This window comes from Dietzia sp. NPDC055343, from assembly GCF_053645265.1.
On the sequence record NZ_JBSHMJ010000019.1, the window covers coordinates 1 to 57,671 of the forward strand.

51 protein-coding genes and 1 tRNA gene are annotated in these 57,671 nt (G+C 69.7%); 41 read left to right on the forward strand and 11 right to left on the reverse strand.

What is annotated here, in order from left to right; genetic code table 11:
• Window positions 1-41: 41 nt before the first annotated feature.
• A tRNA-Arg gene (locus tag ACWIE7_RS10560) sits at window positions 42-114 on the reverse strand.
• Between the two features lie 189 nt (window positions 115-303).
• Here ACWIE7_RS10560 and argS point away from each other — a divergent pair.
• Genes argS through thrB form a run of 5 tightly spaced genes read left to right on the forward strand, consistent with a single transcriptional unit; the run spans window position 304 to window position 6,758 of the window.
• A complete protein-coding gene (gene argS / locus ACWIE7_RS10565; protein WP_452099988.1) occupies window positions 304-1,956 on the forward strand; it encodes an arginine--tRNA ligase in 1,653 nt (550 codons plus the stop codon).
• Window positions 1,953-3,371 carry a diaminopimelate decarboxylase gene (gene lysA / locus ACWIE7_RS10570; RefSeq protein ID WP_452099987.1) on the forward strand — a complete coding sequence of 473 codons (1,419 nt, stop codon included), beginning with the start codon at window positions 1,953-1,955 and terminating at the stop codon, window positions 3,369-3,371. The genes argS and lysA overlap by 4 nt, the downstream gene beginning before the upstream one ends.
• A complete protein-coding gene (locus ACWIE7_RS10575) occupies window positions 3,368-4,720 on the forward strand; it encodes a homoserine dehydrogenase (protein ID WP_452099986.1) in 1,353 nt (450 codons plus the stop codon). The genes lysA and ACWIE7_RS10575 overlap by 4 nt, the downstream gene beginning before the upstream one ends.
• Window positions 4,717-5,799, forward strand: coding sequence for a threonine synthase (thrC, locus tag ACWIE7_RS10580; RefSeq protein WP_454058635.1), 1,083 nt, complete (start codon window positions 4,717-4,719; stop codon window positions 5,797-5,799). The genes ACWIE7_RS10575 and thrC overlap by 4 nt, the downstream gene beginning before the upstream one ends.
• Window positions 5,796-6,758, forward strand: a complete 963-nt coding sequence (gene thrB / locus ACWIE7_RS10585; RefSeq protein WP_452099984.1) for a homoserine kinase — start codon at window positions 5,796-5,798, stop codon at window positions 6,756-6,758. The genes thrC and thrB overlap by 4 nt, the downstream gene beginning before the upstream one ends.
• A gap of 98 nt (window positions 6,759-6,856) precedes the next feature.
• On the opposite strand, the gene ACWIE7_RS10590 is transcribed toward thrB, so the two are convergent.
• A complete protein-coding gene (locus tag ACWIE7_RS10590; RefSeq protein ID WP_454069236.1) occupies window positions 6,857-8,512 on the reverse strand; it encodes an AMP-binding protein in 1,656 nt (551 codons plus the stop codon).
• A 448-nt stretch (window positions 8,513-8,960) separates the two neighbouring features.
• On the opposite strand from ACWIE7_RS10590, the gene rho reads away from it, so the two are divergent.
• The 17 genes from rho to ACWIE7_RS10675 all read left to right on the forward strand — a co-directional run bounded on the left by rho (window position 8,961) and on the right by ACWIE7_RS10675 (window position 24,370).
• Window positions 8,961-11,126 (forward strand): transcription termination factor Rho, encoded by a 2,166-nt coding sequence (gene rho, locus ACWIE7_RS10595; RefSeq protein WP_454069237.1) that lies wholly within the window; start codon window positions 8,961-8,963, stop codon window positions 11,124-11,126.
• On the forward strand, window positions 11,123-12,208 hold the full coding sequence (gene prfA / locus ACWIE7_RS10600; protein ID WP_454069238.1) for a peptide chain release factor 1: 1,086 nt from the start codon (window positions 11,123-11,125) through the stop codon (window positions 12,206-12,208). The genes rho and prfA overlap by 4 nt, the downstream gene beginning before the upstream one ends.
• 5 nt (window positions 12,209-12,213) lie before the next feature.
• A complete protein-coding gene (prmC, locus tag ACWIE7_RS10605) occupies window positions 12,214-13,143 on the forward strand; it encodes a peptide chain release factor N(5)-glutamine methyltransferase (protein WP_454069239.1) in 930 nt (309 codons plus the stop codon).
• Window positions 13,140-13,793, forward strand: coding sequence for an L-threonylcarbamoyladenylate synthase (locus ACWIE7_RS10610; RefSeq protein WP_452099980.1), 654 nt, complete (start codon window positions 13,140-13,142; stop codon window positions 13,791-13,793). The genes prmC and ACWIE7_RS10610 overlap by 4 nt, the downstream gene beginning before the upstream one ends.
• A 2-nt stretch (window positions 13,794-13,795) precedes the next feature.
• Window positions 13,796-14,956, forward strand: coding sequence for a glycosyltransferase family 4 protein (locus ACWIE7_RS10615; RefSeq protein ID WP_454058639.1), 1,161 nt, complete (start codon window positions 13,796-13,798; stop codon window positions 14,954-14,956).
• 10 nt (window positions 14,957-14,966) lie between these two features.
• Window positions 14,967-15,422, forward strand: a complete 456-nt coding sequence (locus ACWIE7_RS10620) for a hypothetical protein (RefSeq protein WP_452099979.1) — start codon at window positions 14,967-14,969, stop codon at window positions 15,420-15,422.
• Window positions 15,423-15,627: 205 nt separating this feature from the next.
• Complete coding sequence (gene atpB / locus ACWIE7_RS10625; RefSeq protein WP_344993554.1) at window positions 15,628-16,419, forward strand: F0F1 ATP synthase subunit A; 792 nt, start codon at window positions 15,628-15,630, stop codon at window positions 16,417-16,419.
• A gap of 100 nt (window positions 16,420-16,519) precedes the next feature.
• Window positions 16,520-16,765 carry an ATP synthase F0 subunit C gene (locus ACWIE7_RS10630; RefSeq protein WP_182631968.1) on the forward strand — a complete coding sequence of 82 codons (246 nt, stop codon included), beginning with the start codon at window positions 16,520-16,522 and terminating at the stop codon, window positions 16,763-16,765.
• Window positions 16,766-16,796: 31 nt separating this feature from the next.
• Window positions 16,797-17,369: a F0F1 ATP synthase subunit B gene (locus ACWIE7_RS10635; RefSeq protein WP_295649488.1), complete on the forward strand. Its 573-nt coding sequence runs from the start codon at window positions 16,797-16,799 to the stop codon at window positions 17,367-17,369.
• A 14-nt stretch (window positions 17,370-17,383) separates the two neighbouring features.
• Window positions 17,384-18,202, forward strand: coding sequence for a F0F1 ATP synthase subunit delta (locus ACWIE7_RS10640; protein WP_454069240.1), 819 nt, complete (start codon window positions 17,384-17,386; stop codon window positions 18,200-18,202).
• Window positions 18,203-18,307: 105 nt separating this feature from the next.
• Window positions 18,308-19,945: a F0F1 ATP synthase subunit alpha gene (atpA, locus tag ACWIE7_RS10645; protein WP_452099977.1), complete on the forward strand. Its 1,638-nt coding sequence runs from the start codon at window positions 18,308-18,310 to the stop codon at window positions 19,943-19,945.
• Window positions 19,946-20,000: 55 nt separating this feature from the next.
• The gene (locus tag ACWIE7_RS10650; RefSeq protein WP_454069241.1) at window positions 20,001-20,987 is read left to right on the forward strand and encodes a F0F1 ATP synthase subunit gamma; all 987 of its coding nucleotides are present in this window, start codon (window positions 20,001-20,003) and stop codon (window positions 20,985-20,987) included.
• Window positions 20,988-20,990: 3 nt separating this feature from the next.
• Entirely contained in the window at window positions 20,991-22,439 is a 1,449-nt protein-coding gene (gene atpD / locus ACWIE7_RS10655) for a F0F1 ATP synthase subunit beta (RefSeq protein WP_452099975.1), read from the forward strand.
• A 9-nt stretch (window positions 22,440-22,448) separates the two neighbouring features.
• Window positions 22,449-22,823, forward strand: a complete 375-nt coding sequence (locus tag ACWIE7_RS10660; RefSeq protein ID WP_230930371.1) for a F0F1 ATP synthase subunit epsilon — start codon at window positions 22,449-22,451, stop codon at window positions 22,821-22,823.
• A gap of 56 nt (window positions 22,824-22,879) precedes the next feature.
• Entirely contained in the window at window positions 22,880-23,329 is a 450-nt protein-coding gene (locus ACWIE7_RS10665; RefSeq protein ID WP_452099974.1) for a DUF2550 family protein, read from the forward strand.
• A 45-nt stretch (window positions 23,330-23,374) separates the two neighbouring features.
• Complete coding sequence (gene nucS / locus ACWIE7_RS10670; RefSeq protein ID WP_295649474.1) at window positions 23,375-24,055, forward strand: endonuclease NucS; 681 nt, start codon at window positions 23,375-23,377, stop codon at window positions 24,053-24,055.
• A 12-nt stretch (window positions 24,056-24,067) separates the two neighbouring features.
• Window positions 24,068-24,370 carry an ATP/GTP-binding protein gene (locus ACWIE7_RS10675; protein ID WP_454069242.1) on the forward strand — a complete coding sequence of 101 codons (303 nt, stop codon included), beginning with the start codon at window positions 24,068-24,070 and terminating at the stop codon, window positions 24,368-24,370.
• Here the strand turns inward: ACWIE7_RS10675 and ACWIE7_RS10680 are convergent.
• Window positions 24,351-25,226, reverse strand: a complete 876-nt coding sequence (locus ACWIE7_RS10680; protein ID WP_452099972.1) for a hypothetical protein — start codon at window positions 25,224-25,226, stop codon at window positions 24,351-24,353. The genes ACWIE7_RS10675 and ACWIE7_RS10680 overlap by 20 nt on opposite strands.
• A 34-nt stretch (window positions 25,227-25,260) precedes the next feature.
• A complete protein-coding gene (mce, locus tag ACWIE7_RS10685; RefSeq protein WP_452099971.1) occupies window positions 25,261-25,731 on the reverse strand; it encodes a methylmalonyl-CoA epimerase in 471 nt (156 codons plus the stop codon).
• A 76-nt stretch (window positions 25,732-25,807) separates the two neighbouring features.
• On the opposite strand from mce, the gene ACWIE7_RS10690 reads away from it, so the two are divergent.
• Together ACWIE7_RS10690 and ACWIE7_RS10695 are read left to right on the forward strand one after the other, a co-directional pair.
• Window positions 25,808-27,007, forward strand: a complete 1,200-nt coding sequence (locus tag ACWIE7_RS10690) for an acetyl-CoA C-acetyltransferase (protein WP_230928683.1) — start codon at window positions 25,808-25,810, stop codon at window positions 27,005-27,007.
• A 35-nt stretch (window positions 27,008-27,042) separates the two neighbouring features.
• Complete coding sequence (locus ACWIE7_RS10695) at window positions 27,043-27,990, forward strand: tetratricopeptide repeat protein (protein WP_454058643.1); 948 nt, start codon at window positions 27,043-27,045, stop codon at window positions 27,988-27,990.
• Window positions 27,991-28,071: 81 nt separating this feature from the next.
• Here ACWIE7_RS10695 and glgB read toward each other — a convergent pair whose 3' ends face one another.
• Both glgB and ACWIE7_RS10705 read right to left on the reverse strand, forming a co-directional pair.
• On the reverse strand, window positions 28,072-30,273 hold the full coding sequence (glgB, locus tag ACWIE7_RS10700) for a 1,4-alpha-glucan branching protein GlgB (RefSeq protein WP_454058657.1): 2,202 nt from the start codon (window positions 30,271-30,273) through the stop codon (window positions 28,072-28,074).
• Window positions 30,274-30,322: 49 nt separating this feature from the next.
• Entirely contained in the window at window positions 30,323-32,341 is a 2,019-nt protein-coding gene (locus ACWIE7_RS10705; RefSeq protein WP_454058644.1) for a maltotransferase domain-containing protein, read from the reverse strand.
• A 151-nt stretch (window positions 32,342-32,492) separates the two neighbouring features.
• Here ACWIE7_RS10705 and ACWIE7_RS10710 point away from each other — a divergent pair, with 151 nt between their 5' ends.
• From ACWIE7_RS10710 to ACWIE7_RS10720, 3 genes are read left to right on the forward strand one after another with little or no spacing between them, the layout of a single operon-like run.
• On the forward strand, window positions 32,493-33,335 hold the full coding sequence (locus ACWIE7_RS10710; RefSeq protein ID WP_344993195.1) for an ABC transporter ATP-binding protein: 843 nt from the start codon (window positions 32,493-32,495) through the stop codon (window positions 33,333-33,335).
• Window positions 33,332-34,069 (forward strand): NUDIX hydrolase, encoded by a 738-nt coding sequence (locus tag ACWIE7_RS10715; protein ID WP_454058645.1) that lies wholly within the window; start codon window positions 33,332-33,334, stop codon window positions 34,067-34,069. The genes ACWIE7_RS10710 and ACWIE7_RS10715 overlap by 4 nt, the downstream gene beginning before the upstream one ends.
• A gap of 9 nt (window positions 34,070-34,078) precedes the next feature.
• On the forward strand, window positions 34,079-35,293 hold the full coding sequence (locus ACWIE7_RS10720; protein ID WP_452099967.1) for a THUMP-like domain-containing protein: 1,215 nt from the start codon (window positions 34,079-34,081) through the stop codon (window positions 35,291-35,293).
• Here the strand turns inward: ACWIE7_RS10720 and ACWIE7_RS10725 are convergent.
• Window positions 35,290-36,660, reverse strand: coding sequence for an outer membrane protein assembly factor BamB family protein (locus ACWIE7_RS10725; protein WP_452099966.1), 1,371 nt, complete (start codon window positions 36,658-36,660; stop codon window positions 35,290-35,292). The two genes, ACWIE7_RS10720 and ACWIE7_RS10725, sit on opposite strands and share 4 nt — an antisense overlap.
• 197 nt (window positions 36,661-36,857) lie before the next feature.
• Between ACWIE7_RS10725 and ACWIE7_RS10730 the strand changes: the two genes are divergently transcribed.
• From ACWIE7_RS10730 to ACWIE7_RS10755, 6 genes are all read left to right on the forward strand, one after another.
• On the forward strand, window positions 36,858-38,489 hold the full coding sequence (locus ACWIE7_RS10730) for an AMP-binding protein (RefSeq protein WP_454058646.1): 1,632 nt from the start codon (window positions 36,858-36,860) through the stop codon (window positions 38,487-38,489).
• Window positions 38,490-38,615: 126 nt separating this feature from the next.
• Window positions 38,616-39,401 (forward strand): electron transfer flavoprotein subunit beta/FixA family protein, encoded by a 786-nt coding sequence (locus ACWIE7_RS10735; RefSeq protein WP_230928691.1) that lies wholly within the window; start codon window positions 38,616-38,618, stop codon window positions 39,399-39,401.
• 50 nt (window positions 39,402-39,451) lie between these two features.
• The gene (locus tag ACWIE7_RS10740) at window positions 39,452-40,402 is read left to right on the forward strand and encodes an electron transfer flavoprotein subunit alpha/FixB family protein (RefSeq protein ID WP_230928692.1); all 951 of its coding nucleotides are present in this window, start codon (window positions 39,452-39,454) and stop codon (window positions 40,400-40,402) included.
• 105 nt (window positions 40,403-40,507) lie between these two features.
• Entirely contained in the window at window positions 40,508-41,704 is a 1,197-nt protein-coding gene (locus tag ACWIE7_RS10745) for a cysteine desulfurase family protein (protein ID WP_454069243.1), read from the forward strand.
• Window positions 41,701-42,831 carry a tRNA 2-thiouridine(34) synthase MnmA gene (gene mnmA, locus ACWIE7_RS10750; RefSeq protein WP_452099963.1) on the forward strand — a complete coding sequence of 377 codons (1,131 nt, stop codon included), beginning with the start codon at window positions 41,701-41,703 and terminating at the stop codon, window positions 42,829-42,831. Before ACWIE7_RS10745 ends, mnmA begins: the two co-directional genes overlap by 4 nt.
• Complete coding sequence (locus tag ACWIE7_RS10755; RefSeq protein WP_452099962.1) at window positions 42,828-43,919, forward strand: cobalamin-independent methionine synthase; 1,092 nt, start codon at window positions 42,828-42,830, stop codon at window positions 43,917-43,919. The genes mnmA and ACWIE7_RS10755 overlap by 4 nt, the downstream gene beginning before the upstream one ends.
• A 27-nt stretch (window positions 43,920-43,946) precedes the next feature.
• Here the strand turns inward: ACWIE7_RS10755 and ACWIE7_RS10760 are convergent, their stop codons facing one another.
• Complete coding sequence (locus tag ACWIE7_RS10760) at window positions 43,947-44,642, reverse strand: exonuclease domain-containing protein (protein WP_452099961.1); 696 nt, start codon at window positions 44,640-44,642, stop codon at window positions 43,947-43,949.
• A 59-nt stretch (window positions 44,643-44,701) separates the two neighbouring features.
• Between ACWIE7_RS10760 and ligA the strand changes: the two genes are divergently transcribed.
• Window positions 44,702-46,870: an NAD-dependent DNA ligase LigA gene (gene ligA, locus ACWIE7_RS10765; RefSeq protein WP_452099960.1), complete on the forward strand. Its 2,169-nt coding sequence runs from the start codon at window positions 44,702-44,704 to the stop codon at window positions 46,868-46,870.
• Window positions 46,867-47,229 (forward strand): hypothetical protein, encoded by a 363-nt coding sequence (locus ACWIE7_RS10770; RefSeq protein ID WP_452099959.1) that lies wholly within the window; start codon window positions 46,867-46,869, stop codon window positions 47,227-47,229. Before ligA ends, ACWIE7_RS10770 begins: the two co-directional genes overlap by 4 nt.
• A gap of 9 nt (window positions 47,230-47,238) precedes the next feature.
• Here the strand turns inward: ACWIE7_RS10770 and ACWIE7_RS10775 are convergent, their stop codons facing one another.
• Window positions 47,239-47,889, reverse strand: coding sequence for an amino acid-binding protein (locus ACWIE7_RS10775; RefSeq protein ID WP_452099958.1), 651 nt, complete (start codon window positions 47,887-47,889; stop codon window positions 47,239-47,241).
• 76 nt (window positions 47,890-47,965) lie between these two features.
• Between ACWIE7_RS10775 and gatC the strand changes: the two genes are divergently transcribed.
• From gatC to gatB, 5 genes are read left to right on the forward strand one after another with little or no spacing between them, the layout of a single operon-like run.
• Window positions 47,966-48,265 (forward strand): Asp-tRNA(Asn)/Glu-tRNA(Gln) amidotransferase subunit GatC, encoded by a 300-nt coding sequence (gene gatC / locus ACWIE7_RS10780; RefSeq protein WP_230928699.1) that lies wholly within the window; start codon window positions 47,966-47,968, stop codon window positions 48,263-48,265.
• Entirely contained in the window at window positions 48,262-49,716 is a 1,455-nt protein-coding gene (gene gatA, locus ACWIE7_RS10785) for an Asp-tRNA(Asn)/Glu-tRNA(Gln) amidotransferase subunit GatA (RefSeq protein WP_452099957.1), read from the forward strand. The genes gatC and gatA overlap by 4 nt, the downstream gene beginning before the upstream one ends.
• The gene (locus tag ACWIE7_RS10790; RefSeq protein ID WP_452099956.1) at window positions 49,713-51,098 is read left to right on the forward strand and encodes a DHA2 family efflux MFS transporter permease subunit; all 1,386 of its coding nucleotides are present in this window, start codon (window positions 49,713-49,715) and stop codon (window positions 51,096-51,098) included. Before gatA ends, ACWIE7_RS10790 begins: the two co-directional genes overlap by 4 nt.
• A gap of 45 nt (window positions 51,099-51,143) precedes the next feature.
• Complete coding sequence (locus tag ACWIE7_RS10795; RefSeq protein ID WP_452099955.1) at window positions 51,144-52,178, forward strand: ATP-dependent 6-phosphofructokinase; 1,035 nt, start codon at window positions 51,144-51,146, stop codon at window positions 52,176-52,178.
• A 10-nt stretch (window positions 52,179-52,188) separates the two neighbouring features.
• Window positions 52,189-53,670, forward strand: coding sequence for an Asp-tRNA(Asn)/Glu-tRNA(Gln) amidotransferase subunit GatB (gene gatB, locus ACWIE7_RS10800; protein ID WP_452099954.1), 1,482 nt, complete (start codon window positions 52,189-52,191; stop codon window positions 53,668-53,670).
• A 36-nt stretch (window positions 53,671-53,706) separates the two neighbouring features.
• Here the strand turns inward: gatB and ACWIE7_RS10805 are convergent, their stop codons facing one another.
• Entirely contained in the window at window positions 53,707-54,732 is a 1,026-nt protein-coding gene (locus tag ACWIE7_RS10805) for an oxidoreductase (protein ID WP_452099953.1), read from the reverse strand.
• Between the two features lie 66 nt (window positions 54,733-54,798).
• On the opposite strand from ACWIE7_RS10805, the gene ACWIE7_RS10810 reads away from it, so the two are divergent.
• Window positions 54,799-55,596, forward strand: a complete 798-nt coding sequence (locus ACWIE7_RS10810; RefSeq protein ID WP_452099952.1) for a DoxX family protein — start codon at window positions 54,799-54,801, stop codon at window positions 55,594-55,596.
• A gap of 81 nt (window positions 55,597-55,677) precedes the next feature.
• On the opposite strand, the gene ilvD is transcribed toward ACWIE7_RS10810, so the two are convergent.
• Window positions 55,678-57,516 (reverse strand): dihydroxy-acid dehydratase, encoded by a 1,839-nt coding sequence (ilvD, locus tag ACWIE7_RS10815; RefSeq protein ID WP_452099951.1) that lies wholly within the window; start codon window positions 57,514-57,516, stop codon window positions 55,678-55,680.
• Window positions 57,517-57,671 lie beyond the last annotated feature (155 nt).

Here is a 57,671-nt window from a genome sequence, read left to right on the forward strand (position 1 = left end):
GGGCCCGGGCATCTGCCCGGGCCCTTCCGCTATTTCGGTTGTGCCCCCGAAGGGAATCGAACCCCTGACCTTTGGTACCGGAAACCAACGCTCTATCCCCTGAGCTACGAGGGCGGGATACCGGCCGTGGAGACCGGAGGCGGCTCTCGGGCCCACCGCGTGGGTGGCACCTCTCGAACAGCGAGACTGATCGTAGCACCGGTCCCGGAGAGCGGCCGCATCGGGCCCGCCCGGCAGGACCCGGGAGCGGTGACCGTGACGCCGATTCCCCCGACGACGTGCTGACACCTAGGATATGAAGACGTGACTCCCGCTGATCTCGCCGCCGTCATCCGAGCCGCCCTCATCACCGTCCTCACCGATCGCGGGGCCGATATCTCGCTCGTTCCGGAGACGGTGACGGTCGAGCGACCGCGCAATCCGGAACACGGTGACTACGCGACCAACATCGCGCTGCAGCTGGGCAAGAAGGTCGGCGTCGCGCCGCGTGACCTCGCAGGTGATCTCGCGACCGCGCTGGTCGCGGACGCGGGAATCGAATCGGCTGAGATCGCCGGGCCGGGTTTCCTCAATATCCGCCTCGACTCCGGTGCGCAGGGATCCCTGGTGTCCACCGTGCTCGCCAAGGGCGTCGACTACGGGGCGGGGGATGCGCTGTCCGGCCGCCGGGTGAACCTCGAGTTCGTCTCGGCCAACCCGACCGGGCCCATCCACCTCGGCGGAACCCGGTGGGCTGCTGTCGGTGACGCGCTGGGCCGGGTCCTCGAGGCATCCGGTGCCGAGGTCACCCGCGAGTACTACTTCAACGACCACGGCGCCCAGATCGATCGGTTCAGCACGTCGCTCGCCGCGGCGGCCAAGGGGGAGCCCACCCCCGAGGACGGCTACGCCGGTGCCTACATCGAGGACATCGCGGCCCGGATCGTCGCCGAGCACCCGGACGTGCTGGACAAGCCCGAAGCGGAGTCGTTGGAGATCTTCCGTTCCGTGGGGGTCGACATGATGTTCAGCCACATCAAGTCCTCGCTCGCGGACTTCGGCACGGTGTTCGATGTCTACACGCACGAGAACTCGATGTTCACCTCCGGCGCGGTCGATCGCGCCGTCGAGACCCTCAAGGGAAACGGCAACCTCTACGAGTCGGACGGGGCCTGGTGGCTGCGGTCCACCTCGTTCGGGGACGACAAGGACCGGGTGGTCCTGAAGTCCGACGGGAATGCCGCGTACATCGCCGGTGACATCGCGTACTTCCTCGACAAGCGGGAGCGCGGCTTCGACCTCTGCATCTACATGCTGGGGGCGGACCACCACGGCTACATCGCCCGCCTCAAAGCCGCCGCCGCCGCCCTCGGCGACGATCCGGCCACGATCGAGGTCCTCATCGGACAGATGGTCAACCTCGTCCGTGACGGCGCCCCGGTCAAGATGAGCAAGCGTGCCGGCACCGTCATCACCCTGGACGATCTCGTCGACGCCATCGGTGTGGACGCCGCCCGATACGCGCTCATCCGGTCCTCGGTCGACCAGACGATGGACATCGACCTGCAGCTGTGGGCCTCGGCCACGAACGACAACCCGGTGTTCTACGTCCAGTACGCGCACGCGCGCCTGTGCTCGCTGGCCCGTAACGCCGCCGACCTCGGCGTCACCGTCGAGGGTGCCGACATGGCGTTGCTGGTCGAGGACCGCGAGGGCGCGCTCATCCGCACCATCGGCGAGTTCCCGCGCGTGGTGGCCAGTGCCGCGGATCTCCGCGAGCCCCACCGGGTGGCGCGGTACCTCGAGGAGTTGGCAGCTGCCTACCACCGGTTCTACGACACCTGCCGGGTGCTGCCGATGGGGGACGAGGAACCCGGACCGTTGCACGCCGCCCGCCTGGCCCTGAGTGCGGCCACACGACAGACGTTGGCCAACGGCCTGCGCCTGATCGGTGTCAACGCACCGGAGAAGATGTGAGCGCGCACCCCGCGGGCTCGCGGCACGAGTACCCGCACGCACCGGCCATCGGCGAGCGGCCCGGCGACGCCGACGCGCTCATGAACCTCGCCCCGGCGGTCTGGCCCCGGGGCGCCCGGCGTCGCGAGGACGGGGTCGTGGAGTTCGCCGGAGTCGCGGCATCGGAGCTCGCGGCCGAGTACGGCTCACCGCTGTTCGTGATCGATGAGGACGATTTCCGGTCCCGCTGTCGGGAGATGGCCGCGGCGTTCGGGGGAGCGGACCGCGTGCACTACGCCTCCAAGGCGTTCCTGTGCACCGAGGTCGCCCGCTGGGTCGCCGAGGAGGGCCTGAGTCTGGACGTGGCCTCGGGCGGCGAGCTCGCCATCGCACTTCGCGCCGGCTTCCCGGCCGAGCGGATCACGGTCCACGGCAACAACAAATCCGGTGACGAACTCCGCATGTCCGTGCGCAACGGTGTCGGCCATGTCGTGATCGATGCGATGTCAGAGATCGCGCTCCTCGACCGTATCGCGGCCGAGGAGGGGATCGTCCAGGATGTCTTCATCCGCGTGACCGTCGGAGTCGAGGCACACACCCACGAGTTCATCGCGACCGCCCACGAGGATCAGAAGTTCGGCTTCTCCCTCTCCGGCGGCGCCGCGATGGAGGCCGTCCGGGCCGTGTTCGCGGCACAGAACATCCGGTTGACCGGGCTGCACAGCCACATCGGCTCGCAGATCTTCGAGATCGACGGATTCGAACTCGCCGCCCGCCGCGTGATCGGGCTGCTCCGGGACATCGTCGACGAGTTCGGCGCCGAGCGGACCAGGCAGCTCGATCACCTCGATCTCGGAGGCGGCCTGGGGATCAGCTATGTCCCGTCGGACGATCCTCCGCCCGTCGCCCAGCTGGCCGCGTCGCTGACCGAGATCGTCGAGTCGTTCGCCCGGGAGGCAGACCTGACCCCGCCGACGCTGGTCGTCGAGCCGGGACGAGCGATCGCCGGCCCGGGCACGGTCACGCTGTACGAGGTCGGCGTGACCAAGGACGTCCAACTCGCCGGCGGCGAGAGTCGGCGCTACGTCAGCGTCGACGGGGGGATGAGCGACAACATCCGCACCGCCCTCTACGACGCCGAGTACGACGCCCGGCTCGTGGGTCGGAAGTCGACCGCGACACCGGTGGTCTCCCGCCTGGTGGGCAAGCACTGCGAGAGCGGTGACGTGGTGGTTCGCGACCTGTGGATGCCCGAGGACGTCGGGGCCGGCGACCTCGTCGCCGTCGCGGCGACCGGGGCCTATTGCTATTCCATGTCGAGCCGGTACAACCTCATCGGACGCCCCGCGGTGGTGGCGGTTCGCGACGGGCGGGCACGACTCGTGCTGCGCCGTGAGACCCTTGACGATCTGACGAGCCTGGAGGTGGGACAGTGAGCGACGCAACAGCGTCAGGCGTGCGACCCGTAGGAGTGGCGGTGCTCGGGATGGGCACCGTCGGCAGCGAGGTCATCCGCTTCATGACCGAGAACGCGGAGGCACTCGCCGCGCGGATCGGTGCGCCGCTGGAGCTTCGGGGGGTCGCTGTCCGTGACCTGACGAAGGATCGCGGGGTGGACCCCGAGCTGCTCACCGCGGACCCGTCCACGCTCGTGTCGAGGGGCGACGTCGACGTCGTCGTCGAACTCATGGGTGGCATCGACGTCCCACGTCCCCTCCTCCTCGAGGCATTGCGCCACGGCAAGTCCGTCGTCACCGCCAACAAGGCGCTGCTCGCCGAGTACACCGACGAGCTGGCCGAGGTGGTCGACGCCACCGGCACCGACCTGTACTTCGAGGCGGCCGTGGCCGGCGCGATCCCCGTGATCGGCCCGCTCCGCCGTTCGATGGCGGGTGACCAGGTCGAGCGCGTGGTCGGCATCGTCAACGGGACGACGAACTACATCCTGTCCGAGATGGGCTCCACCGGCGCCGACTACTCCGAGACGCTGGCCGAGGCCTCGCGCCTGGGATACGCCGAGGCCGACCCCACCGCGGACGTCGAGGGCTACGACGCGGCCGCCAAGGCGGCCATCCTCGCCTCGATCGCCTTCCACAGCCGGGTGACCGCCGGGGACGTCTACCGCGAGGGGATCTCCCGGATCTCCCCGGACGACTTCGAGTCGGCCCGCGACATGGACTGCACCATCAAGCTGCTCGCCATCTGTGAGAAGCTGCGCCGCGCCGACGGCACCGAGGCGGTCTCCGCTCGCGTCTATCCCGCCCTGCTGCCCAACAGCCACCCGCTCGCCGCGGTGAACGGCGCGTTCAACGCCGTCGTCGTCGAGGCGGAGGCGGCTGGTCGGCTCATGTTCTACGGCCAGGGTGCCGGTGGCGCGCCGACCGCGTCGGCGGTGCTCGGCGACATGGTCGCGGCCGCGCGTAACAAGGTCGGCGCGGGCCGTGCCCCCGGCGAGTCCACGTACGCCGCCCTCCCGGTGGCCTCGATGGACGAGATCCTCACGCGCTACCACGTGCGCATGCGTGTGGCGGACAAGCCCGGTGTGCTCGCGCTCGTGGCCGCGGAGTTCTCGAACCACGGGGTCTCGATCGCCCAGTGCCGCCAGACCGAGGTCCAGGCCGCCGTGGGAGAAGGCGACGACGCGCCGGCCAGCGCCGAACTGACGGTGCTGACTCATCGCGCCTCCGAGCGCGCGCTCGCCGACACGGTGGCCGCGCTCTCCGACCAGGACGCCGTCACGGACATCACCAGCGTCATCCGTCTCGAGGGAGTGGACACCGAATGAGCAACACCCACCAGCCCGTGCACAGCCGCTGGCCCGGCCTGATCGAGGCCTACCGAGACCGCCTCCCTATCGGTGAGAACTGGGAGCCGGTGACTCTCTACGAGGGCGGCACGCCGCTCATCCGGGCGACTCATCTCTCGGCGGTCACCGGGTGTGAGGTCTACCTCAAGGTGGAGGGCCTCAACCCCACCGGGTCGTTCAAGGACCGCGGTATGACGATGGCCGTCACCGACGCGAAGGCCCGCGGCCAGCGCGCCGTGTTGTGCGCGTCCACCGGCAACACCTCGGCCTCGGCAGCCGCGTACGCCACGCGCGCCGGTATGGAGTGCGCGGTTCTCATCCCGCAGGGCAAGATCGCCGCAGGCAAGCTCGCGCAGGCCGTGATGATGGGTGCGACCATCATCCAGGTCGACGGCAACTTCGACGACTGCCTCGAGCTGGCACGCAAGACCACGGCGACCTACGCGGAGATCGGTCTGGTCAACTCGGTCAACCCGGTCCGCATCGAGGGTCAGAAGACCGCCGCGTTCGAGATCGTGGATGTTCTCGGGCGTGCCCCGGACCTCCACTTCCTGCCCGTCGGCAACGCGGGCAACATCACCGCGTACTGGCGTGGCTACTCCGAGTACCACGCGGACGGGATCATCTCGAACCGTCCGCGCATGATGGGTGTTCAGGCCGCCGGCGCAGCCCCGCTCGTCGACGGCGCGCCGGTGAAGAACCCGGAGACCATCGCCACCGCGATCCGCATCGGCGCCCCGGCGTCGTGGGATGGCGCGGTGAACGCCCGCGAAGAGTCCGGCGGCACCTTCCGCAAGCGCACCGACGAGCAGATCCTCGAGGCGTACCGCATGGTTGCGGGCAAGGACGGCGTCTACGTCGAGCCCGCCTCGGCGGCGTCGGTGGCCGGTCTGCTCGACGCCCACGCGGGCGGCGAGCTCGAGGCCGGTCAGACGATCGTGTGCACGGTCACCGGCAACGGGCTCAAGGACCCGGATACGGCACTGCTGGGCATGCCCGAGGTCGAGCCGGTCCCGGTCGACCCCTCGGCGGTCGCCGGCGCCCTCGGTCTGGAATGAGCGACATGAACGGTCCGGGCCCGGAGGTCTTCGGCAGCTCGGGCGGTCGCATCCTGCCGGTCGGCCGGTCCGTCACCGTCGAGGTGCCGGCGTCGAGTGCCAATCTCGGCCCCGGCTTCGACGCGCTCGGTGTGGCCCTGGGGCTCTACGACACGATCACGGTCACCACGATCGAGTCGGGCCTGGAGCTCGAGGTCACCGGCGAGGGGGCCGGGGAGGTTCCCGAGGACGCGTCTCATCTGGTCGCCAAGGCGGTCGAGGCGGGACTGCGGGCCGGGGGCGTGGGGGTGCCGGGCGTGCGGATCTCGTGCCACAACGCCATCCCGCATTCCCGGGGGCTGGGGTCGTCGGCGTCCGCCGCGGTCGGTGGCCTGGTCGCCGCCAACGGCCTCATGGACGGCGCCCTCACGGCCGAGCACCTGGTCCAGTTGTCCAGCGAGTTCGAGGGACATCCGGACAACGCCGCGGCCAGCGTGCTCGGCGGCGTCGTGGTCTCGTGGACCGAGCGTTCGGCCACCGCGGTGACCTATCGTGCGGTTCGCATGGAGGTCGATCCGTCGATCGTCGCGACGGTGCTGGTGCCGTCAGAGACGTCGTCGACCGCCCAGACCCGGGGACTGCTCCCGGCGACGGTGCCGCACGAGGACGCGGCGTTCAACGCCAGCCGCGCCGCGCTGATGTCCGTGGCGCTCGCGTCCCACCCCGAGTTCCTCGTGGCGGCGACCGAGGACCGACTTCACCAGTCGTACCGCGCGCCGGCACTGGTCGCGACCATGGAGTGGGTGACGCGGCTTCGCGAACGGGGATTCGCCGCGACGGTGTCCGGCGCAGGCCCTACCGTGCTGATTCTCGGCACGTCCGGCCTCCCTTCGGATCTACGCGACCTCGCCGAGGCGCAGGGGTGGCGGGTACTCGATCTGCGGATCGCCGACGGCGCCCGGGTGGTCGCCGCCGAGTGAGAGCGCCGGGTCGGAACGACGAGACGGCCCGGGTGCTTCGGCACCGAGGACAGTGATGGGCGTACGTCCCGCCGGGTGATCCCGGCCGGGCGTCGTCCTCACTGCGTGGACCCGGGCGTGATCCTGGTGATCTCGTAATCGCCGGACGCGTGCCGCGCGCGGATCCGGATCTTGTCGTATTTTCCGACCGTGGTCCTGGGGATGTCGTCGACGAACGCCCACCGATCCGGCCGCTTCCACATCTCGAGCACGCCCTCGAGCCCCTCCCAGAGCGAGCGCGCGCGAGCCGTCACCCCGGGTTTGAGGCGCACTAGAACTAGGGGCCGGCTGCCCCAGCGTTCGTCGGGCACACCGATCACCGCGGCGTCCGCCACCCGTTCGTCTCGGAGCACCGCGTGCTCGAGTTCGATGCTGGAGATCAGCTCCCCGCCCGAGGCGATCGTGTCGTCGACCCTGTCCACCACGGCGAGGTACCCCTTGGGCGAGATGCTGGCCATGTCGCCGGTCCGCAGCCACCCGTCGACGAAGCGCTCCGGGGCCGCGTCCCCGAGATAACAGGCGGTCACCCACGGGCCGCGGAGTTGGAGTTCGCCGACGGACCACCCGTCGTTGGGTTGTACCCGGCCGCCGTCGACCACGCGGGCCTGCACTCCCGCGGAGAAGCGGCCCTGCCCGAGAATCTGGGCGCGCCGGTGGGTGGCGGAGGAGTGGGGGTCGGGCCGGGCGAAGGCAGCGATGGGGCTGGTCTCGGTGAGCCCGTAGGCCTGGATCAGGGGGACACCGTGACGCTCGACGAAGGCATCGATCAACGCCTCCGGTACGCCGGATCCGCCCACGACGATCTCGGTCAGGTGGGAGAGCGATTGCGGATGAGTCTCCAGCCTGCCGAGAAGTTGCTGGAGCGCGGCCGGGGTGGTGACGACCTTGTTGGGGCGATGCGTGCCCAGGAGGTTGGCGAGGTCGGCACCCGTGTGCAGCGCCTCGCCGGGTCGCGGGCGAGCGGTGATCAGGCTGGCACCGGACATGAATGCGGCGTACGGCATCCCCCATGACATGACGTGATGCATGGGGACCGTGCTCAGCACGGTGTCGCCGCTGCGGAGCGCGGCGCTCTCGGCCATGCAGATCTGCATGGAGTGGAGCCAGATCGACCGGTGCGTGTACGCGACACCCTTGGAGCTGCCGGTGGTGCCGGAGGTGTACGCGATGGCCGCCGCGGTTCGCTCGTCGAGATCAGGCCACGGGTAGGCCGTGGGTCGCCCGTCGAGGAGGGCTTCGAGTGCGTGTACCTCGAGGTGCGTGCCGGGAAGTTCGGAAGGCACGTGACTGTCCATGACGACGACGTGGCGCAGGCTCGCCACACCCGACACGATCTCGAGGACAGGGGAGAGGATCTCCGGGTCCACGAGGATCACCGACACCCTGTTCTCCCCGAGCGCGGAGATCTTGAAGTCCGCCGAGCGGAGGGTGTTGACCGGCATCGCCACCGCGCCCATCGCGGGGAGCGCGAAGACGGCTTCGACGTACTCCGTACGGCTCTCCGAGAGGATCCCCACCACGTCACCGATCCCGACCCCGAGGGCGGACAGTGCGTGTGCGGTGGCGGCGGCGCGGGCAGCCACCACATCGAACCTGACAGGGTGGGGTTCTAGCCGGCTCCCGAACCCCGTGATGGTGGAGCCGCCGTGGCGTTCCGCAGCGTGCTCGAGGATCCGTGAGACGAGAAGTGGGGTGTCGAGCATCGTTCCGAACACGGGCCACCTCCTGCTGATCGGTTCCTGCCGGACGCGTTATCGGTGTGCTGTACGTTACCGCCCGGCTCCGACTCGAGGGGGTGACGGTCGTGACGCGCGGAGGGGGACATGTACGTGTGTGCCCGCAGGTAGTATGCTTCCTGTCAGCCACGGACGCTCGGTCGTTCCCGCGTCCCGGGATGCTGCACAGTCGCCCGTCTTCGCTCGGGTGTCACAGGGTGGCTCCCGGTAGGCAACGGCCGAATGGCGATATGGCGATCAGGGATCCTCCCGCGTGGGCGGCTCGTCCCCCACGAGGATCCCCCTCAGACGAACACTCCGTATGTGGCTCTGCCGCAAGTGCGGAGAGGCCCACGCGGCCACCCGGGACGCCGACTCCGGATCCCGGACACCTGCTCGATGCGAGGCGGTCCACACCGCCCCGGCTCCGGGCCCAGAAAGGATCCCCGTGACCTCGACGGAAACCACCTCCACACCGCCTCAGGGCGCCTCGCTGTCCGCAATGCGCCTCGCTGACCTCAAGGGACTCGCGCAGCAGATGGGCCTCAAGGGCCTGTCGGGCAAGCGCAAGGGCGAACTCGTCGCCATGATCGAGGGCGCACGTAGGCCCGGCCCGGCCAAGGCTCAGGCCGCGGCCCCCGCCAAGGCGTCGACCGGGACGTCCGGCACAGCCGAATCCTCCGGTGGCGGCGCCGACTCCCGCGGCGGGGACACTACCGAGGCGACCCGGCCCGCCGCGTCGTCGCTGACGTCAGACCCGCAGCAGCAGCGGTCCGCTGAAGGCGACGGGGACCGCCGGTCGGCGGAGGCGTCGACCCACGGCGACTCGGGACAGGACTCCGATCGTTCGCGCAGCGAGGACGGTAACCACGGCGGCCATCGCCAGGGGCGCGACCAGGGCGGACGTCAGCGTCGCGGCGGTCAGGGCCGGGACGACCAGGATCCGGGCCAGCAGAATCGCGATCAGCAGGGCGGTCGCAACCGGGATCAGCAGGGCGGCGACCAGCAGGGCGGCCGCAACCGTGACCAGCAGGGCGGCGACCAGCAGGGTGGCCGCAACCGGGATCAGCAGGGCGGCGACCATCAGGGCGGCCGCAATCGAGATCAGCAGGGCGGCGACCAGCAGGGCGGCCGCAACCGGGATCAGCAGGGCGGTCGCAACCGGGATCAGCAGGGCGTCGACCATCAGGGCGGCCGCAACCGTGACCAGCAGGGCGGCCGTAACCGGGACAACGACGACCGCGAGCAGCAAGGTTCGAACAGCCAGGGCTCGGGTAACCAGGGCGACGGCAACGGCCCCCGGGGAGACGGCAACAACCGCGACGACGACGGTGGTGGCCGCGGGCGTCGTAGCCGGCGCCGGCGCGAGCGAAACCGCGGCGGGAACCGGCAGAACGACGGCGACACCGAGGTGCGGGAGGACGACGTCCTCCAGCCGGTCGCGGGCATCCTGGACGTGCTGGACAACTACGCGTTCGTCCGCACGTCCGGTTACCTCGCCGGAACGAACGACGTCTACGTCTCCATGAACATGATCCGTCGGCACGGTCTGCGCCGTGGCGATGCGATCACCGGCGCGGTCAAGATGCCGCGCGACGGCCAGAACGACGGCCAGGGTGGAAACCAGGGAGGCGGGCAGGGCGGCGGCAAGAACCGCCAGAAGTTCAATCCGTTGGTCCGGATCGACACCGTCAACGGTGGTCCGATCGATCAGGCCCGCAACCGCGTGGACTTCTCCAAGCTCACGCCGCTGTACCCCAACCAGCGGCTGCGCCTGGAGACCGAGAAGAACATCATCTCCACCCGCGTGATCGACCTGATCATGCCGATCGGTAAGGGGCAGCGCGCACTGATCGTGTCCCCGCCGAAGGCCGGCAAGACCACGATCCTGCAGAACATCGCGAACGCCATCGCGACCAACAACCCGGAATGCCACCTCATGGTGGTGCTCGTCGACGAGCGTCCGGAGGAGGTCACCGACATGCAGCGTTCGGTGAAGGGTGAGGTCATCGCCTCGACCTTCGACCGCCCGCCGTCGGACCACACGCAGGTCGCCGAGTTGGCGATCGAACGCGCCAAGCGTCTGGTCGAGCTGGGGCAGGACGTCGTCGTCCTCCTCGACTCCATCACGCGCCTCGGCCGCGCCTACAACAACTCCTCGCCCGCCTCGGGCCGGATCCTGTCCGGTGGTGTCGACTCCACCGCGCTGTACCCGCCCAAGCGGTTCCTCGGCGCGGCCCGGAACATCGAGAACGGTGGCTCGCTCACGATCATCGCCACCGCGATGGTCGAGACCGGCTCCGCCGGCGACACGGTGATCTTCGAGGAGTTCAAGGGCACCGGTAACGCCGAGCTCAAGCTCGACCGTCGGATCGCCGAGCGGCGCGTCTTCCCGGCCGTCGACGTGGGCCCCTCGGGCACCCGCAAGGAGGAGCTGCTGATGAGCCCGGAGGAAGCGGGCATCATGCACAAGCTCCGCCGCGTCCTGTCGGGGTTGGACACGCACCAGGCCATCGACCTGCTCATGTCGCAGCTGCGTAAGACCAACACGAACTACGAGTTCCTCCTCCAGGTGGCCAAGACCACGCCGACGTTGCCCCAGGACGAGGAGTGAGCGATGGCGCGGGACGTGCGCCGTCATCGATCGACGACGTCCTCTCCGAGTACGGCGGCCTCGAGGCGCAGCTGTCGGATCCGACACTGCACGAGGACGCCGCGGCCGCCCGCCGTGTCGGTAAGCGGTTCGCCGAGCTGACCCCTGTCGTCCAGTGCTACCGGGCGTTGGTCTCGACGCGCGACGACGCCGCCGCGGCCCGGGAGCTGGCCGACGACGACTCCTCGTTCGCCGACGAGGCCGACCGGCTGGACGTAGAGGCCTCGGAACTGGAGATCCGGCTCGCGGATCTGCTGGCGCCGCGCGACCCCCACGACGCCGACGACGTGCTCATGGAGATCAAGTCGGGGGAGGGCGGCGAGGAGTCCGCGCTGTTCGCCGCGGACCTGGCCCGCATGTACACGCGCTACGCGGAGAAGCACGGGTGGACCGTTCAGGTGCTGGGCGTGACCGAGTCCGATCTCGGGGGCTACAAGGATGCCTCGTTCTCCATCCGCGCCAAGCAGCCGTCACGTGACGGCGTGTGGTCGCGGATGAAGTTCGAGGGTGGCGTGCACCGTGTCCAACGTGTTCCGGTGACCGAGTCCCAGGGGCGGGTCCACACGTCGGCCGCCGGCGTGCTGGTGTTCCCCGAGCCGGAGGATGTAGGTCCGGTCGAGATCGACGAGTCGGAACTGCGGATCGACGTCTACCGTTCGTCCGGCAAGGGCGGGCAGGGCGTCAACACGACCGACTCGGCGGTTCGCATCACGCACCTGCCCACCGGCACCGTCGTCACGTGTCAGAACGAACGCAGCCAGTTGCAGAACAAGCAGCGCGCCATGCAGGTGTTGGCCGCGCGGCTCCAGGCTGCTGCCGAGGAGTCCGCCGAGGCCGAGGCCGCCGAAGGGCGCGCGACGCAGGTGCGCACCGTCGACCGCTCCGAGCGCATCCGCACCTACAACTTCCCGGAGAACCGGATCGCCGACCATCGGGTCGGATTCAAGGCGCACAACCTCGATTCGGTCCTCGACGGGGACATGGACGCGGTGCTCGACGCGCTCGCCGACGAAGAGCGTCGACGTCGGATGGACGAGGCCTGACCACCGTGGACCCGCGGCCGGTCCCCGTGGCCGGTGTCGTGCGCGGCGCGGCGGCGGCGCTGGCCGGAGCGGGAATCGACTCCGCCGGGGTGGAGGCCCGCCTCATCTGTGCACACGTACTCGGCGTCGACAGGTCGCGGCTCATGCTCGCTGATGGGCTCGACGAGGCCGCCATCGCAGAAGTCGATCGGATCGTCGCCGCGCGCGCGGGCCGGGGCGTCCCGCTCCAGTATCTGCTCGGCACCGCCCCGTCGGGACGCCTCGAGCTTTCCGTCGGGCCGGGTGTGTTCATCCCGCGCCCGGAAACCGAACTCCTCGTGGAATGGATCCTCGCCCGCCTCCCGGCGCCGACCGGGGGAGTGGGGCCGGTGGTCGTGGATCTGTGCGCGGGTAGCGGCACGATCGCCCTCGAGATCGCCCACGCCCGCCCCGACGCCCGGGTGCACGCGGTGGAGTTGCACGAGGCGGCGCTGGACTGGCTACGCCGCAACGCCACCGCCCGCGCGGACGCGGGCGACACCCCGATCGAGATCCATCACGGCGACGCCACGGATCCCCACCTGCTGCCACGGCTTCGCGGCCGCGTGGCCGCCGTGGTCTCCAATCCGCCGTACATCCCGCTGACCGACGACCTGCCCGCCGAGGTCCTGGGCCACGAGCCGGCGACGGCGCTGTTCGGGGGGACGGACGGCCTCGTCGTCGTCGTGCCTCTCGTGGACCTCGCGGCGAGCCTGCTCGCCCCGGGCGGCCACCTGGCCGTCGAGCACGACGACACGACCGGCGCCGAGGTCGCGGCGGTCGTCGGGCGCCGGGGCGGCTTCGGTACCGTGGAACAGCACACCGACCTCGCCGGACGGCCGCGGTTCGTCACCGCGACGCGCCACGACGGAGCCGACGACGACGACCCGACAGCCCAGAAGGGGATCACCCGGTGACCATCACCTACGACTGCACCGAGGAGACCGGCCGAGAGGTCGGCCTGAGCTCCGCGTCCGGGGCCCTGCGGGCGGGCCGGCTCGTCGTGACCCCCACGGACACGCTCTACGGTATCGCCGCCGACGCCTTCGACCCGGACGCGGTCAACCTGCTGCTGTCGGCCAAGCGCCGCGGGCCGGACATGCCGGTGCCGGTGTTGGTCGGATCATGGGAGACCATCGACGGGCTCGTGGTGAGCACCCCGGCCGCCGCGCGTGATCTCATCCGTGCGTTCTGGCCCGGAGGGCTGAGCCTCATCGTCCACCAGGCCCCGTCTCTGGGTTGGAACCTCGGGCACACCCAGGGCACCGTCATGCTGCGGATGCCCCTGCACCCCGTGGCGATCGAATTGTTGCGTGAGGTCGGACCGCTGGCGGTGTCCAGCGCCAACGTCTCCGGGCAGCCTCCCGCCACCACCGTCGTCGAGGCACGCGAGCAGCTCGGCGACTCGGTCGCGGTGTACCTCGACGGCGGGCCGTGCTCGATCGGCCGGCCGTCGACCATCGTCGACCTGACCGGACCCGGCCCCAGGATCGTGCGTGAGGGCGCCGTGACCGCCGAGCGCGTCGGCGAGGTCCTCGACATCGACCCGGCGCAGCTGCGCGGCTAGCCGTGGGCGTCGGGATCCCGTTCCGGGAGCTCCTGCTCATCGGGGTCACCGCCGGCCTCGTCACCTTCGTCGTCACCGGCCTGGTGCGGGGGGTGGCGCCCGCGATCGGTGGGCTCGCCTACCCGCGTGAGCGCGATGTGCACCTGGTGCCCACACCGCGGCTCGGTGGCGTGGGGATCTTCACCGGAATGCTGGTCGCGGTCTATCTCGCCGCGCAGTTACCCGCCCTCAACCGCGCGTTCCCGCCGTTCGCGCCGGACGTGGAGGCGACCATCCTCGCCGGCGGGGTGATCGTCCTGCTCGGCATCGTCGACGACATCCTCGGCCTCGGCGCGGTCACCAAACTCGCCGGGCAGGCTGCTGCCGCCGGGGTGCTCGTGGCGATGGGCGTGTCGTGGACGCTGGTGTATCTGCCCTTCGGAGACGGCAACATCCTCGTGCTCGACCAGCTCCAGGCCGGGCTGCTCACGGTCGTGTTCACGCTGGCGATCGTCAACGCGATGAACTTCGTCGACGGCCTCGACGGTCTCGCCGCCGGACTCGGCACGATCGCCGCGCTCGCGATCTGCGTGTTCTCGGTCGGGATCATGCTCGACCAGGGCGGCACCGTCGGCGCGTATCCGCCCGCTCTCGTCACCGCCGTCCTGGCCGGTGCCCTGCTGGGCTTCCTGCCGCACAATTTCCAGCCCGCCCGGATCTTCATGGGGGACTCGGGCTCGATGCTCATCGGGCTCGTGCTGGCCGCCGCGTCCACGAGCGCCTCGGGCAAGATCTCACAGAGCCTGTACGGGCCGCAGGAGATGATCGTGCTGCTCTCTCCGATGATCGTCGTGGCCGCCGCGATGTTCGTGCCGATGCTCGATCTCGTGATGGCGATCATCCGCCGGATCGGAGCGGGGCGTAGCCCGTTCGCGCCCGACAAGATGCACCTGCACCACCGGCTGTTGGCGCTGGGCCACTCGCACCGCCGGGTCGCGCTCGTCATCTACGCCTGGGTCTCCCTGATCGCCTTCGGCGCGGTCGGCGCGACCATGCTCCCGACGGAGGTGATCGTGCCGCTCGTGGCGGCCGGCCTCCTCATGGTGCTCGTCGCCACGCTCGTGCCGCGGCTGCGGAGTGCGCGGGTCGAGGACAACTCGGGTGGTGACGGGGCGTCCCGCTAGGCTGCTCGTCATGAGCGACACTCTTGCGACGCCCGATCAGCCCGGACCCGGCCCCCAGAACGCCGGCCTACGCACCGCCGTCCGACTCGGCGGGCTCGCACTCGTCGTACTCACGGTGATCAGCGTCATCGCGTGGACCCTGGTCGACGGTGTACCGGGCCTGTGGGGCGCGGTGATGGGTGCGGGCATCGGTGGGGCCTTCGTTCTCACCACCGCGGTGGTGGTCATGGCCACCGCGCGGACGGCACCGCAGACCACCGCGGCTATTCTTCTCGGCACCTGGCTGCTCAAGCTCGTCGTCGCCATCGGTGTGGTGGCGGTGATCGAGCGGTTCGATTTCTACTCACGCCCGGCGTTCGCGGTCACCATCATCGCCGCTCTGGTCGTCGTCCTGGCGGCCGAGACGTGGGGCATCCTCAAGACCCGGACGCCCTACATCGAGCCCGCCGACCCGACCGTCACCTGACCGGGTCCCCCTGACATGCGGCTTTCGAGACCGGGATGTTATTCTCTTCGACGGTGAGACGAGCACGTCGCCGGGCCACTTCACGGCCGGCAGACGTTCGCGCGCTGACCCGAATCGGCCGCGAGCACCGGGCCGCTCGTACTGCACGCGCTCGGGCGCCAGCCGCCCTACACGACCAGGGGAGAACACACTGAGTACCACGCTTCTGGCCTTCAAGGGCGAGTTCCACGCCCCTGACATCGACAAAGAGTTCTTCCCTGTCGACCAGTGGTTCACTGGCTTCGCCGCGGACGCCTTCGTCATGGACCGCCTGATGTTCGTCCGTATCCTCATGGCAGTCGTTCTCATGGCGTTCTTCATGTTCGCCATGCGCAATCCGCGGCTCATCCCGAGCGGTGTGCAGAACTTCGCCGAGATCTGCCTGGACTTCGTCCGCGTCCACGTGGCCGAGGAGATCCTGGGCAAGGAGCAGGGACGTCGCTTCCTGCCGGTCATCGCCACCATCTTCTTCGCGGTGCTCGCGATGAACCTTCCGACGGTGCTGCCAGGACTCAACGTCTCGCCGAACGCTCGTATCGGCTTCCCGATGGTTCTGGCGGCTCTGGGCTATATCACCTTCATCTACGCCGGTGCCAAGAAGTACGGGTTCCTCCGTTACATCAAGGCCAGCGTGGTCATCCCCAACGTGCCGCCGGCGCTGCACATCCTGCTGATCCCGATCGAGATCCTCTCGACGTTCATCCTGCGTCCGGTCACGCTGACCATCCGTCTCATGGCCAACATGCTGGCGGGTCACCTCATCATCGTGCTGCTCTTCAGCGCTACGAACTTCTTCTTCTGGCAGCTCAACGGCTGGACCCTCCTGTCCGCCGGTATCTCGGTGCTGTCCGTCGCGTTCACGCTGTTCGAGCTCCTCGTGATCTTCCTTCAGGCGTACATCTTCGCCCTGCTGGTCGCGGTCTACATCGACAGCTCGCTGCACGCTGATAACCACTAGAACCCGGGCCGCGAGGCCTGACACGACCACCTGTCAACCCGACACATCACGTCCGACCGGTTCGGAACACCCCGGACCGGCCATCTGAAAGGGAAACCCCATGGACATCGTCACTCTCGCCCAGGCCGCCGAGCAGACCGTCACCAACCAGGGCTACGGCGCCATCGGCTACGGCCTCGCCGCGATCGGCCCCGGCATCGGCATCGGCATCCTCGTCGGCAAGACCGTCGAGGGCATGGCCCGCCAGCCGGAGATGGCCGGCACCCTCCGCACCACGATGTTCCTCGGCATCGCCTTCACCGAGGCGCTCGCCCTGATCGGTATCGTCGCCGGCTTCCTGTTCTGATCGACGACACACCGACCTCTAGGGACGCACCATGAACAACGTCATCGCCATCTTGGCGGCCGAAGGGGAGACTCTCCCCCTGGAGGAGAGCGTCAACCCGCTCATTCCTCCGCTGTATGACATCGTCTGGTCGCTCATCCCGCTCGCGGTCATCCTCTGGCTCTTCTGGAAGTTCATCCTCCCGAAGTTCCAGCAGGTAATGGACGAGCGTGAGGAGCGCATCGAGGGCGGTCTGCGTCGTGCCGAGCAGACCCAGGCCGAGGCGAAGGAAGAGCTGGCCAAGTACAAGGCCCAGCTCGCGGAGGCGCGCAGCGAAGCGGCCAAGATCCGCGACGACGCGCGTGCGCAGGGCCAGCAGATCCTCTCGGATATGAAGACAGAGGCCGAGGCCGAGCGCGAGCGCATCGTCGCCGCGGGTGAGCAGCAGCTCACTGCCCAGCGCCAGCAGATCATCACCGAGTTGCGCTCTGACCTCGGGCGTCAGTCCGTCGACCTCGCTGAGCGACTCATGGGTGAGCAGCTGTCTGATTCGGTCCGCCGCTCCGGCACCATCGACCGCTTTCTGGCAGACCTCGACCGGGTCCCCGGCGCGGGCAAGAACTAAGGGAAGTGGAGTCCATGCACGCAGCGAGCCGTGAGGCGCTCGACAGCACGCGCGACGCCCTGAAATCCGCTCTGGCCGCCAACCCGGCCGGGGGTGCGACGGGCGCCAAGGTGGGCCAGGAACTCTTCCAGGTCGTCGACGTCCTCGAGGACAACCGGTCCCTGCGGGTCGCGGTGGCCGACACCTCGGCGTCGGTCGAGGCCCGGCAGGACCTCGTTCGCGGGGTCTTCGGGTGGAAGATCGACCAGGCCACGCTCGATCTGCTGCTCGCTGCGGTCTCTCAGGACTGGTCCAACCCGCGCGAGTTGCGGGAAGGCCTGATCACGCTCGGCCGCGAGGCGCTCATGCGCTCCGCTGACGAGCAGGGCCAGCTCCAGACGGTCGAGGACGAGCTGTTCCGGCTCGGCCGCATCGTCGCGGGCGACGCCGAGTTCGAACAGGCACTTGCCGATCGCACCGCCGAGACCTCCGCCAAGCGAGCCCTGCTCGCGCAGGTGCTGTACGGCAAGGTCACCGCGGTGACCGAGGCCCTGGCGTCCCAGGCCATCGCCCGGCCCACGGGAATGCCGGCGGACGATCTCATGGAGATCTCCGGTCAGGCCGCGGAACTCCGTGGCCGCACCGTTGCCGTGGTCACCAGTGCCGAGGCACTCTCGGAACAGCAGACGACAGACCTCGGTGGTCGGCTCCGGTCGATCTACGGTCGCGAGATCGCGGTCCACAACGAGATCGACCCGACCCTGATGGGTGGAGTGGTCGTCCGGGTGGGTGACGAGATCATCGACGGCAGCGTGGCGGGCCGGCTCGACGCACTCCGGCGAAGCCTCCGCTGACCGGCTCGCCGGTCACACGACGAGCTGCGACTCGGCCGTGATCCCGCGGTAAGTGGCTCACGCACAACCTATAAAGCACATCCCGACTTTGAGAGCAGGAATGACATGGCGGAGTTGACGATCTCCTCCGACGAGATCCGCAGCGCGATTGCGAACTACACCTCAACTGTTTCGACCGACGCGACCAAGGAAGAGGTCGGCATTGTCGTCGATACCAGTGACGGTATCGCGCACATCAGCGGCCTTCCCTCGGCGATGGCCAACGAGCTGCTGGAGTTCCCCGGCGGGATCCTCGGCGTCGCGCTGAACCTGGAGGACCGCGAAATCGGTGCGGTCATCCTCGGTAACTTCGACGAGATCGCCCAGGGCCAGGAGGTTCGTCGTACCGGAGACGTCCTCTCCGTGCCCGTCGGGGACGGCTTCCTCGGCCGTGTCGTCAACCCGCTCGGTCAGCCGATCGACGGCCTGGGCGAGATCGAGGCCGAGGGCACCCGCGCCCTCGAGCTCCAGGCGCCCTCGGTGCTCGAGCGTCAGCCCGTCGAGGAGCCGATGCAGACCGGCATCAAGGCCATCGACGCCATGACCCCCATCGGCCGCGGCCAGCGTCAGCTGATCATCGGCGACCGCAAGACCGGGAAGACCGCGGTCTGCATCGACGCCATCCTCAACCAGAAGGCCAACTGGGAGTCCGGCGACAAGACCAAGCAGCTGCGGTGCATCTACGTGGCGATCGGTCAGAAGGGCTCCACCATCGCGGGCGTCAAGGCGACCCTCGAGGAGCACGGCGCGATGGACTACACCACCATCGTGGCCGCCCCGGCCTCCGATTCCGCTGGTTTCAAGTGGCTCGCCCCCTTCACCGGCTCCGCGATCGGGCAGCACTGGATGTACGGCGGCGCCCACGTTCTGGTGGTGTTCGACGACCTGTCCAAGCAGGCCGACGCCTACCGCGCGATCTCGCTGCTGCTGCGCCGCCCGCCGGGTCGTGAGGCCTACCCGGGTGACGTCTTCTACCTGCACTCCCGGCTGCTGGAGCGGTGCGCCAAGCTGTCCGACGAGATGGGTGGCGGGTCGATGACCGGTCTGCCGATCATCGAGACCAAGGCGAACGACGTCTCGGCGTTCATCCCGACCAACGTCATCTCGATCACGGACGGTCAGGTCTTCCTCGAGTCGGATCTGTTCAACCGCGGTGTCCGCCCCGCGGTCAACGTCGGTATCTCCGTCTCGCGAGTCGGTGGCGCCGCGCAGACCAAGGGTATGAAGAAGGTCTCCGGCTCGCTGCGTCTCGACCTCGCCGCGTTCCGTGACCTCGAGTCCTTCGCGACCTTCGCGTCCGATCTCGACGCGGCCTCCAAGGCCCAGCTCGAGCGCGGTCAGCGTCTGGTCGAGATCCTGAAGCAGGACCAGAACTCCCCGGTCTCCGTCGAGGACCAGATCGTCTCGATCTACCTCGCCGGCGAGGGCTTCTACGACAGCGTCCCGGTCGCCGACATCCGTCGCTTCGAGGCCGAGCTGCTGGAGCAGCTGCACCACGGAGCTGCCGACGTGTTCACCCAGATCGACGGCGGGGCGGCTCTGTCCGACGAGTCCAAGGCGACGCTCGAGGCCAAGACGAATGAGTTCAAGGAGGGCTTCGTGGCCTCCGACGGCTCCCGCGTGGTCAACGAGCCCGAGGCCGAGGCACTCTCCGAGGACGAGATCGACCGCGAGACCCTCACGGTCACCAAGAAGAAGGCCTGAGGCCTCGAGATGACAGCCATCCGATTCAAGGGCGAGAGGAGTGTGATCTGAAACCATGGCGAATATGCGTGAACTGCGCGACCGGATCAAGTCCGTCAACTCGACCAAGAAGATCACCAAGGCCCAGGAGCTGATCGCCACGTCGCAGATCTCCAAGGCCCAGGCCCGGGTCGCCGAGGCCCAGCCGTTCGCGGATCAGATCACCGCGATCCTGACCGACCTCGCCAGCGCGTCGTCGGTGCAGCACCGGATGCTCAACGAGCCCGAGAACGCCAAGCGTTCCGCGATCCTCGTCGTGACCTCCGACCGCGGTATGTGCGGTGGTTACAACCACAACGTGCTCAAGGAGGCCTCCGAGCTCATCGCCTTCCTGGAGGGCGAGGGCCGCGAGGTCGATATCTACGTCCTGGGTAACAAGGGCATCGTGTACTACACGTTCCGTGAGATCGCGATCGCGGGCGCGTGGCACGGCCACTCGCAGAAGCCCGACTACCAGGAGGCCCGGCCGGCCTTCCAGCTGCTGTCGACCGCGTTCGCGGCCGGTGGCGAGGGCACCTTCGACGCGTCGGAGTTCCTCGGCGAGGACTACACGGGCGACACCACCCGCAAGGGCGTCGACGAGGTCCATATCGTCTACACCCAGTTCAAGTCGATGCTCACCCAGACGCCGAGGGCTCGTCGTCTGGCCCCGATCGAGACCCAGGTCGAGATCGAGGAGTTGGATCTCGGCGATGACATGCTGGATACGTCCAGAACCGAGTTCAAGCCCGAGGTCACCTTCGAGCCCGACGCCGACACCCTGCTTGACAACATCCTCCCGAGGTATATGTCGACCCGGGCGTTCGCGTCGCTGCTGGAGTCGGCGGCGTCGGAGTCGGCGGCTCGTCGTACCGCGATGAAGTCCGCCACGGACAACGCGACAGAACTGGTCGAGGGCCTCAGCCGTGAGGCGAACCAGGCCCGCCAGGCACAGATCACCCAGGAAATCAGCGAGATTGTCGGTGGCGCTGGCGCGCTCGCCGCGAGCGCAGGAAGTGACTAAGTAATGACCACAGCTGTTACCGATCAGAGCACGACGGGCACGGCCGGTCTCACCGGCCGGGTCGCCCGCGTCCTGGGTGCGGTCGTCGACGTGGAGTTCCCGCGCGGCGCCCTCCCGGCCCTCTTCAACGCCCTCACCGCGGAGATCACGCTCGAGGCCGTCGCCAAGACCGTCACGTTCGAGGTCGCCCAGCACCTCGGCGACAACATGGTTCGCTGCATCTCGATGCAGTCCACCGATGGTCTCGTCCGTGGCGCCGAGGTCGTGGACTCCGGCAAGCCGATCTCCGTGCCCGTCGGAGACGTCGTCAAGGGCCATGTCTTCAATGCCCTCGGCGACTGCCTCGACGCTCCCGGCACCGGCCGGGACGGCGAGCAGTGGGGCATCCACCGTGAGCCGCCGGCCTTCGACCAGCTCGAGGGTAAGACCGAAATCCTCGAGACCGGTGTGAAGGTCATCGACCTGCTGACCCCGTACGTCAAGGGCGGCAAGATCGGTCTGTTCGGTGGCGCCGGCGTCGGCAAGACCGTTCTGATCCAGGAGATGATCACCCGTATCGCGCGTGAGTTCTCCGGCACGTCGGTGTTCGCCGGCGTCGGTGAGCGTACTCGTGAGGGCACCGACCTCTTCCTCGAGATGGAAGAGATGGGCGTGCTCCAGGACACGGCCCTGGTGTTCGGCCAGATGGACGAGCCGCCGGGGACCCGTATGCGCGTCGCCCTCTCGGCCCTGACGATGGCCGAGTACTTCCGTGACGTGCAGGGCCAGGACGTTCTGCTCTTCGTCGACAACATCTTCCGCTTCACGCAGGCCGGTTCCGAGGTCTCGACCCTTCTCGGTCGCATGCCGTCGGCTGTCGGTTACCAGCCGACCCTGGCGGACGAGATGGGCCAGCTGCAGGAGCGGATCACCTCGACCCGTGGTCGTTCGATCACGTCGCTGCAGGCGATCTACGTCCCCGCGGACGACTACACCGACCCGGCGCCGGCGACCACGTTCGCCCACCTCGACGCGACCACGGAGCTCTCCCGCTCCATCGCCTCGAAGGGCATCTACCCGGCCGTGGATCCGCTGACCTCGACGTCGCGGATCCTGGAGCCCGGCATCGTGGGTGAGAACCACTACCGCGTCGCGCAGGAAGTCATCCGGATCCTCCAGAAGTACAAGGAGCTCCAGGACATCATCGCGATCCTCGGTATGGACGAGCTCTCCGAGGAAGACAAGGTCACCGTCCAGCGTGCCCGCCGCCTCGAGCGCTTCCTGGGTCAGAACTTCCTCGTCGCCGAGAAGTTCACCGGTCAGGTCGGCTCCGTCGTTCCGCTGTCCGAGACCATCGAGGCCTTTGACAAGCTGTGCAAGGGCGAGCTCGATCACCTGCCCGAGCAGGCGTTCAACGGCATCGGCGGTCTCGACGACGTCGAGGCCGCCGCGAAGAAGCTCGCGGGGAAGTGACCGTACAACATGGCTGCTGACATCGAAGTCGAGTTCGTCACTGTCGAGCGTCGTTTCTGGTCGGGGACCGCGAGCATGGTGGTCGCCAAGACCACCGAGGGCGAGATCGGTATCCAGGCCGGTCACGAGCCGCTGCTCGGCGAGCTGGACACCGGTGGCACCGTGACCGTGTACACCGACGAGGGCAAGAAGGTCGCCGCCGTCGAGGGTGGGTTCCTCTCGGTGACCGCCAACAAGGTGAGTATCCTCGGAGAAGCAGCGGCCTGGTCGGAGTCGATCGACCGTTCGGCCGCGGAGCAGGCGCTTGCGGATGCGGGCGACGACGCCGCCGCCGCAGCCGCTGCTCGGGGCCGTCTTCGCGCCATCGAGAAGGCGGGCGCCTAGCCCCACCAGGTCTCGACCGTCACAACGGCCGCGACCACCGGAAGGAGTTGAACAGATTGACGGCTCCCATCGAGGTTGTCCTCGGTGTCGTCGTCCTGCTCATACTCGCGCCGGTGGTCGCGGCCGTCGTGTATCGGCTGGTGTTCATCCGGCACAACTCCACTTCGGTGCTGACCCGGCAGACGGGTGAGGACACGTGGACCTACGGAGCCGTGCGGTACACGGACGCCGACGTGGCTTTCTATCGCCTGTTCAGCATCCGCTTCACACCGGATGTCCGACTGGACAGGCGCACGCTCGTTCTCGGGCGGCGCCGTCATCCGACGGGCTCGGAACTGGACGTGGCGGAGGCCGGCGAGATGATCGTCCCGTTCTCCGGTCGTGATCGCCGCGACCAGTTGGTCGAGGGCGACATCTGCCTGGGTCCGTCAGCGCTCACCGGGCTCCTGGCGTGGGTCGAGGCCTGCTCGACCGACCAGATACGTCCCAGGCGTCGCAGGCGCTGAATCCCGCTCGTCTCCGGCCACCCGTGCCGAACTCAGGAGGTTCTGTTGCGACTCGTCGTCGCCACCTGCCAGGTCGACTACGTCGGTCGGCTCACCGCCCATCTCCCCATGGCTCCGCGGCTGCTGTTGGTGAAGGCCGACGGATCGGTGAGTGTGCACGCCGATGACCGCGCATACAAGCCGCTCAACTGGATGACCCCGCCGTGCACCCTGAGCGAGCAGGATCATCCCGAGAACGAGGATCACCGCTTGTGGGTGATCGAGAACAAGGCCGGCGAGCAGCTACGCATCACCGTCGCGGAGATCCACCATGAGTCCCAGCACGAACTCGGGGTGGATCCCGGCCTGGTGAAGGACGGTGTCGAGGCTCATCTGCAGGAGCTGCTCGCGGAGCACATCGACACTCTGGGCCGTGGCTACAGCCTGATCCGCCGCGAGTACATGACCGCGATCGGCCCCGTGGACATCCTCGGACGCGACTCCGAGGGCACGACGGTCGCAGTGGAGATCAAGCGCCGCGGCGAGATCGACGGCGTCGAGCAGCTGACGCGCTATCTCGAGCTACTCAATCGTGATCCGCTGCTCGCGCCGGTCAACGGGATCTTCGCCGCGCAGGTGATCAAGCCCCAGGCGCGAACGCTGGCCGAGGACCGAGGTATCCGCTGCGTGACCCTTGATTACGACCGGCTACGCGGAACAGACTCCAACGACCTGCGCCTCTTCTGAGCGGGGTGTGCGGTGCCGAGACGACATCGACGCGCAGCCCGGGATCTACCCGCGCCGAGGCGTGAGGGGCTGGGCGGGGGAGCGATGGCGCCCGGGCCGGCGGGAGATCCGGACGGGTATCACGTACGGAGGATCCCCGGCGCCAGGGCGAGCAAGGACTATCGCTGCCCGGGATGCGACCAGCTGGTGATGTCGGGAACGGCACACGTCGTGGCCTGGCCGGACCGGCCTGGTGGCGACGATGAGCGGCGCCACTGGCATTCGGGATGCTGGAACGGTCGGTCCAGCCGGGGGCTCACCCGTCGCTGGAGTTGAAGCGAGGGGTCTCCGGCAGGGGCTCCTCGTTCGCGACGCCGGCCGGCAGCGGCTCCAGTCGTGCCCGTACAGAGGCCAGCTCGGCCAGGACGTCCTCACGTAGAGCACGGAGGCGCTCGGTGTGTGTCCGGGCGCGGCCCATGATGTCGTTCGCGCGCTGTTCCGCGTCACGCACGATCTCGTCCGCGCGGTCGCGGGCTTCAGACCGGAGCGCCTGGACTGCGCTCCTGGTCGCGGCACGCTGGGCGCGATCCTCGTCGAGGGATTCCTTTCGACGCAGGTTCGACGCGAGTCGGTGGTCCTCGTCGATCTGGTCGCGTCGCCGTGCGGCGACATCGTCCAGTCGCTTCGCCTCGCTCTCGGCCGAGCGGACGATCTCCGCAGCCCGGGCTCGCGCCGCGTCCAACGCCGCGTCGTGCTCGGCGCGGACAGCGTCGTTACGGGTGCGGACGGCGGAGAGCTCGGCTGCCGCCGACTCACGCATCCGCCACGCGTCCTCTTCAGCCTCGTTGAGAATCCGGTCGGCGTCGGAGTGTGCGTTGTCGCGCATCGATGCGGCCTCGGCCGTCGCGAGGGCGAGCATCGTGGACAGACGGTCGGACATCTGCTCGTTCGTCACCGGTGCGCGGCCCAACTCGGCGATCCGCGACTCCAGCTCGTCGACCTTGTCGCGGTGACGCTCGAGCTCCGCGGTGGCACGTTCGGCACGCTCCACCGCGGCGTCACGGTCGGCCCGCAGCAGCTCGGCTTCGGCTTCCAGTCGGGCGAGGGCCGCGGACACCTGTTCGCGGTCGAAGCCCTTCCGGACCACCGCGAAGGGCTGCACGGCCGATTCGGGAGTGTGCGTGCTCGGCATGTCACCACCCTAGCCGCGCAGCCCTCGTCGGCGCTCAGTGCTGATCGGCGGCCGGCTCCACGAGCTCGAGGAGGACACCGCCGGCGTCCTTGGGGTGGACGAAGTTGATGCGGGAGCCGGCGGTTCCGGTCTTCGGGGCCGGGTAGAGCACGCGCACTCCGCGTCCGGTCAGGTGGGCGGTGATCGCGTCGATGTCGGTGACCCGGACGGCCATCTGCTGGATCCCGGGGCCGTTGCGATCCAGGTACTTGGCGATGGTCGAGCTGTCGTCGAGAGGCGCCAGAACCTGGAGCAGGGCGCTGCCCGCGGGGCGGCCGGGGGAGCCGAGCATGGCCTCGCGGACGCCCTGCTCCTCGTTGACCTCCTCGTGGAGGTTCTCCATACCCAGGTTGTCCCGGTACCAGGCCACGGCCGCGTCGAAATCCGGAACCGCGACACCGACGTGATCGATGGCCACGACCAGTTCGGAAGGAAGAAGGGGCTGGCCTGCTGGGGTAGTAGTCATACCTTCCACGCTAGCCGGTCCGGGTCCACGGTAGTTTGGCGTGGATAACCATCACCCCTCGATCGGAAGGTGTCCCATGACCGCCGAGCCCACCCGCACCGTCATCGTCGCCGGTGCACGCACTCCGTTCGGTCGCCTGCAGGGCGGCCTGTCCTCCCTGTCCGCGGCCGAACTCGGCGGCATCGCGATCAACGCCGCCCTCGAGCGTGGCGGCGTCTCCGGTGAGGCCGTCGACCAGGTGATCATGGGGCAGGTGCTCTCCGCCGGAAACGGCCAGATGCCCGCGCGCCAGGCCTCGCTCGCCGCCGGACTCCCGAAGAGCATCGACGCGCTGAGCATCAACAAGATGTGCCTGTCCGGCCTGACGGCGATCGCGTTGGCCGACCAGGCCATCCGGTCCGGCTACTCCGAGGTGGTCGTCGCGGGTGGTCAGGAGTCGATGTCGCAAGCGCCGCACCTCCTGCCCAAGAGCCGGAACGGTTACAAGTACGGCTCGGTAGAGGTCCTCGACCACATGGCGTACGACGGGCTGCACGACGTCCCGACCGACCAGCCTATGGGGGCCCTCACCGAGGCCCGGAATGTCGAGCTGGAGATCACGCGTGAGCACCAGGACGAGTTCGCCGCGATCTCGCACCAGCGCGCCGCCGCCGCCTGGGCCGAGGGACGCTTCGCGGACGAGGTCGTCCCGGTGACCATCAAGGGGCGTAAGGGCGACACGGTCGTGGAGACGGACGAGGGCGTCCGGGCGGATTCCACCGCCGAGTCGATGTCGAAGCTCCGTCCCGCATTCGCCAAGGACGGCACCATCACCGCCGGTTCGTCGTCCCAGATCTCCGACGGCGCGTCGGCTGTGATCGTCACCTCCGCCGCCCGCGCCGAGGCGGAGGGCTGGCCGGTCCTGGCCGAGATCGTCGGCTACGGCACGGTCGCCGGGCCCGACTCGACCCTCCAGCACCAGCCCGCCGACGCGGTGCTGGACGCGTGCGAGCGCGCCGGTGTTGCGGTGTCGGACATCGATCTGTTCGAGTTCAACGAGGCCTTCGCCTCGGTGGGACTGCACTCGACCCGCATGCTGGACCTGGACGCGGACAAGGTGAACGTCAACGGTGGCGCCATCGCCCTCGGCCACCCGATCGGCGTGTCCGGTAACCGCGTCGTCCTCACCCTCGCCATGGAGCTCGCCCGCCGGGGCGGGGGTCTCGGAGCCGCGGCACTCTGCGGCGGCGGCGGCCAGGGAGACGCGCTCCTGATCCGGGTGCCCGCGGCCGGCTGACACCCTGAAGGCGGCGGCGTGGCAGGATCGGAGCCGTGACCAGACCAGGTAACCGTCCCCCGTCCGCCGCCGAGCAGAAGCTCGCGGCGTCGCTTGCCGGCGCCGTCGACCTCTCTGGGCTGAAGAGTCGCGCCGAGGCCCAGCGGGGCGCGGCCGCCGCCGGCCGTGCCCCAGGGCAGCCGGGCGGGGGCGGCGCCGACGGGGCCGGGGCGTCACGGGTGGAGGTGGACGAGGCGACCTTCGAGCAGGAGGTCCTCGTCCGCTCCACCCAGGTCCCGGTCATCATCGAGCTGGTCTCGCAGCGCGCGCCCACGGCGCTGACGGCGCTGCTGGCGGCCCTGGCGGATGAGGCGAACGGGGCCTGGGTCCATGCGACCGTGGACGTGGATGTGGCCCCCGGGATCGCCCAGGCGTTGCAGGCTCGTGCGGTGCCGTCGGTGTTCGCCATCGCGGGCGGCCGTCCGATCGCCGACTTCGAGGGGGAACAGCCCGAGGAGGCGCTCCGCCAGTGGCTCGACGCCGTTCTGCGTGCCACGGAGGGCAAACTGAGCGGACCGGTGCCGGACGCCGATGATCCCGAGGCGGAGGATGAGACGGACCCCGAGCTGGACGCGGCCGAAGAGGCGCTGTCCGAGGGGGACCTGGTCACGGCCGAGGAGCGGTTCTCGGCGCTGGTCGAGGCACGACCCGCGGACCACACGATCGTCGAGGCGCTGAGGTACGTCCAGGCCGGCAGGCGCGTGTCGGAGGAGACGGACACCGCGGAGGGGTCGGTTCCCGCCGCACTGCGGTCGGCGGACCTCATGCTGGTCGCGGCGGAGTACGACTCGGCGTTCTCGGTTCTGACAGATGCGATCAAGGTGCACTTCGGAGATGAGCGCCAGATCCTCCGGACCCGGCTGCTCGAGATCCTCGAGGCACTACCCGCGGACGACCCCCGGGTGCTCGTCGCCCGGCGGGAACTCGCGAGCGCCCTGTACTGACCGAGCCCGGAGCGGTGACCGCCGCCGGGAACCGCCACGCCCCCGAAATCTGGCGTGGTGCGCCCGGGGTCGTGCCGCGATCTAGCCGCTGTGGCGCAGCCACACCGTGGCCCGGGGCCCCACCGCCACGGTCGCCGAGTACGGACGCCCGTGGTGCCCCTGCTCGTACGAGCGCACCCCGCCCAGGTTCCCCACACCGGAGCCCTCGTAGAGCTCGGCGTCGGTGTTGAGGATCTCCTCCCACATACCGGCGGAGGGGAGCCCGATGCGGTAGTCGCGTAGCGGGCTTCCCGAGAAGTTCACGATGCAGGCCAGGGTGTTGCCGGCGTGATCGGTGCGTAGGAACGACAACGTGCTGTTGTCGGCGTCGTTGGCGTCGATCCAGGAGAATCCGGCCGGCTCGTCGTCGAGCACCCACAACCCCGGGTTGTCGGCGTATCCGGCGTTGAGATCGCGTACGCACGCGAGGATGCCGCGGTGGAACTCGCCCTCCCAGCCGTCCAGGTCATCCCAGACGACACCGCGGTCGGCGTCCCATTCGGTGGTCTGGCCGAACTCGAGGCCCTGGAACAGGAGTTTCTTTCCGGGGTGAGCCCACATGTAGGCGTACAGCCCGCGGATACCGGCGGCACGGTCCCATGCGGCACCCGGCATCCGCTCCCACATCGAGCCCTTTCCGTGGACCACCTCGTCGTGGCTCAGCGGCAGGACGAATCGTTCGCTCCAGGCGTACATCATCGAGAAGGTGATCTCGCCGTGGTGGTGCGTCCGGTAGAGGGGGTCCAGCGCCAGGTAGCGCAGGGTGTCGTTCATCCAGCCCATGTTCCACTTCATGGAGAAGCCGAGCCCGCCGGTCCCGGTGGGGGCGGTGACGCCTCCCCACGAGGTCGATTCCTCCGCGATGGTGAGGACCCCGGGATGTGCACGGTGCAGGGTCGCATTGACCTCCTGCAGCAGAGCGATCGCCTCGAGGTTCTCCCGGCCACCGTGCAGATTGGGCTCCCACTGGCCTTCGTCGCGCGAGTAGTCCAGGTAGAGCATCGAGGCGACGGCATCCACGCGCAGCCCGTCGACATGGAACTCCTCGGCCCAGAACAGGGCGTTGGCGACGAGGAAGTTCCGAACCTCGTGTCGGCCGAAGTCGAACACGTACGTGCCCCAGTCCGGTTGCTCGCCCCTCCGTGGATCCGGGTGTTCGTACAGTGGGGTGCCGTCGAAGCGGCCGAGTGACCACTCGTCCTTGGGGAAGTGAGCGGGAACCCAGTCCACCAGCACGCCTATCCCACGCGAGTGGAGGTGGTCGATGACGTAGCGCAGGTCGTCCGGCGATCCGAACCGGCTGGTGGGTGCGTAGTAGGACGACACCTGATAGCCCCACGAGCCACCGAACGGGTGCTCGGCGACGGGCATCAGCTCCACGTGTGTGAAGCCGGTCTCCGCCACGTGGTCGGCCAACTGGTGTGCGAACTCCCTGTAGCCGAGTCCGGGACGCCATGAACCGATGTGCACCTCGAGCACGGCCATCGGCGACCGCGAGTGGTCGCGGGTCGCGCGGGCGGCGATCCACTCGGCGTCGTTCCATTCGTACTCGGAGGTGAACACCCTGGAGGCCGTGGCCGGGGGCACCTCGGTCGCGGAGGCCATCGGATCGGCGTGGTCGACGGTTCCCCCGTCGGCGCCCCGCACGCAGTACTTGTAGTGGGCGCCGTCCCGGACGCCGGGGACGAACAGTTCCCACACCCCGGATGAGCCGATCGACCGCATGGGCAACGCGACGGGATTCCACGCACAGAAGTCGCCCACCACGCTCACACCGCGCGCATTGGGTGCCCACACCGCGAACGAGGTTCCCGTGACGGCCCCGCCGGGGGTGTCGTAGGTGCGGACGTGCGCGCCCAGGACGGTCCACAGCCGCTCGTGCCTGCCCTCACCGATCAGGTGTAGGTCCACGTCGCCGAGCGTCGGCAGGAACCGGTACGCGTCGGCGACGATCCGACTGTGGCCGTCCGGGTACGACACCCGGTAGCGATAGTCGGGGAGGTCGGCATCCGGAAGCGATGCTCCGAACATCCCGTGTCCGAGCGGGGACATGGGCACAGTGCGGCCGTCGACGAGGATCTCCACCGCCACCGCTCCGGGCTGCATCGTGCGGATGACGCTACCGCTGCCGTCCCGGTGCGCGCCGAACACGGAGTGCGGATCGTGATGGGTGCCCGAGCGGAGTCGAGCTAAGGCCTCGTCGGGGAACGGGGCCGGCGCGGGAGTGCCTGCTCCGGCGGCCATGTCGGGCTGAGAGGGTTGCGTCTCGTGGTGCTGTGCCATCGGTGTGCCTCTAATCCACGATGTGCGTGCGGTAGGACAACTCGACCCTACGTGCCGGGTCGCAGGGCGGGACCACGACGATGTGGGCGACCGCCGACCAGGGCTCGAGCCGGACGAAGTTGCTAGATCCCCAGTGGAACTCGGATCCGGTGACCTCGTCGCGGACGCTGAAGCGCGCGTCGGCCGGGTAGCCCATCGCCTCCATGTCGAGCGTCAGCGTGCCCTCCTGCGCGCCCTGCGAGTCGAGGGAGACCACCGTGAGGACGCAGTCCCCGGTGGCCGGGTCCAGCTTGGAGTAGGCGACCATCTGATCGTTGTCCACGGCGTGGAAGCGGAGGGTCCGCAACTGCTGTAGAGCCGGATGGTCGCGGCGGATGCGGTTGAGTGTCCGGATCCATGGCGCGAGCGACTGGCCGGCGTTCTCGGCAGCGGCGAAGTCCCGGGGCCGGAGCTCGTACTTCTCGGAGTCCATGTACTCCTCGCTGCCCGCGGCGACGGGCTGCCACTCATAGAGTTCGAAGCCGGAGTAGACACCCCACGCGGGGGAGAGGGTGGCCGCGAGTGCCGCCCGGATGGCGAACATCGCCGGGCCGCCCCGCTGCAGGGATTCGTGGAGGATGTCCGGGGTGTTGGTGAACATGTTGGGGCGCGCCTCGTCGACATGCTCGAGAAGCTGTTCGCAGAACTCCACGAGCTCGGCCTTGGTGGTCTTCCAGGTGAAGTAGGTGTACGACTGCGAGAAGCCGCGCCGGGCCAGGCCGAAGAGGCGGGCCGGCCGGGTGAAGGCCTCGGACAGGAACAGCACGTCCGGCTCGGTCCGCTTGACCTCGCTGATGAGCCGGTGCCAGAAGTCGCCCGGCTTGGTGTGGGGGTTGTCCACGCGGAAGATGCGGACCCCGAGTGCGGTCCAGTGACGGACGACCCGCAGGACCTCGGCGAAGATGCCCTCGGGATCGAGGTCGAAGTTGATCGGGTAGATGTCCTGGTACTTCTTAGGTGGGTTCTCGGCGTAGGCGATGTGTCCGTCCGGCAGGACCGTGAACCACTCCGGGTGGGCCTGCGCCCACGGATGGTCGGGCGCGCACTGCAGCGCCAGGTCGAGGGCTATCTCGACCCCGCGTTCAGCCGAGTACTCGACGAGGTCACGGAAGTCGTCGATCGTGCCGAGGTCGGGAAGGACGCGATCGTGACCCCCCTCGGAGGAGCCGATCGCCCACGGGGAACCGACATCGTCAGCCTCCGGGGTGAGCGTGTTGTTGCGGCCCTTCCGGTTGACCCTCCCGATCGGATGTATCGGGGGCAGGTACGCCACATCGAAGCCGAGGTCGGCGGCGTGGTCGATGGCCGAACGCGAGGTGCGGAACGTCCCGTGCACGGGACGACCATCCGAGTCGCGACCGCCGGTCGACCGGGGGAAGAACTCGTACCACGAACTGAACTGGGCCGCGCGCCGGTCGACCCACACGCGATGGGTCCGCCCGACCGTGACGAGCTCGCGGACCGGGTCGGTGGCCAGGGCTTCTGCGACCGGCCCGGAGAGAGCGGTCGCGGTGCGGGCGCCCGCGTCTCCGCGGCCCCGCAGATCGGCCGCAGCGCGGGTCAGTAGTCCGGAGTGGTCGGAACGGCCGGCTGCCGTGGCGCGCCCGATCGCGGTGTCGAGGACGCGGGCGCCGACTTCCAGCTCGTTGCCGAGCTCGTCCGCGTCCTGCCCGGCCGCCATCTTCTTGACGATGCCGCTGCGCCAGGTGGCGAAGGGATCGGACCACGCCTCGACGCGGAACGACCACATCCCGGGCGAGTCGGTCAGCAGGAGTGCGTGCATGGTGTCGGGCTCGGTACCGGGCACCATCGTGGTGCGGGTGGCGGCACCGCCCGGACGACGGACGACCACCGTGGCCGACAGCGCGTCGTGGCCCTCGCGCCACACCACGGCCGAGATCGGCAGCACCTCGCCCACAACGGACTTGGAGGGGAACCTCCCGCATGCGACGAGGGGGAGGACCTCGTCGATGGCCAGACGGTCGTTCACGTCGGTGCTCCTCTCGGCTGCTGAACCGCCATGGCGGGCGGCGTTACCCCCTCGACGCTAGCGAAGGCGGGGCGTTCCGGGAGCCGGGTCACCTCCGGTTCATCTGTCGGGGCCGTGTTCCTCGCCACCCCGCTCCCCGATACGGGGTTAGATGGGCGCCGTGAGCACCGTGATCGACATCGACCCAGACCTCGTCCTCGACCTCAGGGACGTCTCGCTACGCCGCGACGGCACGAACCTCGTCGGGCCACTGACCTGGCAGGTGGAGTTGGACGAACGATGGGTGGTGCTGGGGCCCAATGGTGCGGGCAAGACGTCGCTGCTCAAGATCGCCGCCGCGCTCGAGTACCCGAGCACCGGGACCGCCGTGATCCTCGGCGAGCAGCTCGGCCGGACCGAGGTGACCGAGCTCCGTAGCCGCCTGGGGCTGTCCTCGGTCGCGGTCGCCGGCCGCATCCCGGGTGACGAGGTAGTGCAGGATCTGGTGGTCTCCGCCGGTTACGCGGTCCTGGGCCGGTGGCGTGAGCAGTACGACCGTCAGGATTTCGACCGTGCCGCGGACACCCTCGAGTCGATCGGCGCGGAGCACCTCGCGGAGCGGACCTGGGGCACCCTGTCGGAGGGTGAGCGCAAGCGGGTGCTCATCGCCCGCGCGCTGATGACCGACCCGGAACTGCTGCTCCTGGACGAGCCGGGCGCGGGGCTGGACCTGGGCGGCCGCGAGGATCTCGTCGCGCGGCTCGGGGACATGGCGATGGATCCGGACGCGCCCGCGACGGTCCTGGTGACCCATCACGTCGAGGAGATCCCCCCGGGCTTCACCCACGCGATGTTGCTGTCGGAGGGCGAGGTCACGGCGATGGGGCTGATCGACGACGTGATCACCTCGGAGAATCTCAGCCGGGCCTTCTCCCAGTCGATCGTCGTGGACGAGATCGACGGCCGTTATTTCGCGCGCCGCTCCCGCCGTGCCGGCCGGCATCGACGGGCATGACGACCCCGCCCGCGCCGTTCGACCCCGCGGCCGTCCCGATCCGTGAGGCCGCGACGGTCGCCCTGATCAGAGATTCGAGGGTCGGGGGCGGAGTGGAGGTATTCCTGCAGCATCGCGTGCCCACGATGCAGTTCGCCGCGGGTATGTCGGTGTTCCCCGGCGGCGGTGTGGAGCCGCGGGACTACCGCGGTACCCGCGCGTGGCGCGGCCCGGAGGCGCGGTGGTGGGCGAGCCGCTTCGCCATCGGCGAGGAGCGCGCGGCCGCCGCGGTGCGGGGTGTCGCGCGGGAACTGTTCGAGGAGACGGGGGTCCTGCTCGCCGAGCCCGAAACCGAACCCGAGCCCACACCGTCCGATCAGCCGGGCCACGCCGAGCGTCGCGCGCTCGACGCCGGCGAGGGGGACCTGGACGGTCTGCTGGCGCAGCACGGGCTGGTCCTGTCGGCGCATCTGTTGCGCCCGTGGGACCGGTGGACCACGCCGCTCGGCCCACCGCGCCGTTACGACACGCTGTTCTTCGTGGCGGCCCTGCCCGAGGGCGCCGAGCCGGACGCGGTCACGAGCGAGGCGCGGGCCGCCGAGTGGATCCGGGCGGAGGACGCGGCACTGGCGGGCACCCTGGGCCACCTGGGAATGCTCCGTCCGACGCTGCACGTGGTCTCGGACCTGGCCACGGCAGCGAATGTGGCCGAGGTCCTGGAGTGGGCGCGGACGATCGCGCCGGGCGGGAACTAGAGTGCGCTCGTGACCCCGGAGGATCTGGATTTTCTGCGCACCGACGCCGGACGGGCCCTGCTCGACCTCGCCGCCGGGCTCGACTTCTCCCGCGCTCACACGGTCGCCTCGACGGCGGCCGTCCGGCGCGCGGATCCCGAGCACGCGGCCGCGGCGATCGACGTGGTGACCGCGCGGTCGCGCGCCGTCGGCCGCATCCGGGGCGCGGAAAGGATGCTGCTCACTGACGAGGCGGTCCAACAGGCCACCGCCTGGCCCGTGGCGGCGCTGCGTGCGCGCCGCCTCGCCGGTCGCGACGTCCACGACGTGACCTGTTCGGTCGGGGCCGAGCTCGCGGAGTTGGTGCGTACCGCCGGGCGGGTGGTGGGCTCGGATCTGGATCCGGTGCGTGCGCGGATGGCCGCACACAACGTGCCGGACGCGCTGGTCTGTGTGGCCGACGCACTGTGCCCGCCGACGCGGGATGCCGTGGTGGTGGCGGACCCCGCGCGTCGGTCGGGCGGGCGGCGGATCCACGACCCGGCGCAGCTCAGCCCTTCGCTGCCGGCGCTGTTGGTGGCCGTCGCCGAGCGTGATCACGTGATCAAGTGCGCGCCCGGCCTCGACGTCTCGACGCTGGGGCACCGCGGAGCGGTGGAGGTGGTGTCGCTGGACGGGTCCGTGCGCGAGGCGTGTCTGTGGTCGCCGGGTCTGTCCGGCGGGGTGGGCCGTAGGGCCACGGTGGTGCGCACGTCGCCGGTCGACGCGCCGGGTCCGTGGGGTGCGCCGTGGATGAACGCGGACGGGGTCGCGGTCCACGTGGAGGAGGTGACCGATGGGGACGACGACGACGTCGACGCCTCCGGGGAACCGGACCGGTTCATCGTGGATCCGGACGGGGCCGTGGTCCGGGCGGGGCTGGTGCGGCACTGGGCCCGCCGACACGGGCTCCGGCAGTTGGACGCCCGGATCGCGCATCTGACCGGTCCGCGGATCCCGGGCGGGTACTCGGGCTTCGAGGTTCTCGACCGCTGCCGACTCGACCGCAAGGAGCTGCGCCGCGTCCTGCGCGAACGGGACTGCGGGTCGCTGGAGATCCTCGTCCGGGGAGTCGACGTGGACCCCGACACGCTGCGCCGCTCGCTCGCGCTGAAGGGGTCCCGGCCGCTGGCGCTCGTGGTGACACGCATCGAGCGGTCGGCGGTGGTCTTCGTGTGCGGACCGCGCACCCGCGCCGCGGACTAGTCGAAGACGTAGACCGCGCCGAGCCCGGTGGTCAGCATGATGCGGCCGTCGGAATCGATGCTCAGCCCGGACACCGGGCCGCCGGCCGCCGGCACCTCGATGCGGTGCAGGGTCTCGCCGCTGCCACCGTCGAGGAGATGCACGGCGATTCCGGGCACGCCGTCGGCCCCGTCGGTGCGCACCGCGACCAGCACCCTGCCGTCCTCGGTCGCCGCCGGGTTGGTCAGCTGCTGCAGATCGTCGCGCCGCCAGAGTTCCCGGCCGGAGCCGTCTTCCCCGTGGATGGCCACGACGGGTGACGGGCCGGCGTCGTCGTCGTGGTCGTCGTCGGTTCCCTTCCACATCGTCGTCGTGCGGCCTCCGGTGACCAGGGTCCCGTCCGGCAGCAGGGCCGGGGGCAGGTCCGGGCGGTAACCCACCGGTACCGACCACAACCGCGAGCCGTCGACGGCGGAGTAGGCGGCGAGGTCACCGTCGCGCGAGTGCACGTAGACCTCGCTCCGATCGTTCGACAGCACCGTCGGCACACCGAGGCGGCCGTCCGTCAGCGGCGCGCGCCAGAGCACCTCGAGGGCGCCGTCGACCGCGGCGGAGTCATCCGCGTTGTAGCGGAAGGCCACCAGTTCCGGTTCGTCGGCGGCGGGGGTCCACACGGTGACGTACGCGGTGGCCGACGAGGTGTCCACGGCGGCAGGGCCCGGCACGGGGCAGCCGCGTTCGCCGATGCCGCACCACGGCAGTCCGTAGCCGCGATCATCGGTGCCGATCCGGCCCGCCAACCGCAGGTCGGGCGAGGCGTCCAGTCCCGTGTGTGCGTTGACGACCTTCGTGGCCCCCTGATGGGTGATCACCAGCAGGTGACGGTTGTCCAGCAACGTCACGGTGGTCGGCGTACCCCGGGTGGGCAGGAACCAGCGGTTCTCACCCTCCGACGCGACCGCGCCCACCCCGCCGAACATGGGCACGAACAACGACCCGCGGCCGTCGACGGTCGCCGTGATCCGCGGCCCGTCGGTGGGCAACCGCGTGCACCACCGCTTGCGGCCGTCGTCGGCGGAGAGGGAGAACAGATTACAGCCGCGCTCGGAGATCGTGGCCTGGAACGACGAGCCGATGCCGTCGGAGGAGGCGACGCCGATCGCCGGGGCGCCCAACGTGCGGGACCACAGCAACTCCGGGGCCTGCGACACGGAGGCGTGGGCCCGGCCCGAGTTGGGCGGGCCGCCTGTCACCGACGACCAGCTGGCGGCCTGCGGCAGGCGCGCATCGCCGCTCTCGGTGTGGGAGGTGCAGCCGGCGAGAAACGCCACCGCGAGAGCGGCGACGCCCAGTGCCCGCGCGACGCGCGGTGTCGTTGCCGGTCCCACAGATCCCCCCTCGTCCGCACTCCCGTGGTGAGAGTCACCGAATGAGACTAGTCGGCACCCCGGCACCCGCTGTGACGGACGCTCCGACGGAGGTGCCGACCGCGGGGGGAATCGGCGCGATCGGACCGCAGCCGGGCGGGCCCGCCATTACGGTGGCCGACATCACGACCGTCCCGACGAGAGGCTAACCACCCGCGATGACTGCTGATTCCGGACTTGATACCGCTCTGAGCCCGCTGGGTTTCCTCGAGAAGGCGGCCAGGGTGGTGCCCCACGCGATCGCGGTGGTGGACGGCCCCCGGCGCCAGACGTACGCCGAGTTCGCGGAACGGGCCACACGGATGGCCTCGTTGTTGAAGATGCGCGGCGTCGCGCGGGGCGACCGGGTCGGTGTGCTCGCGCCGAACTCGGCGGAGGCGCTGCTGGCGCAGTTCGGTGTCCCGCTCGCCGGTGGCGCGGTGGTCGCGCTCAACACCCGGCTCGCGCCCGCGGAGATCGCCTACATCGTCGACCACGCGGGCATCGAGGTCCTGATCGCCGACGCCGAACTGCTCGCGGGGCTCGGGGACGAGGTGCCCGAGCAGTTGCGCCTCATCCTCATCGCGCCCGACGCCGACGGTACCCAGCCCGACCCGGCCCGCTTCGGGCCCGTGGCCGAGGCGCTCGAGGAGGCGTTGGAGCTGGCCTCGCCGCGGGCCGTGCCCTGGACCGTCGACGACGAGGACTCGGTCATCGCCGTCAACTACACGTCCGGGACCACGGGCCGCCCCAAGGGCGTCATGTACACCCACCGCGGTGCCTACCTCAACGCACTGGGCGAGATCGTCACCCAGAAGCTCGACGCCGAGTCGCGCTACCTGTGGACACTGCCGATGTTCCACTGCAACGGGTGGTGCACCACGTGGGCGCTCACGGGCGCGCTCGGCACCCATGTGTGCCTGCGGGCGGTCCGCGGCGAGGACATCTGGCGGCTGTTCGACTCCGAGGGCGTCAACAGGCTCGCCGGCGCCCCGGCGGTGCTGTCCACGATCGCCGACGACCCGGCGGCCCGGCCCGTGGAGGGCATCAGCATGGTGACCGCCGGCGCCCCGCCGTCACCGACCATCCTGCGGCGGTTCGAGGACCTGCGTATCGACGTGACGCAGGTCTACGGCCTCACCGAGACCTACGGGCCGTTCACGGTGTGCACCCCCCAGCCCGACTGGGCTGACCTCGAGCCGGATGCGCGGGCTGCGCTCAAGTCCCGCCAGGGCGTGGCGATGATCCACGCCGACACCGTGCGCGTGGTCGAACGGACCTCCCCGGGTGAGACGACCCTGGTCGACGTGCCCGCGGACGGAGTCACGATGGGCGAGGTGGTCATGACCGGCAACGGCGTCATGAAGGGGTATTTCCAGGACCCCGACGCCACCGCCACCGCGTTCGCCGGCGGATGGTTCCACTCCGGGGACCTCGGCGTGATGCACCCGGACGGCTACGTCCAGCTCCTCGACCGGGCCAAGGACGTCGTGGTCTCTGGCGGCGAGAACATCTCGACGATCGAGGTCGAACAGGCGATCGCCTCACACCCGGACGTCGTGGATTGTGCGGTCGTCTCGATGCCCGACGAGAAGTGGGGGGAGCGGCCCAAGGCGTACGTCGTGGTGCGGCCCGGTTCCGAGCTCGACGAGGCGGGTCTGATCGAGCACTGCCGGACCAGGATCGCGCGGTACAAGGTGCCCGGGGCGGTGGAGCTCACCGAGGCGTTGCCGCGGACCTCGACGGGCAAGGTCCGAAAGAACGAACTGCGAGACGCCGCCTGGTCGGGCTGGGAGAAGCGCATCAACTGACGGCCCCGACACACCCTCTGCGGGCAGGGTGACGTTATTCTGTGTCGCAGGACCATAATCCGGTGTATTCCGCCGCACCTGACGGACCACACCCAGCCCCGACTCGCAGGAGGTCGACGCAGGCCCATGACGAACATCGTCGTACTGATCAAGCAGGTTCCCGATACGTACTCCGAGCGCAAGCTCTCCGATGGGGACTTCACCCTGGACCGCGAGGCCGCCGACGCGGTTCTGGACGAGATCAACGAGAAGGCCGTCGAGCAGGCTCTCCAGATCAAGGAGGCCGACGGTGGCGAGGTCACCGTCCTGTGTGCCGGTCCGGACCGCGCCACCGAGGCGATCCGCAAGGCGCTGTCGATGGGTGCCGACAAGGCCGTCCACCTCAACGACGAGGCGCTGCACGGCTCCGACGTCGTCCAGACCTCGTGGGCTCTCGCCAACGTCCTGGGCACCATCGAGGGCACCGAACTGGTGGTCTGCGGTAACGAGGCCACCGACGGCCGTATGGGCGCGCTCCCGGCCATCCTCGCCGAGTACCTCGGACTGCCGCACCTGACCCACATGCGGACCCTCGAGGTCTCCGGTGGCGTCGCCAAGGGCGAGCGCGAGACCGATGAGGGCGTCTTCGAGGTCGAGGCACAGCTGCCCTGCGTCGTGTCCGTCGGCGAGAAGATCAACGAGCCGCGCTTCCCGTCGTTCAAGGGGATCATGGCGGCCAAGAAGAAGCCGGTCGAGACCCTGACCCTGGCCGACACCAACGTCGAGGCCGGGCAGGTCGGCAAAGACAACGCCGCCTCCACCGTTACCGCTTCGACCCCCAAGCCGCCGCGCACCGCGGGCGAGAAGGTCACCGACGAGGGCGAGGGCGGCAACGACGTCGCCAAGTACCTCGTCGCGCAGAAGCTCATCTGACCCGAGCTCAACCGACCGACTCATCCCAGACTTTTCAAGGAGAATCCACCATGGCTGAAGTCCTCGTCGCGGTCGAGCATGTCGACGGCGAACTCAAGAAGGTCACCCTCGAGCTGCTGACCGCCGCCCGCGCGCTCGGCGAGCCGTCCGCTGTCGTGTTCGGTGAGTCCGGCTCCGCTGCCGCTCTCACCGACGCCCTCAAGGAGGCCGGCGCGGAGAAGATCTACGTCGCCGAGGGCGATGCGGTCCAGAACTTCCTCGTCACCCCGAAGGTCGACGTCCTGGCCGGTCTGGCCGAACAGGGCGCCGCCGCAGTGCTGCTCGCCGCCACGTTCGAGGGCAAGGAGGTCGCCGGACGACTGGCGGCCCGTACCGGCTCCGGCATCCTCGGCGACGTCGTCGAGATCCGTGAGGACGGCTCCGCCGTCCACTCGATCTTCGGTGGCGCGTACACCGTCGAGGCGACCGTCTCCGGCGACACCCCCGTCTACACCGTGCGCCCGGGCTCCGTCGAGGCCACCCCGGCCGCCGGGGCCGGCGAGGTCGTCGAGGTCCAGGTCCCGGAGCCCGAGAACGCCGCCAAGGTGATCTCGAGCAACCCGATCGTCGGCGGCGACCGCCCCGAGCTCACCGAGGCCACCGTCGTGGTCGCCGGTGGCCGTGGCGTCGGTTCGGCAGAGAAGTTCGAAGAGGTCGTCGAGCCGCTCGCCGATTCTCTCAAGGGTGCCGTCGGCGCGTCGCGTGCCGCGGTCGACTCGGGCTACTACCCGGGCCAGTTCCAGGTCGGTCAGACCGGTAAGACGGTCTCGCCGCAGCTGTACATCGCCCTGGGCATCTCCGGCGCCATCCAGCACCGCGCCGGTATGCAGACCTCCAAGACGATCGTCGCCGTCAACAAGGACGAAGAGGCCCCGATCTTCGAGATCGCGGACTACGGCATCGTGGGCGACCTGTTCAACGTCGCCCCGCAGCTCACCGAGGCCATCAACGCCCGCAAGTGAGCCGCGTCTGAGCACTGACGCTCCGGCGTCGACGTGCTCCCACTGAACCCCGACACCCCTGCGGTGCCGGGGTTCAGTGCGTTCGGGCGTATCCTTGCCTGCGATATGCGCACCACCCGTCCCGTCCACTATCTGGACCACGCCGCGACCACCCCGATGCGACCGGCGGCCGTCGCCGCCTACACCGAGGCCGCCTCGACCGTGGGCAACGCCTCGTCGCTCCACGGTTCCGGTCGGCGCGCGCGACGGCGCGTCGAGGAAGCCCGGGAACTGCTTGCGCACCACCTGGGTTGCCGACCCTCTGAGGTGGTGTTCACCTCCGGCGGGACCGAGGCCGACAACCTGGCCGTCATCGGTCTGGCGACAGCCTCGTCCGGTGACGTGGTGGCCGTCGGCGCCGCCGAGCACCACTCGGTCCTCGATGCCGCGGAACACCTGACCACCGGGCGCGGCGGGCGCAAAGACGTCCGTGTCCTGCCCGTCGACTCGCGCGGTGTGGTGCTGGCGGGGACCGTGCGCGACCTCGCGGGCGAGGTCGGGCCCCGGCTCGCACTGGTCGCGACGATGCTGGCCAACAACGAGATCGGCAGCATCACCGACGTGGCGGCGGTCGCCGGGCCCGCGCGCGCCGTGGGCGCGTCGGTCCACACCGACGCGGTGCAGGCGGTCGGACACGTTCCCGTGGACTTCGAGGCGCTCGGAGTGACCTCGATGAGTCTGTCCGCGCACAAGTTCGGCGGCCCGCTGGGCGTCGGCGCACTGTTGCTCGACCGCGGCGCGGAGATCGAGCCCATCGGATTCGGCGGGGGACAGGAACGGGACCTGCGTTCCGGCTCCGTCGATGTGCCCGGGGTCGTGGCCATGGCGGCGGCGCTCGACGAGGCGGCCCGGGAGATGGAATCCGAGGCCCGGCGACTGTCCGGCCTACGTGACCGGCTCATGGAGGGCGTCCGCGCCACCGTCCCCGGGGTCATCGCCAACGGCGGGGAAGACCGACTCCCGGGGATCGCGAATCTCACCTTCCCCGGATGCTCCGGGGAGTCGCTGATCCTGCTGCTGGATGCCGCCGGGATCGAGTGCTCGACGGGCTCGGCCTGCACGGCCGGTGTCGCCGAGCCCAGTCACGTCCTGCTGGCCGCCGGGGCCGACGAGGCGGCAGCGCGCAGCAGCCTACGGCTGAGCTTGGGATACACCACCACGGAGGCTGACGTGGACGCCACGATCGCCGCCCTCGGGCCGGCGGCCGAGCGGGCCCGCGTCGCCGGACTCGGGCTGTCCCGCGCAGGGGCGGGGGCGTCATGAGGGTTCTCGCCGCGATGAGCGGCGGAGTGGACTCCGCGGTGGCGGCCGCGAGAGCGGTCGCCGCCGGACACGACGTGGTGGGCGTGCACCTGGCGCTCAGCGCCGACCCGGCCACCCTGCGGACCGGTTCCCGCGGCTGCTGTTCCCGGGAGGACGCCGGTGACGCCCGACGCGTAGCCGACCTGCTGGGCATCCCGTTCTACGTCTGGGACTTCGCCGAGCGATTCCGCGCGGACGTGATCGACGACTTCGTCGACTCCTACGCCCGAGGGGAGACCCCCAACCCGTGCCTGCGCTGCAACGAGCGCATCAAGTTCGAAGCCCTGCTGGAGCGGGGAATGGCGCTGGGCTTCGACGCGGTAGCCACCGGCCACTACGCGCGGCTCTCGCACGAGGAACTCGCGGACGGTTCGACCCGGCCGGTCCTGCGTCGCGCGATCGACGAGGCGAAGGACCAGTCCTACGTTCTGGGCGTCCTCACGCCACGACAGCTGGCCCACTCGATGTTCCCCCTCGGGGACACCCACAAGTCCGAGATCCGGGCGGAGGCGGACGCGGCCGGCCTGCCGGTGGCGTCCAAGCCGGACAGTCACGACATCTGCTTCATCCCCTCCGGGGACACGCAGGCCTTCCTCGGCGCCCACATCGGACTGCGGCCGGGCGCCGTGGTGGACGCGGACTCCGGCGATGAACTCGGCCGGCACGACGGCGTCCACGGCTTCACCATCGGCCAGCGCAAGGGACTCGGACTGCCGGGCCCCGCGCCGGACGGACGCCCCCGGTACGTGACGGCGATCGACGCGGACAGCGGGACCGTCACCGTCGGCGGAGCCGATCATCTGCTCTCGGCAGCGATGACCGCCACCTCGCCGTACTGGTTGGTCGACGACGATATCCGGGAGACCGACTGTCGGATCCAGATCCGGGCACACGGTGAGGCGACCCCGGGCCACGTCCGGCGCGTCGGCGAAGGTCCGGACGCCCGCCTCGAGATCACCCTCGACGAGCCGGTGCGTGGCGTGGCGCCCGGCCAGGCCGCCGTGCTCTACCGCCCCGAGCCGGAGGGCGACCGCGTCCTGGGTAGCGGGACGATCTCGGTCGCGCGCCCGGCGGCGGGGGCTCCGTGAGCACGGTGGCCCCGGTGGCCCCGGCCCACACCGGCCCCGGCCCGATGCCGGGCAGCGACCCCCGGGAAGCCGCCCGGATCGTGATGGGCGAATGTCCCGGCCTGCCCTTCCTGCCCGAGTTGCCCGGGCGCGGGCCGGGCGCCGACCTGGCCGGCCGCTCACTCGCGATGCTGGCGGACCTGCCGGTCGACATCTCGCCGCGTGGCTGGCGGCTGGCGCAGTCACGGGGACGGCTGGCGCGCGTCGCCGCGGACCTGGTGGATCGTGACGGCGACGCCCTCGAGGAAGCCGACGAGCTGGCCCGCGACCCTGAATCCGAGCCCCTTGCCGCAGAACGGCGGCTCCAGGTCCGGGTGGTGGGTCCCTGGACGCTCGCGGCGGGCCTCGAGTTACCGGGCGGTCTACCGGTGTTGACCGACCGCGGGGCGAGGCGGGACCTGGCGGCCTCGCTCGCGGAGGGCTCCGCGGCGTGGGCGGCTCGGCTCGCGGGACGGATGCGCGCGGGGGCCCGAATCGTGCTGGACGAACCGATGCTCTGGCGGGTCGCGGCAGGGACGGTTCCCGCCCCGAGCCACTTCGATCCGATTCCGCCCGTGCCCGTCGAGCAACTCGCGCTGGCGTTGTGTCGATTCGCGGACGCGCTGAGGGCCGCCGGGGCGGACGAGGTCCTGTTGCGGGTACCCACCACGTCCGGGCCCGAGGCGCCGGCCCTGTTCACCGCCTTCGCCGAGACACCTCGCGGCGAGACCCCGCTCGACGGTCTGTGTCTCGATGCTGCGCCCCTCTATGCGGCGCGTTCACACGACGCCCTCGACGCGGCGGGGACGGTGCTCGGCGACGGACGCATCCTGCAACTGGAGGGCGCCGCGGGAGTCGGTCGGCCGATCGCCGACCGGGCCGCGGCCGAACAGGCGGCGAACGCTCTTCTCGGTCTGCTCGACCGACTGGCCGCGCCCCGGTACGAGAGCCTGGCGAGGCTCGTGCTCACACCGACCGAAGGCCAGGTGGCCCGGGATTCGAGCGCCACCACCCGTGCCCTGGCCGGCGTCCGTCAGATGGCCGAGATCGCTCCGCACATCGCCGAGTAGCGTCCGAGGGCGGGCACGGCCGCGATATCAGACCGCGGCCAGCGGCCATGCGATGTTGACTCCCGAGGCGTCCTTGCCGGTTCGCTCGAGGTAGGCGGCGAAGTCCCGCTGCCGTTCCTCGTGCCATCGGGCCTGCTGCTCGTTGACCTCTCGCCAGTCCGTACCGGCGAGATCCGGGAGTGCGCCGAGCAGTTTCCACGCGAGCCTTGCTGCGGCCAGCGCGTCGGCGGACGCCTCATGCGCGTTCTCCAGGCGTACACCGTGGATCTCGCAGACCGCTTCCAGCGTGCGCTTGCCCTTGCGATACGGGTCGGTCGCCCGGTCCACCACGAACGGGTCGAGGACAGGCCCGAGGATCTCGAAGGTGGGGTCCCAGCGGCGCAGGATGGTCAGATCGAAACACGCGTTGAAGGCCACCAGGGTCCGGCCCTCGCGCCAGCCGCGGCGGATGCCGGCCACCGTCTCGGCGATCACGTCGGCATGCAGGCGGCCGTTTGCCCGCGCGTGTTCGGTGGTGATCCCGTGGACCGCCGTGGCACCCTCGGGAATCTCCACACCCGGGTCCGCGAGCCAGGTGCGTTCGTGTTTACGGGCACCGTCGATGGCCAGTAATGCCGACGTGACCACATGTGCTGTCCGGGGGTCGGGACCGGTGGTCTCGAGGTCGAACGCCAGCAGACGGGTGCGGTCGATGGTGCCGGGGGCCTGGATATCGTTTGTCATGGTCATACCGTAGGGCAGCACTCCGACAATCCGGTTGCGGGCGGGACTAACCTGTCCACGTGAGCGAACCCGTCGATATCAGTGAGCCCGCCGGCACCGGGGACATCCCGCCCGAGGTGCGGCATTCGTGGAACGAGCTTGCAGAAACCGTCCGCGATCATCAGTTCCGGTACTACGTCAAGGACGCGCCGATCGTCTCCGATGCGGAGTTCGACAAGCTGTTCGTGCGACTGCAGGAGCTCGAGGAGCGCCACCCGGGACTGCGGGGTGCGGACTCGCCCACGCAGCTCGTCGGTGGTGGCTTCTCCACGGACTTCGCACCGGTCGAGCACCTCGAGCGGATGACGAGTCTGGACAACGTGTTCTCCGAGGACGAGCTCCGTGACTGGATCGCCTCCGCAGTTGAGCAGGCCAACGTCGCCGAGGACGCGTTGCCGTTCCTCTGCGAGGTCAAGATCGACGGCGTCGCGCTGGACCTCGTCTACCGCGAGGGCAAGCTCGTCAGCGCCGCCACCAGAGGGGACGGCCGCACCGGCGAGGACGTAACGCTCAACGCGCGGACGATCGACGACATCCCGGTGGCCCTGACCGCGACTCAGGACCGGCCGGTGCCCGCCCTGCTCGAGGTCAGGGGGGAGGTGTTCTTCCGCCTGGAGGACTTCTCCGACCTCAATGCCGGGCTCGTCGCGGAGGGCAAGGCCCCGTTCGCCAACCCCCGGAACAGCGCAGCGGGATCGCTGCGGCAGAAGAACCCGGCGATCACGGCCCGGCGCCGCCTCCGGATGTACTGCCACGGGCTGGGCGCGGTGGAGGGCGCGACCTTCGACAGCCTTCACGATGTCTATCTCGCCCTCGCCGACTGGGGACTGCCCGTCTCGCCCTACACCGCGCCGGCCACCGGAACAGATGCCGTCCTCGAGCGGGTCCGGTACTGGGGAGAGCACCGCGGCGATCCAGAGCACGAGATCGACGGACTCGTGGTGAAGATCGACGACAGGGCGGTCCAGCGGCGCCTCGGCCAGACCTCACGTGCGCCGAGATGGGCGATCGCGTTCAAGTACCCGCCGGAAGAGGTCATGACCCGACTGCTCGACATCCGGGTCTCGGTGGGGCGGACCGGGCGCGTGACCCCGTTCGCGTACATGGAGCCGGTGCTCGTCGCCGGGTCGACGGTGTCGCTGGCCACTCTGCACAACCAGACCGAGGTGATCCGGAAGGGCGTCCTCATCGGGGACACGGTGGTCATACGCAAGGCGGGCGACGTGATTCCGGAGGTGCTGGGGCCCGTCGTGGATCGACGGGACGGGAGTGAGCGCGAGTTCGTCTTCCCCGAACGGTGCCCCGAATGCGATACCGTGCTGGCGCCGGCCAGGGAAGGCGATGCCGACTGGAGGTGTCCTAACCAGCGATCTTGTCCTGCGCAATTGCGCGAGCGACTGTTCTACCTGGCCTCCCGCAACGCCCTGGACATCGAAGCGCTCGGGTACGAGGGTGCATCGGATCTTCTCTCCAGTGGGGTGCTGGAGAACGAGGCCACACTCTTCGACCTCACCGAGGCGGACCTGCTCCGGACTGATCTCTACACCCGTACCGACAAGGCAACCAAGAAGCAGATCGAGGGTGGTGCCGAACCCCAACGGACAGTCCTCACCGAGAACGGCCGCAAGTTGCTGGCCAACCTCGCCACCGCCAAGCAGCGCCCACTGTGGCGCGTGCTTGTCGCGTTGTCGATCCGGCACGTCGGCCCGACCGCGGCCAGGGCGCTCGCGACGCGTTTCGGCACCATGGAGGCCATCCGCGCGGCGAGCCAGGAGGAGTTGGCGGAGACGGACGGGGTAGGCGGCACCATCGCCACATCGGTGGTCGAGTGGTTCGACGTCGACTGGCACAGGGAGATCGTCGACCGGTGGGCGGCAGCCGGGGTCTCGATGGCGGACGAACGGGACGAGTCGATCCCGCGCACGCTGGAGGGGCTGACGATCGTCGCGACCGGATCGCTCGAGGGCTTCACCCGGGACGGGATCAAGGAGGCGATCATCTCCCGCGGAGGCAAGGCGTCGGGCTCGGTGTCCAGGAAGACCGACTATGTGGTGGTGGGGGACAACCCCGGATCGAAGGCCGCAAAGGCAGAGGAACTCGGACTGACGATCCTCGACGAGGCCGGGTTCGTCGAGCTTCTCGCAAGCGGCCCCGCCCCCGACGGCGCCGCGGAGGATTCGGCCGGGTGACGCCGGCGACGCCCCTGCTCCAGTTTCCCTGGCCGCTCGTGTTCGGGGCCGCGGTTGGTCTGGTGTTCGCGGTCGGCATCAGTTTCTGGAGTCTCCGGAGCAGGGGAGCGCCGGGCATCGTCGCGCTCGTAGCCACAGCACTGACGGGTGCGTCGGCCGGTGCGTTCCTTACGCTGCTGTGGCTCTGGATGGTCCCTATGTCCAGACCCGCGGCCTGCCTCTATTCGTGCGCGGAGATGCAGTTCCTGTCGAACGAGCAGTTCCGGCAGATGATGATCATGATCGATCTGGCGTGGATCCTGCCGGTGGCAGCCCTGTTTTTCGCGGCGATCGCCGCCTGGGCGAGGAAACTGGGCTGACAGTTCTCGTCAGCCCGCCAGGAGGGTCCGCAGGATCCCGGTGAGGTACCCCAGCCTGGCGATCTCGGACGGCCGGAACGAGGGACCGCCCGGCCGGCCCACCACCAGCACCTGACCCGCCGGGAGCGGGGCCGCCGCGAGCGCGGTGTCCATGGCCACCCAGCTCGCCGGCGTGTCGTCGTCGTCTTCCAGTGCGACGGCTCGCTCCAGGCCGCACAGCGCCGCGACCCTGCCGCCCTCCCACATGGGGGCGGATTCGCCGCGCGCGACCAGCTGGCAGGCCTCGCCCGTGACGTCCACCACCAGCGCCCACCCGACCCGCAATGCCGCCGGCAACTCGTCGGCGAGCAACTGTGCGGCGCCCGCACCCGCGCCGGCGACCGCGTCGACCAGTTCGAGCTCTCGGTGCGCGTCGAGGATCCCGCCGAACGGACGTAGGGAGTCGACCAGCACGCCGTCGAGCCGTTCGGCCGCGGTGATGAGTGTGTCCGGGAAGGTCCCGTGGGGTACGTGCACCACGATGTCGTCCACCGCCACCCCGTCGAATCGGTCCACGACGTCCAGGCTGATGATGTCCGCGCCCGCGGTTCCCAGTGCCACGGCGAGCGATCCGAGGCTCCCCGGTCGGTCGGGAAGCAGGACGCGGAGCAGATAAGACATGACGCCATTGTGCCGCACCGATCCGGGCTGACTAGGCTGGGCCGGTACCGACCACGTCACGGAAAGGGGCAGGCACGTGACCTCGATCTCACGCGGAGACGTCGCGCATCTGGCCAGGCTCTCCCGCCTGGATCTGAGCGACGCCGAGCTGGACTCGTACGCGCAGCAGCTCACCGACATCCTCGTCCACGTGCAGACGGTGTCCGAGGTCGCCGCGGACGACGTCCCGGCGATGAGCCATCCCACCGCGATCAGCAATGTGTACCGCGAGGACGTCGTCGCGCCCGGATTGACCCCGGAACAGGCGCTCGACCAGGCCCCCGAATCCGACCAGCAGCGCTTCGAGGTTCCGCAGATCCTGGGAGAGGACGCATGACCGACCTGACCACCGCCACGGCCGCCGAGCTCGCCGGACGGATCGCCGCCCGCGAGGTCTCCTCGGAAGAGGTCACCCGGGCACACCTGGACCGGATCGCCGAGGTCGACGGCGAGATCAACGCCTACCTCCATGTGGGCGCCGACGCGGCACTCGAGGCCGCGCGCGCCGTCGACGCCAGGCTGGCGTCCGGCGAGGAGCTCGGACCGCTGGCCGGCGTTCCCGTCGCCCTCAAGGACGTGTTCACCACCACCGACGCGCCGACCACGTGCGCCTCGAAGATGCTCGAGGGCTACATGTCGCCCTACGACGCGACGGTGACCACCCGACTGCGCGCCGCTGGTATCCCGATCCTCGGCAAGACCAACCTCGACGAGTTCGCGATGGGGTCCTCCACCGAGAACTCGGCGTACGGGCCGACCCGCAACCCGTGGGACCACACCCGTACGCCCGGCGGTTCCGGCGGCGGCTCGGCGGCGGCGCTGTCCTCCAACCAGGCACCGCTGGCCGTGGGCACCGACACCGGCGGCTCCATCCGTCAGCCTGCCGCGCTCACGGCGACCGTCGGGGTCAAGCCCACGTACGGCACGGTCTCGCGGCACGGCCTGGTGGCATCGGCCTCGTCGCTCGACCAGGGCGGGCCCTGCGCCCGGACCGTCGAGGACGCGGCCCTGCTGCACCAGGTGATCGCTGGCCACGACCCCGGCGATTCGACGAGCCTGGACGTGGCCATCCCGGACATGGTGGCGGCCGCCCGTGAAGGCGCGCGCGGTGACCTGAAGGGTGTCCGCGTGGGCGTGGTCCGCGAACTCTCCGGCGACGGCTACCAGGCCGGTGTGGAGGCGTCCTTCCAGGCCGCGGTCGAGACCCTCCGAGGTCTGGGCGCCGAGGTCGTGGAGGTCTCGTGCCCGAACTTCCAGTACGCCCTGCCGGCGTACTACCTCATCCTCCCGTCCGAGGTGTCGAGCAACCTGGCCCGCTTCGACGCCATGCGTTACGGCCTGCGTACCGGTGAGGGATCCGCCGATCAGGTGATGGCGGCGAGCCGCGCCGCCGGGCTGGGCCCCGAAGTCAAACGCCGGATCATGCTGGGCACCTACGCCCTGTCGGCCGGTTACTACGACGCCTTCTACGGCCAGGCGCAGAAGATCCGCACGCTCATCGCGCGCGATTTCGACGGCGCCTACGAGAAGGTCGACGTCCTGGTCTCGCCCACCACGCCCACCACTGCGTTCCCGCTGGGGGACAAGGTGGAGGACCCGGTCGCGATGTACCAGTTCGACCTGTGCACGCTTCCGCTCAACCTCGCCGGCCACTGTGGGATGTCCGTGCCGAGCGGCCTCGTCGACGGGCTGCCGGTGGGTATGCAGATCATGGCCCCGGCCCTGGCCGACGAGCGCCTGTACCGGGTCGGCGCGGCGTTCGAGGCCGCGAGGGGCGCGATCGCGTGACCGTGGTCCCCGAGCGGGACGCGTGGAAGGCTCTCGCGGCCCTGGTCATCGGGTTCTTCATGATCCTGGTGGACCAGACGATCGTCGCGGTGGCCACCGAGGCGTTTGTCACCCAGCTGGGTGCCACCACCAACCAGGTCATCTGGGTCACCAGCGCCTACCTGCTGGCCTACGTGGTACCGCTGCTTTTCACCGGACGGCTCGGCGACCAGATCGGGCCCCGCACGGTGGCGATCGCCGGCCTGGTGGTCTTCACCGGTGCCTCGCTGTGGTGTGGGCTCGCACCGAACATAGAGACCCTCATCGTGGCCAGGGTGTTCCAGGGCGTCGGGGCCGCGTTGCTGACGCCGCAGTCGTTGAGTGTCATCACGCGCGTGTTCGCGCCGTCGCGGCGCGGCGCCGCGATGGGCGCCTGGGGCGCCGTGGCCGGCATCGCCTCGGTGGTCGGGCCTGTCGCCGGTGGCGTGCTCATCGACGCCCTCGACTGGCGATGGATCTTCTTCGTCAACATCCCCTTCGGGATCATCGCCGTGGTGTTGGTCTGGCTGTGGGTGCCCGAGATGGAGACCCGCGGCCACTCCTATGACATCCCGGGCATCCTGCTGTCGGCCGTCGGGATGTTCTGGCTCGTGTACGGCATCCAGCAGGGCGAGTCTCACGGCTGGGGTGCCACCACCATCTCGCTCGTCGTGGCGGGGGTGCTCGCTGTCGCCGCGTTCCTGTGGTGGCAATCGCGCGTCCGGACCGAACCCCTGGTCCCGCTGCGGCTGTTCCGCGACCGCAACTTCTCGATCGGGAATTTCGGCGTATCGACGATCGGGTTCGTCACCGCCGGCACCATGGTCCCGCTGATGTTCTATCTGCAGGGGGTCAAGGGGCTCAGCCCGACGAGCGCCGGACTCATGCTGCTGCCCATGGCGATCATCGCCGGCATCCTGGCTCCGCTGGTTGGCCGCCTCGCGGACCGACTCGACCCCAGGATCTTCACCGGCATCGGCTACTTCTCGTACGCGGTGTCGCTGTTCTGGCTGGCGCTCGTCATGGATTCCCACACGTCGATCCCGGTGCTGCTCGGCCCGATCGCACTGATGGGGGTGGCCAACGGGTGTGTGTGGGCGCCCACCTCGTCGACCGCGATGCGCCAGTTGGAACTGGCGTCGGCGGGCGCAGGGTCGGGTGTGTACAACACCACGCGCCAGGTGGGCGCGGTCCTCGGCTCCGCGGCGATCGGTGCGTTGATGCAAGCGCGTCTCGTGGCGCACGGGGATGTCGGTCAGGCCGTGGCGGACGCGATGTTCCTCCCCGCTGTGGTGGTCCTGCTCGGCGGCCTGGCCACGATGGCGTTCCGTACCGGTGAACAGCCGGTGAGCACGGCGCGCTGACCTCGTCTCGCACCTAGACTGCGGGAGAACCGAGAGGAGCTCCACGTGCGTATAGGCGTGCTGACCGCCGGTGGCGACTGCCCCGGACTCAACGCGGTCATCCGGGCGCTGGTCCGGACCGCCCATTCCGAATACGACTCGCCGGTCCTGGGCTTCCAGGACGGGTGGTCCGGGTTGGTGCACGACCGTGCGGTACCGCTGTTCGACGACGAGGGGATCGACCGCATCCTGCTTCGCGGCGGCACCATCCTCGGCACAGGCCGTCTCAATCCGGACACCCTCAGGTCCAGCCTGCCGGAGATCCGGCAGACGCTGGACAGGCACGCGATCGACGCACTGGTCGCGATCGGCGGCGACGGGACGCTCAAGGCCGCCCGGTGGCTGACGGAGAACGGCATCCCGGTGGTGGGTGTGCCCAAGACGATCGACAACGACGTGGGCGGGACCGACTACACCTTCGGGTTCGACACCGCGGTCTCGATCGCCTCGGATGCCATCGACCGGCTGCACACCACGGCGGAGTCCCATGAGCGGGTGATGCTGGTGGAGGTGATGGGACGGCACGCGGGGTGGATCGCGCTCCACGCCGGCCTGGCCTCGGGCGCGCACATGATCGTCATCCCGGAGGTCCCGTTCGACATCGATTACGTGTGCAAGGTGATGAGTCGTCGGTTCCAGATGGGTGAGGCCTACGGGATCTGCGTCGTCGCGGAGGGGGCCACCCCCGTCGAGGGTTCCGGCATGACCCTCCGCGAGGGCGGCACCGACCAGTTCGGTCACGAGGTGTTCACGGGGGTGGCGGACCAGATGGCCGCCGCGATCTCCGCGCGGATGAATCGCGACGTCCGCACGACCGTGCTCGGGCACATCCAGCGTGGTGGTACGCCCACGGCCTACGATCGCGTGCTCGCGACCCGGTTCGGGGTGCACGCGGCGCGCGCGGTGCACCGTGGAGATTTCGGCCAGATCGTCGCCCTGCGGGGCGAGTCGATCGAGATGGTGCCGGTAGAGGACGCGGTGGCCGTGCTCAAGACCGTTCCAGAGGACCGCTACCGCGAGGCCGCCTGCCTCTTCGGCTAGATTGTTCCGCATGGAGTTCACCGAGGTCGTGTCACGTTTCGATCCCGTCATGGGTATGGAGGTGCACGTCGAGCTGCACACCGCCACCAAGATGTTCTGCGGTTGTCCGACCGCCTTCGGGGCCGAGCCCAACACCCAGGTCTGTCCGGTGTGCATCGGACTGCCCGGCGCGCTGCCCGTCGCCAACCGCCAGGCCGTGGAGTGGGCGATCAAGATCGGTCTCGCGCTGAACTGCTCGATCGCCCCGAACAGTCGCTTCGCCCGGAAGAACTACTTCTATCCGGATCAGCCGAAGAACTACCAGATCTCGCAGTATGACGAGCCGATCGCCTTCGACGGTTACCTCGACGTCCAGCTCGAGGACGGCAGCACCTGGCGCGTGGACGTCGAGCGGGCCCACATGGAGGAGGACACCGGTAAGTCGACCCATGTCGGCTCGGCATCCGGTCGGATCCACGGGGCCACCCACTCGCTGCTCGACTTCAACCGGGCGGGGGTGCCGCTGATCGAGATCGTCTCCAAGCCCATCGTCGGAGCAGGGGAGCGGGCACCGGAGATCGCGCGCGCCTACGTCTCGGCGCTCCGGGATCTACTCAAGAGTCTCGACGTCTCCGATGTCCGTATGGATCAGGGATCGATGCGTTGCGACGCCAACGTGTCCCTGATGGAGAAGGGCGCCGCTGAGTTCGGCACGCGGACGGAGACCAAGAACGTCAACTCGCTCCGCAGCGTCGAGACGGCCGTGCGGTTCGAGATGTGTCGACAGGCCGACGTCCTCGCCGAGGGCGGCGAGGTGGTCCTCGAGACCCGCCACTTCCAGGAGGGGGACGGCACCACCACGGCCGGCCGTCCCAAGGAGTCGGCTGAGGACTACCGCTACTTCCCCGAGCCCGACCTGGCGCCGGTCGAGCCCTCGGCGGACCTCGTCGAGGAGATCCGCGCGACCCTGCCGGAGCTGCCGTGGGTGCGTCGCGCCCGCGTGCAGGAGCAGTGGGGCGTCTCCGACGAGGAGATGCGTGACCTCGTCAACGCCGGTGCGCTCGACCTGATCCTCGCCACCGTGGACGCCGGAGCGACCCCGGCGGAGGCCCGGTCGTGGTGGGTCTCCTACCTGACCCAGCAGGCCAACAAGCGGGAAGTGGAACTCGACGCGTTGTCCATCACGCCGGCCCAGGTCGCCCGCGTGATCGAGCTCGTCGCCGAGGGCAAGCTCACCAACAAGCTCGGCCGACAGGTCGTCGACGCCGTGCTCGACGGTGAGGGGGAGCCCGACCAGGTCGTGGCGGACAAGAGTCTCGAGGTCGTCCGTGATGACTCGGCACTGCAGAAGGCGGTCGACGACGCACTCGCGGCCCAGCCCGACATCGCCGAGAAGATCCGCTCGGGCAAGGTGCAGGCCGCCGGCGCGATCGTCGGCGCCGTCATGAAGGCGACCCGCGGGCAGGCCGACCCGGCCCGTGTGAAGGAACTGGTCATCACCGCCTGCAGCTAGGGACCCGGAGTCCCGGCGGGCCCCGCCCGCCGGGGCCTATGTCCGGGCGTCTCCGCCGCCACCGGACTGTGGCAGGATCACCGCACGGTCATCGGTCGGCACGGGTGCGCCGCCCGCCTTGTTGGCGGTGCCGGCCAGCAGCACGCCATCGGCGATCGTGGTGAGTCCGCTCAGCCGCCCGTAGCGGCCTTCGGCGATCGCCTTCGGCTGGCCCCTGGCGGCGCCCCCGGCGGTCTCGACGGTGTCGACCCGCTCGGCGTCGGGTAGCGCGATCGACAGGGAGCCCTCAGCGGCCGCGCACCCACCCGCCGAACGCTGATCCGGCCACGTCCACACCACACGATCGGCAGTGCGCAGCGCTGCGCCACGGTCCGAGATCGTGGAGACGAACAGGTCGTTGTCGAAGGTACAGAGGGCCATGATCCGACCCAGGCCGCCGGCGACCACCTCGGGGCCCTCGGCCCGGCCGATACCCGTGAACCCCGGGAACCGGACCAGTTGGTCCCCGACGCCCACCGTGAGCACATTGTCGACGAAGGCCATGCCCCCGGTCTCCGCGGGCTGGAGCTCGGCGACCGTGCGGGGGGTGTCGCCGCGGGCGAGACGCTCGACCCGGGTGGGGCCGTCGCCCACCACGAGGAGGTAGACCAACCTGTCCTGGTCGAAGTCCGGCGACGGCGCCACCGCCGCGACCCTGCCTCCGCGGGGGTCGACCCGCCCGAAATTCTCGGGCGAGGTGTCCGGTCCGACGATCTTCACCCCTCCGGTCGACTCGGCGACCAGGGCCCTGTCGCCGAGCGCGGCGACCGCGACCGCGGGTTCCAGGCAGGTCGCGATCACGGCGGGATCGGGATCGACGCACGGGCCGGTCTCCGGCTCGGGGGCCGGCGGCCCGCCGGTGGACGTGGTCGGGGGCGGCGGCGACCCCGGTGGCCCCGAGGGGGGCGGGGCACCCATCCCCGGGCCCGGGGCGGGCGTGAACGGATCGTCCAGCCGGTCGTCGAATCTCGCGCACCCGGACACCACCACCGTCATGGCCAGGAGCAGCGCGAGCGATCTCATGCCGACTAGAGTACGGCCCGCCGTGTCCTCGGGGCGCAGCCGCCGCGCGAGGCCTACAGTCGATGAGTGACTTCCTCAAAGCCCGGAGACGACGCCCGTACCGAGATCATCCACGACGTCGACTATCCGCTGGACGTCCCCTCCACCTCGGGGGCGACCACCGGTGACGCCGCCACCACGGCATTCCCGGCGGCCGGCGTGACGGACTACTCGCAGTTCGCCGAGTCCGGCGGCTACGACGTCTCGGCGCCGCTGCCGTTCGGCGAGCAGCCCACCACCATCGCCCCGGAGGGGCGCGGTGAGGTCGGCAGGCGCGGGACGACGGATCTCGGGCTGTTCATCCTCCGCCTCACCGTGGGTGTACTGCTGACGCTGCGGGGCCTGCAGAAGCTGTTCGGGCTGTTCAACGGCCCCGGCATCGACGGTATGGCGGCGACGCTCACGGAGGCGGGGTTCGAGCAGGCACGGATACTGGCGATCGCCGGCGGCGCGATCGAGCTGGTGGCGGGAGTGATGCTCGTGATCGGACTGGCGACCCCGATCGCCGTGGCCGGCCTGTTCGGTCTCGTCGGACTCGGCATGGCGATCACACTCACCGGGGACCAGACCGTCCCGTTGCTGGGGGAGACGACCCGCGGCCTGGAGGCGTCGGTCCTCTACGCGGCCAGCCTGCTCGCGCTGCTGTTCACCGGCCCCGGCCGGTGGGCGGTCGACCGCAAGTGGGGATGGTCGCACCGCCCGCGGTTCAGCGGCATCATCTGGCTGCTCATCGCGGCCGTGATCGCCGGACTGGTCTGGTACTTCCTCAACGGCACCAACCCGCTCACGTCCAGCGGGAACAGCGCCCCGGTCACCGCGGGCTGATCTGCCCGGGCACCGGGGCGCTGCGAGGGACTCGGATGGCGCGGGCCCGGCCGGCGGCCGGGCCCGCGTAGGTTCCCGACTTCAGTCCGGCAGGATGCGGACCGCGCCCTTGTCCGCCGACGATGCCATCGACGCGTACGCGCGGAGCGCGGTCGAGACCTTCCGGTCACGCTTGAACGGGCGCCAGGGCAGCGGGCCCTTCTCCTGACGACGACGATCCAGCTCGGCCTCGTCGACATCCACCGAGATGGAGCGCGTGGCCACGTCGATCGTGACGATGTCGCCGTCACGCACGAGCCCGATCGGGCCGCCCGCCGCCGCCTCCGGGGCGATGTGGCCGATCGACAGCCCCGAGGACCCGCCCGAGAACCGGCCATCGGTGATCAGCGCGCACTTGGTGCCGAGCCCTGCGCCCTTGATGAACGCGGTCGGGTGGAGCATCTCCTGCATACCGGGGCCGCCGGCCGGCCCCTCGTAGAGCACGACAAGGACCTCGCCCGCCCGGAGTTGCTTGCCCAGGATGACGGACACGGCCTCCTCCTGGGATTCGACCACCCGGGCCGGTCCGGAGAAGTGGAAGTTGTCCTCGGACACGCCCGCGGTCTTGAAGACCGAGCCGTTGGGGGCGATGTTCCCGCGCAGGACGGCCAGGCCGCCCTCCTCGGTGGCGGGGTGCTCGACCGAGTGGATGCAGCCGTTCTGTGCATCCGTATCGAGTGACTCCCAGCGGTTGTCGGTCGAGAACGGCTCGATGGTGCGCACCCCGCCCGGGGCGGCGTGGAACAACTCGACGGCCTTCTCCGTCGCAGTGCCGCTCCGGATGTCCCAGTCCGCGATGTACTGCTCCAGGGAGGGGGAGTGGACCGAGTGGACGTCGGTGTCGAGCACGCCACCCCGGTACAGCTCGCCGAGGATCGCCGGAATGCCGCCGGCGCGGTGGACGTGCTCCATGTAGTAATCGGAATTCGGCGCCACCTTGGCCAGGCAGGGCACGCGACGGGAGATCTCCTCGATGTCGTGGAGGTCGAAGTCGACCTCTCCCTCCTGGGCGGCCGCGAGGATGTGCAGAACCGTGTTGGTCGAACCGCCCATGGCCACGTCCAGGGCCATCGCGTTGGTGAACGCGGACCTGGTGGCCACCGACCTGGGCAGGACCGAGCTGTCGTCCTCGCGGTAGTACCGCGTGCACAGGTCGACGATCAGGCGGCCCGCCTCCGCGAACAGTTCACGCCGCGCGCTGTGGGTGGCCAGGGTCGAACCGTTGCCGGGCAGTGAGAGACCCAGTGCCTCGGTCAGGCAGTTCATGGAGTTGGCGGTGAACATGCCCGAGCACGAGCCGCACGTCGGACATGCCGAACGTTCGATCGCGTCGAGGTTGTCGTCGTCGATCGCCGAGTTGGCCGAGGCGGAGATGGCGGTGATGAGATCGGAGCCGGCCTTGACCACCCCGTCGACGACGACGGAGAAACCCGACTCCATCGGCCCACCGGAGACGAACACGGTGGGGATGTTCAGACGCATCGCCGCGTTGAGCATTCCCGGCGTGATCTTGTCGCAGTTGGAGATGCAGACCAGTGCGTCCGCGGTGTGCGCGTTGACCATGTACTCCACGGAATCGGCGATGATCTCGCGGCTCGGCAGCGAGTAGAGCATTCCCGCGTGGCCCATCGCGATGCCGTCATCCACGGCGATCGTGTGGAACTCGCGGGCCACCCCACCGGCCTCGGCGATCTGCGAGGCCACGATCTCGCCCACGTTCTTCAGGTGCACGTGGCCCGGAACGAACTGGGTGTAGGAGTTCGCGATCGCGATGATCGGCTTGCCGAAGTCCGAGTCCGTCATCCCGGTGGCACGCCAGAGGGCCCGGGCCCCTGCGGCATTGCGTCCGGCGGTGCTGGTTCGTGACCTCAGGGGCGGCATGGGACCTCGATCCGATTCGGTGACTGTGTGGTCGTCAACAGGAAGGCTGCGCGGCGGGTCCCGGTTGAGGGGCATACGCGCCGTGACCTCCCCACGATACGCCCCGGTACGGGGTTACCCTTCTCTCGGTCGGCCGTTCGGTCGGCACGTCAGAC

Bases quoted from the DNA above. Each gene is read 5' to 3' on its own strand.
- glgB (WP_454058657.1), bottom strand. From the start codon at position 30,273: ATGGCCGCCGGAGCAGGCACTCCCGCGCCGGCCCCGTTCCCCGACGAG.
- ilvD (WP_452099951.1), bottom strand. From the start codon at position 57,516: ATGCCGCCCCTGAGGTCACGAACCAGCACCGCCGGACGCAATGCCGCA.
- ACWIE7_RS10630 (WP_182631968.1), top strand. From the start codon at position 16,520: ATGGACATCGTCACTCTCGCCCAGGCCGCCGAGCAGACCGTCACCAAC.
- atpA (WP_452099977.1), top strand. From the start codon at position 18,308: ATGGCGGAGTTGACGATCTCCTCCGACGAGATCCGCAGCGCGATTGCG.
- mnmA (WP_452099963.1), top strand. From the start codon at position 41,701: ATGAGGGTTCTCGCCGCGATGAGCGGCGGAGTGGACTCCGCGGTGGCG.
- ACWIE7_RS10775 (WP_452099958.1), bottom strand. From the start codon at position 47,889: ATGTCTTATCTGCTCCGCGTCCTGCTTCCCGACCGACCGGGGAGCCTC.
- thrC (WP_454058635.1), top strand. From the start codon at position 4,717: ATGAGCAACACCCACCAGCCCGTGCACAGCCGCTGGCCCGGCCTGATC.
- ACWIE7_RS10740 (WP_230928692.1), top strand. From the start codon at position 39,452: ATGGCTGAAGTCCTCGTCGCGGTCGAGCATGTCGACGGCGAACTCAAG.
- ACWIE7_RS10650 (WP_454069241.1), top strand. From the start codon at position 20,001: ATGGCGAATATGCGTGAACTGCGCGACCGGATCAAGTCCGTCAACTCG.
- ACWIE7_RS10690 (WP_230928683.1), top strand. From the start codon at position 25,808: ATGACCGCCGAGCCCACCCGCACCGTCATCGTCGCCGGTGCACGCACT.
- atpD (WP_452099975.1), top strand. From the start codon at position 20,991: ATGACCACAGCTGTTACCGATCAGAGCACGACGGGCACGGCCGGTCTC.
- ACWIE7_RS10660 (WP_230930371.1), top strand. From the start codon at position 22,449: ATGGCTGCTGACATCGAAGTCGAGTTCGTCACTGTCGAGCGTCGTTTC.
- ACWIE7_RS10680 (WP_452099972.1), bottom strand. From the start codon at position 25,226: ATGCCGAGCACGCACACTCCCGAATCGGCCGTGCAGCCCTTCGCGGTG.
- ACWIE7_RS10805 (WP_452099953.1), bottom strand. From the start codon at position 54,732: ATGAGATCGCTCGCGCTGCTCCTGGCCATGACGGTGGTGGTGTCCGGG.
- ACWIE7_RS10735 (WP_230928691.1), top strand. From the start codon at position 38,616: ATGACGAACATCGTCGTACTGATCAAGCAGGTTCCCGATACGTACTCC.
- ACWIE7_RS10760 (WP_452099961.1), bottom strand. From the start codon at position 44,642: ATGACAAACGATATCCAGGCCCCCGGCACCATCGACCGCACCCGTCTG.
- mce (WP_452099971.1), bottom strand. From the start codon at position 25,731: ATGACTACTACCCCAGCAGGCCAGCCCCTTCTTCCTTCCGAACTGGTC.
- ACWIE7_RS10635 (WP_295649488.1), top strand. From the start codon at position 16,797: ATGAACAACGTCATCGCCATCTTGGCGGCCGAAGGGGAGACTCTCCCC.
- thrB (WP_452099984.1), top strand. From the start codon at position 5,796: ATGAGCGACATGAACGGTCCGGGCCCGGAGGTCTTCGGCAGCTCGGGC.
- ACWIE7_RS10715 (WP_454058645.1), top strand. From the start codon at position 33,332: ATGACGACCCCGCCCGCGCCGTTCGACCCCGCGGCCGTCCCGATCCGT.
- ACWIE7_RS10745 (WP_454069243.1), top strand. From the start codon at position 40,508: ATGCGCACCACCCGTCCCGTCCACTATCTGGACCACGCCGCGACCACC.
- ACWIE7_RS10730 (WP_454058646.1), top strand. From the start codon at position 36,858: ATGACTGCTGATTCCGGACTTGATACCGCTCTGAGCCCGCTGGGTTTC.
- gatA (WP_452099957.1), top strand. From the start codon at position 48,262: ATGACCGACCTGACCACCGCCACGGCCGCCGAGCTCGCCGGACGGATC.
- gatB (WP_452099954.1), top strand. From the start codon at position 52,189: ATGGAGTTCACCGAGGTCGTGTCACGTTTCGATCCCGTCATGGGTATG.
- ACWIE7_RS10620 (WP_452099979.1), top strand. From the start codon at position 14,967: ATGAGCGACACTCTTGCGACGCCCGATCAGCCCGGACCCGGCCCCCAG.
- ACWIE7_RS10640 (WP_454069240.1), top strand. From the start codon at position 17,384: ATGCACGCAGCGAGCCGTGAGGCGCTCGACAGCACGCGCGACGCCCTG.
- ACWIE7_RS10710 (WP_344993195.1), top strand. From the start codon at position 32,493: ATGGGCGCCGTGAGCACCGTGATCGACATCGACCCAGACCTCGTCCTC.